This window comes from Enterobacter cloacae complex sp. IR53041 (assembly GCF_049238285.1).
Lineage (GTDB): Bacteria > Pseudomonadota > Gammaproteobacteria > Enterobacterales > Enterobacteriaceae > Enterobacter > Enterobacter roggenkampii.
This window is the reverse complement of record NZ_JBMKHB010000003.1, coordinates 169784-227454: the sequence shown is the minus strand read 5'-3', so window position 1 is coordinate 227454 and position 57671 is coordinate 169784. Positions and strand designations below refer to the sequence as shown.

Here is a 57671-nt window from a genome sequence, read left to right as displayed (position 1 = left end):
GCCAGTACCTGCCCAACCACAATGCCGGTAGCTATGACGATCCGCGTTTTAATCTGGTGATTGATGACGGGGTTAACTTTGTTAACCAGACAACCCAGACCTTTGACGTCATTATCTCCGACTGCACCGATCCTATCGGCCCTGGCGCGTCGCTGTTTACCTCCTCGTTCTACGAAGGCTGCAAGCGTTGCCTGAACCCGGGCGGGATCTTCGTCGCCCAAAACGGCGTCTGCTTCCTGCAACAGGATGAAGCGCTGGATAGCCATCGTAAGCTCAGCACCTATTTCGAGGATGTCAGCTTCTATCAGGCGGCCATTCCGACGTACTACGGTGGGATCATGACCTTTGCCTGGGCGACGGATAACGACGTATTACGTCATCTTTCCACCGAAATTATTCAGGCCCGCTTCCATCAGGCCGGTCTTCAGTGCCGATACTACAATCCGGCTATTCATACCGCAGCGTTTGCTCTGCCGCAGTACCTGCATGACGCATTATCCACTAAGGGGGTGAGCTAATTGAAAAAGCTTAAACTGCATGGCTTTAACAACCTGACCAAAAGCCTGAGTTTTTGTATTTACGATATCTGCTATGCCAAAACAGCGGAAGAACGCGATGGTTACATCGCCTATATCGACGAACTCTACAACGCCAACCGTCTGACCGAGATCCTGTCAGAAACCTGTTCCATTATCGGCGCCAACATCCTGAATATTGCCCGACAGGATTATGAACCCCAGGGCGCCAGCGTGACCATACTGGTCAGCGAAGAGCCGGTCGATCCGAAGCTTATCGACAAAACGGAACATCCGGGCCCGCTGCCGGAAGTGGTGGTTGCTCACCTGGATAAAAGCCATATCTGCGTCCATACCTACCCGGAGAGTCACCCGGAAGGCGGGCTGTGTACGTTCCGCGCCGATATTGAAGTGTCGACCTGCGGCGTGATTTCCCCGCTGAACGCACTGAACTATCTCATCCACCAGCTGGAATCGGATATCGTCACGATTGATTACCGCGTGCGCGGTTTTACCCGTGACGTCAACGGCATGAAGCACTTCATCGACCACGAGATTAACTCTATTCAGAACTTTATGTCCGAGGACATGAAGTCGCTGTACGACATGATGGACGTGAACGTGTATCAGGAAAACATCTTCCATACCAAGATGTTACTTAAGGAGTTCGACCTTAAGCACTATATGTTCCACACGAAGCCGGAAGATTTGAGCGAAGAAGAGCGTAAGGCGATTACTGACCTGCTCTGGAAAGAGATGCGCGAGATCTACTACGGCCGCAACATTCCGGCCGTGTAAGTGTTGCCCGGAGCAGGGATGCTTCGGGAAATTACCGCTGTTTCATGAACTCGCGGTAGGCATTCACCACCTGAAGGAAGTCTTCTACGCCGCACAGCGACAGGCTTTCTTCGTCATAGTAGCTCATCCCCTCTTCCATCTCGTCGCCTGAAAACTCGAGCTGGTTGGCACGCACCATGACCTCTTCACCGTCCATCCACAGCGTGTATTCGTGCCCGGCGCGTTGCCAGGAGCGCTCACTGCCTTTCACCGTCTTTGCCGCCTGTTCAACCTCATCAAGAAGGGAGAGATTTTCTTTCACCTCTTCGTTAAACCAGTGTCCAACAGCTTCGTGGCCCATCGACATACGCACTTTCACCACTCCGGTGATGTCGCGCAGAAATTCGTAATCCATAGTGTTTTCCTCTGCAAAGCCATTAAGGTAATTATCGCAGCAGCGAGGAAGAAAAAAAGCGTGGGAGGTGGGAGGAATGAAAATAAAAAGGTGAGAGCAAGACCCTGCGGCCTGATGCCCTCACCCCGTCCCTCTCCCACGGGAGAGGGTGCAAACACTAAAAACCGTCTCGTAGAGACGGTTTTGCTGTTTATACTGCCGTCTGGAAGATCACCCCGTCAGCCTTCTCGGTGTACTGAGAGAGCTGGTCGAAGTTCAGGTAGCGATAGGTATCCACCGCGGTCTTATCCACCTGCGCCACGAAGGTCTGGTACTCTTCCGGCGTTGGCAGTTTGCCAATCAGCGCCGCAACCGCCGCCAGCTCAGCAGAAGCCAGGAAGACGTTCGCACCGGTACCTAAACGGTTCGGGAAGTTACGGGTCGAAGTGGAGACCACCGTCGCGCCGTCGGCTACGCGCGCCTGGTTGCCCATACACAGGGAACAGCCAGGAATTTCGATACGCGCCCCGCTCTTACCAAACACGCTGTAGTAGCCCTCTTCGGTCAGCTGAGCCGCGTCCATACGGGTTGGCGGCGCCACCCACAGACGGGTTGGCAGCTGGCCTTTGTGGGTATCCAGCAGCTTACCGGCCGCGCGGAAGTGACCGATGTTGGTCATGCACGAACCAATGAACACTTCGTCGATCTTCTCGCCCTGAACTTCGGACAGCGGACGCGCGTCGTCCGGATCGTTCGGTGCACACAGGATTGGCTCTTTGATATCCGCCAGATCGATGTCGATCACCGCCGCGTACTCTGCGTCAGCATCGGCTTCCAGCAGCTGCGGATCGGCCAGCCATTTTTCCATGCCCTGGATACGACGCTCCAGCGTACGACGGTCGCCGTAGCCTTCTGCAATCATCCACTTCAGCAGCACGATGTTAGAGTTCAGGTACTCAATGATCGGCTCTTTGTTCAGCTTGATGGTACAGCCCGCAGCCGAACGCTCGGCGGAGGCATCGGTCAGCTCGAACGCCTGCTCAACCTTCAGGTCCGGCAGACCTTCGATTTCCAGGATACGGCCAGAGAAGATGTTTTTCTTCCCTTTCTTCTCAACGGTCAGCAGACCCTGTTTAATCGCATACAGCGGGATCGCGTGAACCAGGTCGCGCAGGGTAATACCCGGCTGCATTTTACCTTTGAAGCGAACCAGCACCGATTCCGGCATATCCAGCGGCATCACGCCGGTCGCGGCAGCAAACGCCACCAGACCGGAGCCCGCCGGGAAGGAGATACCGATTGGGAAACGGGTATGGGAGTCACCACCGGTACCCACGGTATCCGGCAGCAGCATGCGGTTCAGCCAGGAGTGGATAACGCCGTCGCCCGGACGCAGGGAGACACCGCCACGGTTCATAATGAAGTCAGGCAGCGTGTGGTGCGTGGTCACGTCAACCGGCTTCGGATAGGCCGCCGTGTGGCAGAAGGACTGCATCACCAGATCGGAAGAGAAGCCCAGGCACGCCAGGTCTTTCAGTTCGTCACGGGTCATTGGGCCAGTGGTGTCCTGAGAACCGACGGAGGTCATCTTCGGCTCGCAGTAGGCGCCAGGACGGATACCGGCGACGCCGCAGGCGCGACCCACCATTTTCTGTGCCAGCGAGAAGCCGCGGTTGCTTTCCGCTACGTCTTTCGCATGACGGAACACGTCTGAGTGCGGCAGGCCCAGCGCTTCACGCGCTTTGGTGGTCAGGCCGCGGCCGATGATCAGCGGAATACGGCCACCGGCGCGCACTTCGTCAATCAGCACGTCGGTTTTCAGCTCGAAGCTTGCCAGCAGCTCGTTGGTTTCGTGGTTACGGACTTCGCCTTTATACGGGTAGACGTCAATCACGTCGCCCATGTTCAGGTTAGAGACATCCACTTCAATTGGCAGTGCGCCCGCATCTTCCATGGTATTGAAGAAGATTGGGGCAATCTTACCGCCCAGGCACAGGCCGCCGCCGCGCTTGTTCGGCACGTGCGGAATGTCGTCACCCATAAACCAGAGGACGGAGTTGGTGGCGGACTTACGGGAAGAGCCGGTACCCACAACGTCACCCACGTAAGCCAGCGGGAAACCTTTCTTCTGCAGGGCTTCGATCTGTTTGATCGGGCCGACAACGCCCGGCTGATCCGGCTCAATGCCTTCACGGGCGTTTTTCAGCATCGCCAGGGCGTGCAGCGGGATATCCGGGCGAGACCACGCGTCCGGTGCCGGAGAGAGGTCATCGGTGTTGGTTTCACCGGTCACTTTGAAAACGGTAACGGTAATTTTTTCAGCCAGCGCTGGACGATTCAGGAACCATTCGGCATCGGCCCAGGACTGCATCACCTGCTTCGCATAGACGTTGCCTGCTTTGGCTTTTTCTTCCACATCGTAGAAGTTATCGAACATCAGCAGCGTAGACGAGAGCGCTTTAGCGGCAATCGGTGCCAGCTTGTCGTTATCCAGCGCGTCAATCAGCGGATGAATGTTGTAACCACCCTGCATGGTGCCGAGCAGTTCGATGGCTTTTTCAGGAGTAACCAGTGGGGAGGTGGCTTCGCCTTTGGCGATAGCAGCAAGGAATCCGGCTTTTACGTAGGCAGCTTCATCTACGCCAGGCGGTACGCGGTTGATCAGCAGATCTAACAGGAATTCTTCTTCGCCCTTAGGCGGGTTCTTCAGCAGCTCGACGAGCGCGGCCATTTGGGTTGCATCTAACGGTTTGGGTACAATTCCCTCGGCGGCACGTTCTGCTACGTGCTTACGGTATTCTTCTAGCACGACGGTTCTCCTCGCTCTCATTGTCATATGCGGCGGGCGTTCTCTTCACGCTCCTGTGAGACAGCAGTTTGTAGGGTAAATGCCCGATACCGCGTCGGGCAGCATAGCAGGATTTCTGCACAGTGTTAATCCGTTTACAAAAAAGCAACATTAAAAAGTTTGCTGAATCGTTAAGCATGGTGTAGCGGGGATTTAGGGCATCATTTTGCGGTTCTTCTGCACCGTGACGCTTCAGTTTTTTCTTCATCAGATATAATTGTGTAATAAATACTCACACTCTTTATCCGGACGTACCGGACGCTTCCCAATAAAAGTCAAAACAGTAAAAGACGGGTGAATAATACTCACGCCAACCGTAACGCCTCACGGCACAGCGCTGGTCTCGTTGGAGTCATTTTATGAAGTTGCCCTTTAAGCCACATCTGCTCACCCTTCTGTGCAGTGCCGGGCTGCTTGCCGCCTCAGGCGTCTTGTTTGTCAAAAGTCGTGCAACGGAACCCGTTGCGCCAGCCCCCGTCGCTCAACAACCGGCGGCACCTGCCGTAGCCCAGCCCGCCCCTGTGGTCGCGCCGACCTACACTGCCGCGCAAATCGATCAGTGGGTTGCCCCCATTGCGCTCTACCCTGACGCCCTGCTTTCACAAATTCTGATGGCCTCGACTTACCCGGCCAACGTGATTCAGGCGGCTCAGTGGTCAAAAGACAACCCTAAAATGGAAGGGGACGCCGCCATTCAGGCCGTTGCCAGCCAGCCCTGGGATCCGAGCGTAAAATCGCTGGTCGCGTTTCCTCAGCTCATGTCGCTGATGGGTGAAAACCCGCCGTGGGTACAAAATCTGGGCGATGCGTTTCTCGCGCAGCCGAAAGACGTGATGGATTCCGTTCAACGCCTGCGCGCGCTGGCACAGAAGACCGGAGCTTTACAATCTACGCCTCAGCAGACGGTCACCACCGTGACAAAGCCAGCACCAGCGAAAACCCGCGCCACCGAGGCAACGACAACAACCGCGTCTGCGCCCGCCCCAACGGTGATCAAAATTGAATCTGCCGATCCGCAGGTCGTTTATGTTCCCACCTATAACCCCAATACGGTTTACGGGACCTGGCCCAACACGGCCTATCCACCCACCTATCTCCCGCCCACGCCCGGAGAGCAGTTTGGCAACAGCTTCGTCAACGGCTTAGGCTTCAGCCTGGGCGTTGCCACAACCTATGCCATTTTCAGCAATATCGACTGGGATGACGACGATGACTGGGACCACCATCATGACGGTGACTGGGATAATCACGGCGGCTATAACCGCAACGGTGATAACAACATCAATATCAACGTTGAGAACTTCAATAAAATCAGCGGACAGCGTCTGACGGACGCCAACCGTACCTGGCAGCATAACCCGGCCTACCGGGAAGGTGTGCCCTATCCGACTAACCAGCTCAACACCCGTTTTCACTCCACCAGCACAGTCACCGGGCTAAGCTCAACGCAGCAAAAACCGGTTAACCGGGATAGCCAGCGTCAGGCGGCCCTGAGCCAGATGGAGAAATCCACCGGGAAAACCTTCCCGCAAACGGCACGTCCCGGCACGAAAGATGTGCAGCGTCAGGCCTCAAGTGAACAGCTGAAGCAAATTTCGCAGCGCAACAACTACCGTGGCTACGACACCAAACCGCAGACGGCGAAGCGGACCACCACGCAGCAGCGAGAAAATCGTCAGGCTGTAACACAGGAGAAACGCGCTTCACAGCCCGCGCAGCAACGCGCTCTGCAGCAGCGAAACGGTCAGCCCCGGGCCAATGCGCTGAGCGGCAACGACAGCCGTTCCGCGAACTGGCAGGCGCAGCAGCAGCGCGGTGCGCAAAGCAGGCAGCTTGCGGCTCGCCAGCAGCAGCCCCGTCAGGTGTCTGGTGGACGCGCTGAACGCCGTGAATTTAGACATCGCTAAGGGAACCGACATGAAAAGTAAACTACTCAGTGGAATGGTGTTGTTCATGCTTTCGGCCTCGGTGATGGCGCAGCAGTCCTTTAGCACGCCCGACCAGGCGACCGATGCGCTGGCCAGCGCCATTAGTGAGCATAATGAGCGCGCGATGAGCAATCTGCTTGGAGAGAACTGGCGCGATTTTCTCCCCCCCGAAGGCGTTGATCCGGATGCCGTCGATCGTTTCCTGCGCGACTGGAAAGTTCGTCATAACACCGTTGTCGAAGGAGATACGGCGCACCTTGTTGTTGGAGACAACGACTGGCAGCTTCCCATCCCGGTGATCAAAACCGCCGCCGGCTGGCAATTCGATATCAAAGAAGGGGCTGAAGAGATCCTGACCCGTGAAATCGGGCGTAACGAACTTGCCGCCATTGAAGCCCTGCATGCCTATGTTGATGCGCAGCAAAGCTACTTTGCGATGAACCAGAAATACGCGCAGAAGATTGTCAGCTCGGAAGGGAAGAAAGACGGTTTGTACTGGCCCGTCTCACCCGGCGAAACGCCCAGTCCGCTCGGACCGGCATTTAGCCCGAAAGAGCCGGGTACCGGCTATCACGGGTATCGCTTCCGGATCCTGCCGGATAATAACGGTTTCGCGATGGTGGCGTGGCCGGTCAGCTACGGTCAAACGGGCGTGATGAGCTTTGTGATAAATCAGGACGACAAGGTGTATCAGTCCGATCTCGGCAAGGATTCTGAGCAGAAAGCCCGGGCGTTAACCGCCTATAACCCGGATAAAACCTGGCAACCCGTGGCTCCCTGAACGCAGCGCATAAAAAAAGCGGCCTCAGGCCGCTTTTTTTCATCTGAAGAAACTTATTTCTTCTTCGCTTTCGCGTTTGGCAGGTCGGTGATGCTGCCTTCAAACACTTCTGCCGCCAGGCCCACGGACTCGTGCAGAGTTGGGTGAGCGTGGATGGTCAGCGCGATGTCTTCCGCGTCGCAGCCCATTTCGATAGCCAGACCGATTTCACCCAGCAGCTCGCCGCCGTTGGTACCGACAATCGCACCACCGATTACGCGGTGAGTCTCTTTGTCGAAGATCAGTTTGGTCATACCGTCTGCGCAGTCGGACGCGATAGCACGGCCAGAAGCCGCCCACGGGAAGGTGGCGGTTTCGTAGCTGATGCCTTTCTCTTTCGCTTCTTTCTCAGTCAGACCCACCCATGCCACTTCTGGCTCGGTGTACGCGATAGATGGGATCACTTTCGGATCGAAGTAGTGCTTCATGCCGGCGATAACTTCAGCGGCAACGTGACCTTCGTGAACACCTTTGTGCGCCAGCATTGGCTGACCGACGATATCGCCGATAGCAAAGATGTGCGGCACGTTAGTGCGCAGCTGTTTGTCAACGCGGATGAAGCCACGGTCGTCCACTTCCACGCCAGCTTTGCCCGCGTCGAGGTTCTTACCGTTCGGCACACGGCCGATTGCCACCAGCACGGCGTCGTAACGCTGTGGTTCGGATGGGGCTTTTTTGCCTTCCATGGAAACGTAAATACCGTCTTCTTTCGCTTCAACGGCAGTCACTTTGGTTTCCAGCATCAGGTTGAATTTCTTGCTGATGCGCTTGGTGAAGACTTTAACGATGTCTTTGTCGGCAGCCGGGATAACCTGGTCGAACATTTCAACCACGTCGATCTCTGAACCCAGCGCGTGGTACACGGTACCCATTTCCAGACCGATGATACCGCCGCCCATCACCAGCAGACGCTTAGGAACGGTTTTCAGCTCCAGCGCATCGGTGGAATCCCACACGCGTGGATCTTCATGTGGAATGAATGGCAGTTCGATTGGGCGAGAGCCTGCCGCGATGATCGCGTTGTCGAAGTTGATCACGGTTTTGCCGTTTTCGCCTTCTACTTCCAGGGTGTTCGCACCGGTGAATTTACCCAGACCGTTTACCACTTTCACTTTACGGCCTTTGGCCATACCCGCCAGACCGCCGGTCAGCTGAGTGATAACTTTCTCTTTCCAGGTACGAATTTTGTCGATGTCGGTTTTCGGCTCGCCGAAGACGATACCGTGTTCAGCCAGCGCTTTGGCTTCTTCGATAACTTTCGCTACGTGCAGCAGCGCTTTAGAAGGGATACAGCCGACGTTCAGACAAACACCGCCGAGGGTGCTGTAACGTTCTACGATGACGGTTTCCAGACCTAAATCCGCTGCGCGAAATGCTGCGGAGTAACCTGCCGGGCCTGCCCCAAGTACTACGACCTGAGTTTTGATTTCTGTGCTCATCATGACCTCTTAGTTTATACCCGTCGTCCACCGGGTCGTTCTATCCGCCCGCAGTTTACAAAATTGTTAACAATTTTGAAACAACAAACGGCTCACGAATTGTCGCTTTCGCCAATAACCTCACAAACGCCATGAGATTATCAGAAAAAAGCCGGCCGACTGGCCGGCTTTTCGATTACATCACCAGGCGGCGAATGTCGCTCAGCATGTTGTTGATGATGGTGATGAAACGCGCACCATCAGCACCGTCGATCACGCGGTGGTCGAAGGACAGAGAGATTGGCATCATCAGACGCGGCACGAACTCTTTGCCATTCCACACCGGCTCCATCGCGGACTTGGACACACCGAGGATAGCCACTTCCGGCGCGTTCACAATCGGCGCGAAGTGGGTGGTACCCAGGCCGCCGATGCTGGAGATAGTGAAGCAGCCGCCCTGCATTTCGCCGGCAGTCAGCTTACCATCACGCGCTTTTTTGGAGATGGTGGTCAGTTCACGGGACAGCTCAGTGATGCTCTTCTTGTTCACGTCTTTGAAGACCGGAACAACCAGACCATTTGGCGTATCAACCGCAACACCGATGTTGATGTATTTCTTCAGCGTCAGCTTCTGGCCGTCTTCAGACAGGGAGCTGTTGAAGCGTGGCATCTGTTCCAGAGCCGCAGCAACCGCCTTCATGATGAAGACCACTGGGGTGAATTTCACGTCCAGTTTACGCTTCTCAGCTTCGGCGTTCTGCTGTTTACGGAACGCTTCCAGATCGGTGATATCGGTTTTGTCGAAGTGCGTAACGTGCGGGATCATGACCCAGTTACGGCTCAGGTTAGCACCAGAGATTTTCTGGATGCGGCCCAGTTCCACTTCTTCAATTTCACCGAACTTGCTGAAGTCCACTTTCGGCCATGGCAGCATGCCCGGGATACCGCCGCCAGCGGCTGCAGCTGGTGCAGCTTCGGCGCGTTTCACCGCGTCTTTCACGTAGGTCTGAACGTCTTCGCGCAGGATACGACCTTTACGGCCAGTCCCTTTCACTTTCGCCAGGTTCACGCCGAACTCGCGCGCCAGGCGACGAATCAGCGGCGTCGCGTGGACGTAAGCGTCGTTTTCAGCGAACTCTGATTTTTCTGCTTTTGCAGCAGGGGCAGCGGCTGGTTTAGCAGCCTGAGCCGGTGCAGCAGCCGGTGCTGGAGCAGCCGCGGCAGCCGGAGCTGCGGCAGGCGCAGCGCCTTCCACTTCGAAGACCATGATCAGAGAGCCGGTAGACACTTTGTCGCCGGTGCTGATTTTGATCTCTTTAACGGTACCCGCGAACGGCGCAGGCACTTCCATGGAAGCCTTGTCGCCTTCAACGGTGATCAGTGACTGTTCCGCGGCAACTTTGTCGCCCACTTTTACCATCACTTCGGTCACTTCAACTTCGTCACCGCCGATGTCCGGTACGTTAACGTCTTTCGCGCCGCCAGCAGCAGCTGGTGCAGCGGCCTGTGCAGGCGCGGCAGCAGGTGCAGCACCTGCCACTTCGAAGATCATGATCAGAGAGCCGGTAGACACTTTGTCGCCGGTGTTGATCTTGATCTCTTTAACGGTACCTGCGAACGGCGCTGGCACTTCCATAGAGGCTTTGTCGCCTTCTACGGTGATCAGTGACTGCTCGGCCGCAACGGTATCGCCCACTTTCACCAGGATCTCAGTGACTTCAACTTCGTCACCGCCGATGTCAGGCACGTTCACTTCTTTCGCACTCGCGGCAGCGGCTGGAGCAGCGGCGGCCGGAGCGGCTTTCTTCTCTTCCTGCGCAGGTGCAGCAGCTGCTGCACCGTCGGCGGAATCGAAAATCATGATCAGTTTGCCAGTCTCGGTTTTATCGCCAACAGAGACTTTGATCTCTTTAACGATGCCAGCCTGAGGAGACGGGACTTCCATAGAGGCTTTGTCGCCTTCTACGGTGATCAGCGACTGTTCAGCTTCAACTTTGTCGCCTACTTTGACCAGGATCTCGGTGATTTCAACTTCATCAGCCCCGATGTCCGGTACATTGATTTCGATAGCCATTATTCTTTTACCTCTTACGCCAGACGCGGGTTAACTTTTTCTGCATCGATGTTGAATTTGGTAATTGCGTCTGCAACCACTTTCTTATCGATTTCGCCACGTTTAGCCAGTTCGCCCAGTGCTGCTACAACCACGTAAGAAGCATCAACTTCGAAGTGGTGACGCAGGTTTTCGCGGCTGTCAGAACGACCGAAGCCGTCAGTACCCAGAACGCGATAATCATCAGCTGGAACGTAAGTACGAACCTGCTCAGCGAACAGTTTCATATAGTCAGTAGACGCCACCGCTGGCGCGTCGTTCATCACCTGAGCGATGTACGGTACGCGTGGGGTTTCCAGTGGGTGCAGCATGTTCCAGCGCTCACAATCCTGGCCATCACGCGCCAGTTCAGTGAAGGAGGTCACAGAGTACACGTCGGAACCGACACCGTAGTCTTTCGCCAGGATCTGCGCTGCTTCACGAACGTGACGCAGGATAGAACCGGAGCCCAGCAGCTGAACTTTACCTTTGCTACCTTCGATGGTTTCGAGTTTGTAGATACCTTTACGGATACCTTCCTCGGCACCTGCTGGCATTGCCGGCATGTGGTAGTTTTCGTTCAGGGTGGTGATGTAGTAGTAAATGTTCTCCTGCGCTTCACCGTACATGCGCTGCAGACCGTCATGCATGATGACTGCCACTTCATACGCGTAAGACGGGTCGTAAGAGATACAGTTAGGGATAGTCAGAGACTGAATGTGGCTGTGACCATCTTCGTGCTGCAGACCTTCACCGTTCAGGGTCGTACGACCGGAAGTACCACCGATCAGGAAGCCGCGAGCCTGCTGGTCGCCTGCCTGCCAGCACAGGTCACCGATACGCTGGAACCCGAACATGGAGTAGTAAATGTAGAACGGGATCATCGGCAGGTTGTTGGTGCTGTAAGAGGTCGCAGCAGCCAGCCAGGATGCGCCTGCGCCCAGCTCGTTGATACCTTCCTGCAGGATCTGACCTTTCTCGTCTTCTTTGTAGTATGCAACCTGCTCACGGTCCTGCGGGGTGTACTGCTGGCCGTTCGGGCTGTAGATACCGATCTGACGGAACAGACCTTCCATACCGAAAGTACGCGCTTCGTCGGCGATGATTGGCACCAGGCGATCTTTGATCGACTTGTTTTTCAGCATCACGTTCAGGGCACGAACGAAAGCGATGGTGGTAGAGATCTCTTTGTTCTGCTCTTCCAGCAGCTGAGAGAAGTCTTCCAGCGCTGGCAGTTCCAGCTTCTCGGTGAAGTTAGGCTGACGAGCTGGCAGGTAGCCTTTCAGCGCCTGACGACGTTCGTGCAGGTACTTGTGCTCTTCGGAGCCTTCCGGGAAGGTGATGTAAGACAGGTTTTCGACCTGCTCATCGGTCACTGGAACGTTGAAACGGTCGCGGATATAGCGCACGCCGTCCATGTTCATTTTCTTAACCTGGTGAGCGATGTTTTTACCTTCTGCGGTATCACCCATGCCGTAACCTTTGATGGTGTGGGCCAGGATTACAGTCGCTTTACCTTTGGTTTCACGCGCTTTTTTCAGTGCAGCGTAGATTTTCTTCGGATCGTGACCACCGCGGTTCAGGGCCCAGATCTGCTCATCAGTCCAGTCTGCAACCAGGGCTGCGGTTTCTGGATATTTGCCGAAGAAGTGCTCACGCACGTAGGCACCGTCTTTGGATTTGAAGGTCTGGTAGTCACCGTCAACGGTTTCGTTCATCAGCTGGATCAGTTTACCGCTGGTGTCTTTACGCAGCAGTTCGTCCCAACGGGAACCCCACATGACTTTGATCACGTTCCAGCCAGCACCTGCGAAGATGCCTTCCAGTTCGTTGATGATCTTGCCGTTACCGGTTACCGGACCATCCAGACGCTGCAGGTTACAGTTGATGATGAAGCACAGGTTGTCCAGCTTCTCACGGGTCGCGATGGTGATCGCGCCTTTAGATTCTGGCTCATCCATTTCGCCGTCGCCCAGGAAGGCGTATACGGTCTGCTCAGAGGTGTCTTTCAGACCACGGTGTTCCAGATACTTCAGGAATTTCGCCTGGTAGATCGCACCGATTGGGCCCAGACCCATTGATACGGTTGGGAACTGCCAGAATTCAGGCATCAGTTTAGGGTGCGGGTAAGAAGACAGACCTTTACCGTGAACTTCCTGACGGAAGTTGTTCATCTGCTCTTCAGTCAGACGACCTTCCAGGAATGCACGTGCATAGATGCCCGGAGAGATGTGGCCCTGGAAGTACACCAGATCGCCGCCGTCTTTCTCGTTCGCTGCACGGAAGAAGTGGTTGAAGCACACTTCGTAAACGGTCGCAGAAGACTGGAAGGACGCCATGTGGCCACCCAGTTCCAGGTCTTTCTTGGATGCGCGCAGAACGGTCATGATGGCGTTCCAGCGGATTGCAGAACGGATACGACGTTCCAGATCCAGATTGCCCGGGTATTCCGGTTCGTCTTCAACGGCAATCGTGTTTACGTAGTTGCTAGCCCCTGCACCTGAAGCAACCTTCACGCCGCCTTTGCGGGCTTCAGAAAGCAGCTGATCAATCAGATACTGAGCGCGCTCAACACCTTCTTCACGGATGACCGATTCGATCGCCTGTAGCCAGTCGCGAGTTTCGATCGGATCCACGTCATTTTGGAGACGTTCTGACATGGGGGTATTCCTTATCTATCTAATACGTTGATTTGTCTGGAACCTGTCCCATTGTGCTCTTGGGCAAGAACACAATAAGACAGGTTCTGCGTTTAGTTGCCGCGCTCTAAAAGTACCTGGCGCTTAATCCTTTCGTTGCTGTATGCGGCGTAATGAACGTTCGCGACGCGATTGTTCACGGCTGCGGTCCAGCAAGATTTCCTCAATGAAAGCCAGATGGCGGTGCGACGCTTCGCGCGCCTGCTCCGGTTCCCCGGCCATTATCGCCTCGAATACTCGGGTGCGATGGTTGCTTACCAGTGGGAGCATGTCCCGACGGGCATACAACAATTCAAAATTTTGACGAACGTTCTGGGCCAGCATCGGCTCCATGCAGCGTAGCAGATGGAGGAGCACCACGTTGTGGGCCGCTTCGGTGACGGCAATTTGATACTGGACGACGGCGCTGGACTCGGCGTCTAAATCGCCGGACTGCTGTGCCCGTTCAATGGCCTGATGCAGCTCGCGGATACGCACGCGATCTTCATCAGTGCTGCGAAGGGCGGCGTAATAGGCCGCAATACCTTCCAGCGCGTGACGGGTCTCAAGCAGGTCAAACTGGGATTCTGGGTGGTCAGAGAGAAGTTCTACCAGCGGATCGCTGAAGCTCTGCCACAGGCTGTTTTGCACAAAGGTTCCGCCGCCCTGGCGACGAAGCAGCAAGCCCTTTGCTTCGAGACGTTGAATCGCCTCACGCAGAGAGGGACGTGAAACGTCGAACTGTTTTGCCAGTTCGCGTTCTGGCGGAAGTTTCTCACCCGGGCGCAGAGTCCCTTCGAGGATTAAAAACTCCAGCTGCTGCTCAATCACATCAGATAGTTTTGGTTGGCGAATTTTGCTGTAGGCCATATTCCCTGTCTTACGCCTTTTTGCCCGGAGTCAATTGGTCTTACCAATTTCTATTTCGTATCGCTAAAGTAACAAAGTATTCACCTTCTGTCCATATTGGTTTTGATTGAAATCAGTAAACCCTGCACATTTTAACAACCTTACAGAAATAACGTTTCAGAAATGTAACTTTGCAAAAATGAGTTGATTACCCCCAAAGAGGGAGTTTTAACCATAATGAAACGAGGGTTTTTGCAATCTGAAGCGATTCAACAAGGCAAATAATGAAAATTCGCCCACTTAAGGCGCATTTCTATTCTATAGGTTGGGTGAGGAACAACGAGCGGGCCGATTTACAAATGCTTTCTTTTTATTCAAGTCGTCATCACCCCTTCATAAAGCAGGTGCATTCGCAGGCACTTACCACTATTCTGGCGCTTACGGAAGTCATCTCCGCTTTTTTCGGTCTCGTTAACCGTAAAGAAATAAATACAGAATATGGATTTTCATAATTACACACGCTCAGCGTGAACATAACAACCACACACGAGGTTTCAAATGGAAGCTCAACAGCACGGCGATCAGCTAAAGCGCGGGCTTAAAAACCGCCATATTCAGCTCATCGCACTGGGCGGTGCGATTGGTACCGGCCTGTTTCTGGGCAGCGCATCCGTTATCCAGTCTGCCGGTCCGGGCATTATTTTGGGTTACGCGATTGCGGGTTTCATTGCTTTTCTGATCATGCGCCAGCTGGGCGAAATGGTCGTGGAAGAGCCGGTCGCGGGCTCCTTCAGCCACTTTGCCTATAAATACTGGGGCAGCTTTGCCGGTTTCGCCTCGGGCTGGAACTACTGGGTGCTGTACGTTCTGGTTGCCATGGCCGAACTGACCGCCGTCGGGAAATACATTCAGTTCTGGTATCCCGAAATCCCAACCTGGGCTTCTGCTGCAGCCTTCTTCGTCATTATCAACGCCATTAACCTGACCAACGTTAAAGTGTTCGGGGAGATGGAGTTCTGGTTTGCCATCATCAAGGTCATTGCCGTGGTGGCGATGATTATCTTCGGCGGCTGGCTGCTGTTCAGCGGCAACGGCGGCCCGCAGGCCACGGTGCGCAACCTCTGGGAACAGGGTGGCTTCCTGCCTCACGGCATGACCGGCCTGGTGATGATGATGGCGATCATTATGTTCTCCTTCGGCGGCCTGGAGCTGGTGGGCATCACCGCTGCTGAAGCCGACAACCCGGAGCAGAGCATCCCGAAAGCCACAAATCAGGTTATCTACCGCATCCTGATCTTCTATGTGGGCTCACTGGCGGTGCTGCTCTCGCTGCTGCCGTGGACGCGCGTGACTGCTGACACCAGCCCGTTTGTGCTGATCTTCCACGAGCTGGGCGATACCTTTGTCGCCAACGCGCTGAACATCGTGGTGCTGACCGCAGCGCTCTCCGTTTACAACAGCTGCGTATACTGCAACAGCCGCATGCTGTTCGGCCTGGCCCAGCAGGGTAACGCGCCGAAGATGCTGCTTAACGTTGATAAACGTGGCGTGCCGGTGAATACCATCATTGTTTCCGCCATCGTGACCGCCCTGTGCGTGCTCATTAACTACATGGCACCGGAATCGGCGTTTGGCCTGCTGATGGCGCTGGTGGTCTCTGCGCTGGTCATCAACTGGGCGATGATCAGCCTGGCGCACATGAAGTTCCGCCGCGCGAAGCAGCAGCAGGGCGTCACCACGCGCTTCCCTGCCCTGCTCTATCCTCTGGGTAACTGGATCTGCCTGCTGTTCATGGCGGCCGTGCTGGTGATCATGCTGATCACCCCAGGTATGGCGATTTCCGTCTACCTGATCCCGGTCTGGATTGCAGTACTCGGCGTTGGCTATCTCTTCAGTCAGAAAAGCCGTAATGCCATGAAGGCGCACTAAGCCTCCCACCGCGGTGCCTGCTTTTGCGGGTGCCGCGCGTTGTTACCTCCTTCACACTTTCACGCCCACAGCGCATTTATCCATATCACCGCCCTGATACTGCAACGCATATATCCCTTCGCCAGCGAATAATTCTCTCCATACCGTAAACCGGAGAGCTGTCGATGGATAACAACACACTGTCAGTAAAAGAAAAGATCGGCTATGGGATGGGCGACGCCGGATGCAACATTATCTTCGGCGCCATCATGCTGTTTGTTAACTATTTTTATACGGATATTTTTGGTCTGGCCCCTGCGCTGGTCGGCGTGCTGCTGCTGTCCGTCCGCGTGATTGACGCCGTAACGGACCCGATCATGGGCGCGATTGCCGACCGCACCCGCAGCAAATATGGCCGCTTTCGTCCATGGCTGCTGTGGATCGCTTTCCCGTACGCGCTGTTCAGCATCCTGATGTTCACCACGCCAGAGTGGAGCTATAACAGCAAAGTTATCTATGCCTTTGTCACCTATTTCCTGCTGTCGCTCACCTACACCGCCATCAACATCCCCTACTGCTCGCTGGGCGGAGTGATCACTAACGATCCTAAAGAGCGCGTCGCCTGCCAGTCGTATCGCTTCGTGCTGGTCGGCATCGCCACGCTGCTGCTCTCATTAACGCTGCTGCCCATGGCAGACTGGTTTGGCGGGGACAACAAAGCCAAAGGCTACCAGATGGCCATGACCGTGCTGGCGCTGATTGGCACCTGTATGTTCCTGTTCTGCTTCGCCACCGTGCGCGAGCGCGTGCGCCCGGCGGTGCAGACCAACGATGAGCTGAAAAACGATCTGAAAGACGTGTGGAAGAACGACCAGTGGGTGCGCATTCTGCTCCTGACGCTCTGCAACGTCTGCCCCGGCTTTATCCGCATGGCGGCCACCATGTATTACGTCACCTGGGTCATGGGCCAGAGCACCCACTTCGCCACGCTGTTTATCAGCCTGGGCGTTGTCGGCATGATGCTCGGCAGCGTGCTGGCAAAAGTGCTGACCGACCGCTGGTGCAAGCTGAAGGTCTTCTTCTGGACCAACATCGTGCTGGCGATTTTCTCCTGCGCCTTTTATTTCTTCGACCCGAAAGCGACCGTCACCATCGTGGTGCTCTACGTCCTGCTGAACATCCTGCACCAGATCCCGTCTCCGCTGCACTGGTCGCTGATGGCCGACGTGGACGACTACGGCGAGTGGAAAACCGGGAAGCGCATCACCGGCATCAGCTTCTCGGGCAACATCTTCTTCCTCAAGCTGGGGCTGGCGATTGCCGGGGCGATGGTCGGTTTTCTGCTCTCCTGGTACGGCTACGACGCGGGGGCGAAAGCGCAAAGCGCAGACGCCATCAACGGGATTGTGCTGCTGTTTACCGTTATCCCGGGGGTGGGTTATTTGATTACCGCGGGCGTGGTGCGCCTGCTGAAGGTGGATCGTGAAACCATGAAGCAGATCCAGCTCGATCTGGAAAAACGCCGCAACAACTACCACGAGCTGAACGATTATCAGGAACTGAAAGCCGCTGAGACTAAATAAGGAAAGCCGAATGCAAACCTGGCCAAACCCGTTTATTGAACAACGCGCCGACCCGTATATCCTGCGCCACGATGGGCAATATTACTTTATCGCCTCCGTGCCGCAGTACGACAGGCTGGCGATCCGCCGCGCGGACTCGCTGGAAGGCTTACGTCATGCCGCAGAGGTGGTGGTCTGGCGTAAACCCGACGCCGGACCAATGAGCCAGCTGATTTGGGCACCGGAACTGCACCACATTGACGGAAAGTGGTACATCTATTTTGCCGCGACGCACACCCAGGCGCTCGACGCGCTCGGGATGTTCCAGCACCGCATGTTTGCCATTGAATGTACCGACGACGATCCGCTCACCGGCAGGTGGGTAGAAAAAGGCCAGATCAAAACCCCGTTCGACACCTTCGCCCTGGACGCCACCACCTTTGTGCATCAGGGAAAACGCTGGTATCTGTGGGCGCAAAAGGCACCGGATATCACCGGGAACTCCAACCTTTATCTGTGTGAAATGGCGAACCCGTGGACGCTGAAAGGCGAGCCGGTGATGCTCAGCAAGCCGGAGTATGACTGGGAGTGTCGCGGGTTTTGGGTCAACGAAGGCCCGGCGGTGCTGTTCCATGGCAACAAACTGTTTATCAGCTATTCCGCCAGCGCCACCGACGAGAACTACTGCATGGGGCTGCTGTGGATAGACCTGAATGCCGATCCGCAAAACCCATTGAACTGGCACAAATCCCCGCGCCCCGTATTCGCCACCAGCTACGAAAATCGCCAGTACGGCCCGGGACACAACAGCTTTACGCAAACCCCGGAAGTGGAAGATGTGCTGGTGTATCACGCGCGTAATTACACCGAAATTGAGGGCGACCCGCTGTACGATCCGAACCGCCACACCCGGCTGAAGCTTGTCCGCTGGGACGAAAACGGGATGCCTTATTTCGGCATCCCGCCCGCGGATACGCTTTAGTCTTTGCGGCGCGCTGGCTTACACCAGCGTGCCGTAGATAGTCAGCAACGCCACGACCACAACCACCACGAACGACGTTTTCTTCGCCATGGAGACAGCGGCTTTCGGCGTTTCAATCTTGTCGGTATGCGGCTCGCGCGCCAGCGAGAACTGCGCCAGACGCGTTAACACCTGATACTGCGACGTATGGCGGTCGGCAAGCGAGGCGAACCACGCGGGCAGCACTTTTTCACCGTGGCCAATTAACGCGTACACCACGCCCACCAGACGCACCGGAAGCCAGTCAACCACGTGCAGGATGGCATCAATGCCGGACAGCAAACGCTCGTGCGGCGTCAGATAACGGGCAAGCCAGGTCTGCCAGGCGCGCAGGAACGCATACCCCATCAGCAAGACCGGTCCCCATGGACCGCCCACCACAAACCAGAACAGCGGCGCCAGGTAGTAACGGAAGTTAATCCACAGCAGCGCGTTCTGCAGTTCGCGCAGGAACTCGCGCTCGTCGCAGTCCGGCGGCACGCCGTGGATCATCGTCAGCTCGCTCGCCATGGCATTGCGCGCATGGGCATCGTCACGGGAGGCGGCTTTCAGGTACGCGTGATAGTGCAAACGCACCTTGCCCGCACCAATGCACAGCACGCCGAGCAGGATCCACACCACCAGCAGCGGCACGTTGAAAAAGAGTCCATACAGCGAGCGCAGCAGCAGGAACGTAATCACCATCACACCCGCCATCATCAGCAGCGTGCGCAGCATGGAAAAGTGCTTGATACGGCGGAATAACACCTCCAGCCGGTGATCCAGATGCCAGTGCTCACCGAGCTTGAACAGGCGTTCAGCGATGATAACCAGCAGCATGGTAAACAACGTCATGGTATCTCCTTATTCTGACGACGCGGTGAGCATGGTGCGGAACCGCGGCCAGTCAAATGCCGGGCCGGGATCGGTTTTTCTCGCCGGAGCGATATCGCTGTGCCCGGTAATATTGTCGGCGATGGCCGGGTAAAGTCCGATAAGCGTGCGGGTCAGAGCCGCTAGCTGTTGATACTGTGAATCGGTGTAGGGCGTGGTATCCGTGCCTTCCAGTTCGATCCCGATAGAAAAATCGTTGCACCGTTCGCGCCCGTGATACATCGACACCCCGGCATGCCAGGCGCGCTTATCAAAGGGAACATACTGAACCACTTCACCATCGCGACGAATCAGGCAATGAGCCGACACGCGTAGATGCGCAATCTCAGCAAAGAAAGGATGGGCATCGGGATCTATCGTTCCCGTGAATAACGCATCGATCCACGGGCCGCCAAATTCCCCCGGCGGGAGACTAATATTATGAACCACCAGCAGTGTGGGCTTTTCATCCTCCGGGCGGCAGTCGTGGTGCGGCGAAGGCACATGCCGCGCATCCACCAGCCATCCGTTTTCTAACAACATGCTGGAACTCCTTATGTATGGTGCTGTTACTCGGTTCAGAGTAGCATGTTTCAATATTTTGATTCGTTACCAATTTGGAGTTTTATCATGCCGCCTCGCCGCTACAACCCCGACCACCGACGTGAAGCGCTTCTGGAACGTATTAATATGGATATTCCGGCAAGCGTTGCCCATGCTTTGAAAGAAGATCTGGGCGGTGACGTCAATGCCGATAAAGATATTACCGCACAATTGTTGCCGAAAGAGACGCGCTCCCACGCGGTCATTATCACCCGCGAAGAAGGGGTTTTTTGCGGTAAGCGCTGGGTTGAAGAGGTCTTTACCCAGCTGGCGGGCGATGATGTGCAGGTAACATGGCACGTAGAGGACGGCGATAGCGTCACGCCAAATCAGCCGCTGTTCGAGCTGGACGGCCCTTCCCGCGTCTTGCTGACCGGCGAACGTACCGCGCTCAATTTTGTACAAACGCTCTCTGGCGTCGCCAGCGAAGTGCGTCGTTACGTTGACCTGCTGGCCGGCACCCGAACCCAGCTGCTGGATACCCGCAAAACGCTGCCGGGCCTGCGCACGGCGCTGAAGTACGCGGTGCTCTGCGGCGGCGGCGCAAACCATCGTCTGGGCCTGTCCGACGCTTTTCTGATTAAAGAGAACCACATTATTGCATCGGGTTCCGTACGTCAGGCGGTGGAGAAGGCCTTCTGGCTGCATCCGGATGTGCCGGTTGAAGTAGAAGTGGAAAACCTGGACGAGCTGGAGCAGGCGATTAAGGCCGGGGCCGATATCATCATGCTCGATAACTTCGAAACCGAGCAGATGCGTGAGGCGGTAAAACTGACCAATGGCCGGGCCCAACTCGAAGTCTCCGGAAACGTCACCTTCGAAACGATCCGTGAATTCGCCGAAACCGGCGTGGATTACATCTCCGTCGGCGCGCTGACCAAGCACGTTCGCGCCCTCGACCTCTCGATGCGTTTTAAATAGTGATTCCTCCCCTCTCCGCCTGGAGAGGGGAATTTCAGCCCCGCTCGCAAATCCGCTGTTCTTTCCTGCAACACCGCATTAATTCTCTGAACGCGCTTTCCCGTTCCCTTTTTTGCCCCTCGTTTCTGCCCTTTTGCGCTGACAGAGTAGCGCCACTTAACGTAAGGAGCAGATATGAACAGACAACACGGATTCACTCTTATTGAGCTGATGGTGGTCATCGGCATTATTGCGATTCTGAGCGCCATCGGCATACCTGCCTATCAGAACTACCTGCGCAAAGCGGCGCTGACCGATATGCTGCAAACCTTCGTTCCCTACCGCACCGCCATTGAACTTTGCGCGCTGGATCACGGTGGTGTGGAGAGCTGCGATGCCAACAGCAACGGCATCCCTTCCCCCACCACGACACGCTACGTTTCCGGAATGAGCGTAGCGAAAGGGATCGTGACCTTAGCAGGACAGGAAAGTCTTAACGGGCTGGAAGTGGTCATGACGCCGCAGTGGAACAACGGCAACGGGATGACGGGCTGGACGCGCGTCTGCAACATCAGTGCTGATAGCGCTCTGAAGCAGGCCTGCGAAGACGTTTTCCGCTTCAACAATAACTGAGGAGCGGAGAATGAATACCGATCAACTCGTGGCGCTTTGTCTTCGCCATCACGCACTGCTGCTATCCAGCGACAGTGAGAGGATCAACATTGCCGTCGTGGGAAAGCCCGCGCCCGAACTCATGGAGGCGCTGCGTTTCGCGACCCAGAAACGGATTGACATTGAGTGCTGGAGTGCGGAGCGCATGGAAAAACACCGGCAGCTAACGTCTCAATCGCATCTGCCCGGCGTTTCGCAAACACACTCCACGGTAGATGTCCTTAACCACACGCTGCAGCAGGCAATCAACCAGCGCGCCTCTGATATTCATATCGAACCGATGGAGCACGCGTGCCAGATTCGTTTACGTATCGACGGCGTACTTTGTCCGCAGCCTCCGCTTGCCGCTGAACTGGCTAACCTGTTAAGCGCACGTTTAAAAGTGCTGGGTAACCTGGATATTGCGGAACGCCGACTGCCTCAGGACGGCCAGTTTACGATTGAACTGGCCAATGAGCCGGTCTCGTTTCGGATCGCGACGCTTCCCTGCAGCGGCGGCGAAAAAATTGTGCTGCGCCTCCTGCATCAGGTTCCGCAGGCCCTTGAGCCGAAAGCGCTTGGCATGGATGCTGAACAGTTGGCCTGTTTTAATGCGGTTCTCCACCAGCCGCAGGGGCTGATTCTGGTCACCGGCCCTACCGGCAGCGGCAAAACCGTGACGCTGTACAGCGCTTTGCAGTCGCGTAACACCCCTGACGTCAACATCTGCAGCGTGGAAGATCCTATTGAGATCCCCCTTGCCGGATTAAACCAGACGCAGATTAATCCCCGGGCGGGTTTAACCTTCCAGAACGTGCTGCGCGCACTGCTACGTCAGGATCCCGACATCATTATGGTCGGCGAAATCCGTGACGGAGAAACGGCCGGGATTGCCATTAATGCTGCCCAGACCGGGCATCTGGTGCTGTCGACCCTGCACACCAACTCGACGACGGAAACGCTCATTCGCCTGGAGCAGATGGGCGTCGCGCGCTGGATGATTTCTTCCGCGCTGACGATGGTGATTGCCCAGCGACTGGTCCGGCGTTTGTGCCCACATTGTCGCCGGGAAACCCGCGATCAGGCTCAACTACCTCGCTCAGTATGGCCCAGGCCGCTTCCACGCTGGCAGCCCACCGGCTGCGATCGCTGTTATCACGGCTTTTATGGCCGCGTGGCCATTTTTGAAGTACTTGCCATCGACAATGCCCTCCGGCAGGCCATTGCCAGCGGGGCGGGAACTGACGTCATAGAGGCGAGCGCCCGGCAGGCGGGGATGGTTTCTCTTTTTGAACACGGCTGCAGGGCCGTCGAACAAGGGCTAACCACGATTGAAGAGTTGTTGCGCGTCCTGGGAATGCCCAATGGCGGCTAATCAGCTCTGGCGCTGGCGTGCGCTCACCAAAGATGGAGAACCCCGAAGCGGGACACTCTGGGCCACAGACCGCAATGCGGCCTTCACCCGGCTGATGCGTAACGACCTTCATCCTCTGACGCTGACCCGATGCGCCCAGCGAAACCGCTGGCGGCCACATCACTGCGACGAGATGTTTCATCAGCTCGCCACGCTTCTGCAGGCTGGGCTGACGCTGTCCCACAGCCTGCAAATGCTGGCAGAGCAACATCCGTCAAAACCGTGGCAGGCGCTGCTGCAAAGCATTGCCGATGAGCTCAGTGAAGGATGCCCGTTTTCTGAGTCGCTAAAAAAGTGGCCAGCCGTTTTTAGCCCGCTGCATGTCTCGATGGTGAAAACCGGAGAGCTGACGGGGAAGCTGGAGGTGTGCTGTCGTCAGCTCGCGCAGCAACAAAAAGCGCAGCAGCAGCTCAGTGCGAAAGTGAAAAAGGCGCTGCGCTACCCGGCGATCGTCCTGACGCTGGCTGTGCTCGTCGTGCTGGCGATGGTTACTCTGGTCCTGCCCGAGTTTGCCGCGATCTACAAAACGTTTAATACCCCGCTTCCCGTGCTGACACAGATGGTTATGGGGATGGCCGCCTTTATGCAGTCATATGCCCTTGCGTTGTTCACCCTGCTATTGGCCCCTTTAGCCGTCGCCTGGGCTCTGCGGCAGAATCCTCGCTGGCAGTGTATCCTGCTGCATACGCCCGTGATGGGCGCACTGGCAAAAGGTCAAAAGCTGGGACACGTCTTTACCGTGCTGTCACTCACGCAACAGGCGGGTATCCCCTTTTTACAGGGCCTGGAGAGTGCCGAGGAGACCGTTGAAAGTCAGTACTGGCAGGGAATACTGCGCGGCGTGCGGGAGGACATTGAAAAAGGCCTCCCCGTCTGGTCATCCTTTCAAAGAGCGGCAATCTTTACCCCGCTCTGTGTTCAGCTTTTACGAACCGGTGAAATGTCAGGTGCGCTGGATATCATGCTGGCAAACCTTGCCCGCCATCATACGGAACAGACCTTTCAACGTGCAGAGAATCTGGCGGCGCTTCTGGAGCCAGTGCTTCTGATAGTGACGGGGGTCATTATCGGTACGCTGGTGGTGGCAATGTACCTGCCGATATTCCACCTGGGAGATGCAATGAGCGCGGGATAGTACAACAGGGCTGGCGCACGGGCATGCGCCAGCGATAGCCATTACAGGCTGTTGAATACGCGGTTTTCTTGTTCCTGAACGCGAATAAACGTCGTACGCTTTGTCAGCTCTTTCAGGCGGGAGGCGCCAACGTAGGTGCAGGCAGAGCGCAGGCCGCCGAGGATATCGCGTGCGGTGTTTTCAACCGGGCCGCGCAGAGGCAGCTTGACGGTTTTACCTTCTGCCGCACGGTATTTTGCCACGCCGCCGACGTGACGGGTCATCGCAGACTCAGAGCTCATACCGTAGAACAGCATAAATTTCTCGCCGTTCTCTTCTACTACGGTACCGCCGCTCTCTTCATGGCCTGCCAGCATACCGCCGAGCATCACGAAGTCCGCGCCGCCACCGAAGGCCTTTGCGACATCACCCGGCATGGTGCAACCACCGTCGCTGATGATCTGGCCGCCCAGCCCGTGCGCCGCATCGGCACATTCAATGACGGCAGAGAGCTGCGGATAACCGACGCCGGTTTTGACGCGCGTGGTGCATACGGAGCCCGGACCGATGCCCACTTTCACGATATCGGCACCGGAGAGGATCAGCTCTTCACACATTTCACCGGTCACCACGTTGCCGGCGATGATGGTTTTCGTCGGCCAGGCCTCACGCGCCTTGCTGACGAACTGTACGAAGTGCTCGGAGTAACCGTTCGCCACATCAATACAAACGAAGTTCAGCGCCGGGTTAGCCTTCAGAATCTGTTTGGTCTTCTCGAAATCCGCATCGGAGGTACCGGTGGAGACCATCACGTGCTTCACCACATCAGCAGAGGCGGACGCCACAAACGCATCCCACTCTTCAGGGCTGTAATGTTTGTGCACGGCGGTGAGGATGTCGAACTGTGCCAGCGCGGTTGCCATCTCAAAGGTTCCCACAGTATCCATGTTGGCAGCGATGATCGGCACGCCAGACCAGGTCTGACCGGAATGCTTAAAGGTGAATTGACGTTCGAGTTCAACGTCTGAGCGACTTTTCAGTGTAGAGCGTTTAGGGCGGATAAGAACGTCTTTGAAACCTAACTTCAGATCTTCTTCGATACGCATGTGCGGATTCCTGGGGTTAGAGGCAAATATGTTAAAAGCACAACTCCAGTGACGCTATCATACGCACTAATACCTGCTCCGCAAGACTGCGAAATTCTCTTTTTTTACGCTACAATCCTATAAATTTACCTGGTAAAAAGCCGGTAAACAGGGCTAAACAGTTGCTGGCGCACCTGAGAGTTTTAATCAACTGATTTTAATAATGAATAATTCCCAGGATTTGATTTAATGGGGTATATCGTTGCATTAACCGGTGGCATCGGTAGTGGCAAAAGTACCGTTGCAGACGCGTTTTCTCGTTTGGGTATCACGATTATCGATGCCGATATTATTGCCCGCCAGGTGGTAGAGCCCAATACACCCGCGCTTAAGGCCATCGCAGAACATTTTGGCCAGGCAATCATCAATGCCGATGGCACGCTAAATCGCCGTCAGCTTCGCGAATGCATTTTTTCCGATTCAGCGGAAAAAGCCTGGCTTAATGCCCTGCTCCATCCCATTATCCACCAGGAAACACAGCGTCAGATAGCCGAAGCCCGCTCGCCCTATGTCTTGTGGGTGGTTCCGCTGCTGGTGGAAAATCAGCTGCATCAGAAAGCCGATCGGGTACTGGTGATTGATGTCGCACCCGAGACGCAAATCCAGAGAACCATGATGCGAGACCATGTCTCGCGCGAGCATGCTGAACATATTCTCGCCGCTCAGGCCAAGCGCGCTCAGCGCCTTGCCGTGGCGGATGATGTTATTGATAATAACGGCGCACCAGATGCTATTGCATCGGATGTTGCCCGTCTGCACGCGCAGTATCTGACGTTAGCCGGGCAGGCCGTTGCACAGGAAAAACCATAATGTCGACTCACATCCTTTTTGAGCATCCGCTCAACGAAAAAATGCGTACCTGGCTGCGCATCGAATTCCTCATTCAGCAGCTTTCACAACATCTGCCGGTTAACGATCACGCTACGGCGTTGCACTTCTTCCGCAATGTAGGCGATCTGCTGGATGTGATTGAACGCGGCGATGTCCGCACAGAATTGCTTAAAGAGCTGGAGCGCCAGCAGCGTAAATTGCAGGCATGGGCTGAGGTTCCGGGGGTGGATGTAAGCCGTATCGATTCCCTTCGTCAGCAGCTTAAAACCAGCAGCAGCATCCTGATGGCCGCACCGCGCGTCGGGCAGTTTTTGCGTGAGGACCGCCTGATTGGCCTGGTGCGCCAGCGCCTGAGCATCCCTGGCGGTTGCTGCAGCTTCGACCTGCCGACGCTGCATATGTGGCTCCATATGCCACAAGCGCAGCGTGACGCGCAGGTGAACAGCTGGCTGGCAAGCCTGGAGCCGATGCACCAGACGCTGTCGCTGATCCTCGATCTGATCCGTAACTCAGCGCCGTTCCGCAAGCAAACCAGCCTGAACGGTTTCTACCAGGACAACGGTGATGATGCCGATCTTCTGCGCCTGAATTTATCGCTTGGCGAACAGCTTTATCCGCAAATTTCCGGGCATAAGAGCCGCTTTGCGATTCGCTTTATGCCGCTGGACAGCGAAAATGGCACCGTGCCGGAACGCCTCGATTTTGAACTGGCCTGTTGTTAAGGAGTGCCGATGTCTGATGTCACCACCGTAAACTGCCCGACCTGTGGCAAAACCGTTGTCTGGGGCGAAGTGAGTCCATTCCGCCCATTCTGCTGCAAACGCTGCCAGCTTATTGACCTGGGCGAATGGGCGGCGGAAGAAAAACGCATTCCGAGTAAAGGCGATCTTTCGGACAGCGATGACTGGAGTGAAAGCCAGCAGTAATCTGTAAAGCCTGCTGGCGCGTCGCTTAGCAGGCCTTCGGTTGTTCGACTAACCGCAGGATCACAGGTACATTAGCTGGCGGGAATTTTTCGGCATCACTTGCCTGAAGCTCCACCCAGTTACCCGGCTGCCCCTCTTTCCCCCAGGGTTCACCTTCCCAGTTTTCCACCAGCCAGAACCACAGCGTGATGTGTCTGTCCGGAAACTGGTATTCAAGCTTATCAAACAGCGTTGCGCCAAGAGGGGTGATCCCCACCTCCTCCTGAAGCTCGCGAACCAGCGCCTCTTCCGGCGTTTCACCTGACTCGATTTTACCGCCTGGAAACTCCCACTTGTTCGCCATATGGGCGTCGGCAGCGCGCTGGGTGATGAAGATTTGATTTTGCGGGTTGCGAATAATCCCGACGGCAATTTGCAGTATTTTCATATTGTCACTTCCATAAAAAAGGCGCAGAAATCTGCGCCTTTTTGTTTTTTTATGAACTTAGCTCAGACGGCCGTGGCACGCCTTGTACTTTTTACCAGAACCGCACGGGCATGGATCGTTACGACCCACTTTACGATCGCCGGTTTGCGCGGCGATCGCCGCTGCGGCTTCGCTGTCGTCGGTCTGATGGCTCAGCTGTTGCATTTGTGCCAGACGCTCGGCTTCTTCACGACGCTGCTGCTCCATCGCTTCCACTTCTTCCGGCATGCGCACCTGAACCTTGCTCAGGGTGCTGATGACTTCATACTTCAGCGACTCAAGCATAGAGGCAAACATGGAGAAGGACTCACGCTTGTATTCCTGCTTCGGATCTTTCTGCGCATAGCCACGCAGGTGGATACCCTGACGCAGGTAGTCCATCGCCGCCAGGTGCTCTTTCCACAGGGAATCCAGCGTCTGCAGCATCACGCCTTTTTCGAAGTGACGCATCATTTCAGCGCCAACCACTTCTTCCTTGCGCTTGTAGACGTCCAGCGCGGTTTCGTAGATACGCTCGCGCAGGGTCTCTTCGTGCAGCTCAGGCTCTTTATCCAGCCACTCTTTGATAGGCAGATCGAGGTCAAAGTCGTTTTTCAGACGTTCCTGCAGGCCTTCGATGTCCCACATCTCTTCCAGAGACTGCGGCGGAATGTGCGCATCAATCGTGGCTTTAAACACATCTTCGCGGATGCTGTTGATGGTTTCGCTCACGTCGGACACGTCCAGCAGTTCGTTACGCTGGGTGTAGATCGCACGACGCTGATCGTTAGCCACGTCATCGTATTCCAGCAGCTGCTTACGAATATCGAAGTTGCGGCTTTCCACTTTACGCTGTGCGTTCGCGATCGCTTTGGTGACCCACGGGTGCTCAATGGCTTCGCCCGGCTTCATGCCCAGCTTACGCATCATGCCGGACACGCGGTCGGAGGCGAAAATACGCATCAGCGCATCTTCCATCGACAGGTAGAAGCGGGAAGAACCGGCATCACCCTGACGGCCCGCACGGCCACGCAGCTGGTTATCGATACGACGCGATTCGTGACGCTCGGTACCAATGATATGCAGACCGCCGGATGCCAGCACCGCGTCGTGACGCACCTGCCAGTCGGCCTTAATCTGAGCAATCTGTTCAGGCGTTGGGTTTTCCAGCTCAGCCACCTCGGCCTGCCAGCTTCCGCCCAGCATAATATCGGTACCACGACCCGCCATGTTGGTGGCGATGGTTACCGCTGCCGGATAACCTGCCTGCGCAACAATATCCGCTTCTTTGGCGTGGAATTTGGCGTTCAGTACGTTGTGCTTGATGCCCGCTTTCGTCAGCTCGTGAGAAACCACTTCGGATTTTTCAATGGAGATGGTCCCCACCAGAACCGGCTGGCCTTTAGCAGTACGCTCGCGAATGTCTTCGATGATCGCCTGAATTTTTTCCGCTTCGGTCATGTACACCAGGTCTGGCATATCCTTACGGATCATCGGACGGTTGGTTGGAACGACCACGGTATCCAGCTTGTAGATAGAGCTGAATTCAAACGCTTCGGTATCGGCTGTACCGGTCATGCCCGCCAGCTTCTCGTACAGACGGAAGTAGTTCTGGAAGGTGATAGACGCCAGCGTCTGGTTTTCGTTTTGAATATCCACGCCTTCTTTGGCTTCTACAGCCTGGTGCAGACCGTCAGACCAGCGACGTCCCTGCATGGTACGACCGGTGTGCTCATCGACAATGATCACTTCGCCGTCTTTTACGATGTAGTCGACGTCGCGGGTGAACAGCGCGTGGGCACGCAGCGCGGCGGTCACATGGTGCATCAGCATGATGTTGCTCGGAGAGTACAGAGACTCGCCCTCTTCCATAATGCCTTCAGCCACCAGCAGCTCTTCGATTTTCACCAGACCACGCTCGGTCAGGTTCACCTGGCGCGCTTTTTCATCCACGGAGAAGTGACCTTCACCCTGGAAGGTATCCGAGTCTTCTTTCTCCTGGCGCAGCAGGTGTGGAATGATTTTGTCGACCTTACGGTACATCTCGGAGCTGTCTTCAGCCGGGCCGGAGATGATAAGCGGAGTACGCGCTTCATCGATCAGGATGGAGTCCACCTCATCCACCAGCGCGTAGTGCAGCTTACGCTGGACGCGCTCTTCAGGGCTGAACGCCATGTTGTCACGCAGGTAGTCGAAGCCGTATTCGTTGTTGGTACCGTAGGTAATGTCCGCGTTATACGCTTCACGCTTGGCTGGTGCAGGCAGGCCAGACATGTTGATGCCGACGGTCATGCCGAGGAATTCGAACAGTGGACGGTTGTTTTCGGCGTCACGCTGCGCCAGATAGTCGTTGACGGTAACGACGTGAACGCCTTTACCGGTCAACGCATTCAGGTAAGCCGGCAGCGTTGCGGTCAGGGTTTTACCTTCACCGGTACGCATTTCCGCGATGCAGCGTTCGTTAAGCACCATCCCACCCAGCAGCTGAACGTCGAAGTGACGCATGCCGAACACGCGCTTACTTGCTTCACGCACGACCGCAAATGCTTCCGGGATCAGGCTTTCTAAGGTTTCACCTTTTTCCAGACGCGCACGGAATTCCGCCGTTTTCGCTTTCAGCTCATCATCAGAGAGCTTCTCCATCGCCGGTTCCATACCGTTGATGATGGCAACAGCTTTGCGAATACGGCGCAGGGTACGATCGTTACGACTACCAAAAACTTTAGTTAATAATTTGATTAGCATAATAAATTCTCAAACGCCCCATCATGGGCAGATAAATTAAGGTATTGAAAAAGTTAATTTAGCTGAGGCGTTGAGGCCCGGCGCGAATGCCGTGAACCTGGCTAATCCAGGTTGAAACAGAGAATGAAACAGGAGGAACGAGCGCGCGTTGCGCCGTCTGGCGAACCATGACCGGCGGCTGGCTGTCCTGCGTGAGCAGCGCGTTGAGCGTGTCCAGCAGGGCAAGATGCTGCGCCTGCACCGGCAGCGCCTCTTCCGCAACAGGCATTGCCTGCGGCGCCATCGCGAAGGAGAGATGGCGGATAACCGTGCGGATAGCGTGCTGGTGCCAGTAATCAACGGAGAAATTCGGGCGGCGACTGGCTTCAAGCCAGGCGAGATTTGTAAAGTTAACCCGCGTATTGAGATCGTGTTTGCTGGTAGAGGTCTTCGTCGGCGTCGCCGCTTCGGCACCGTTGCTGAGCGCAGGCAAGCCGAAACTCGCCGCGACCATCCCTAATAAGAGATGCGGCCAGAAGTAACGTCTGCCAAATTGTCGCCAGCGCGTCAGTATTCCGCTCACTTGCTCCACCACATAAGCCAGCCTGTTACAGGCTATCTTCAGTTATTTTTTTAAGCGCCCAGATATTACCACTAAAGCCAATACACATCAGCAGGAATGAGGCGCCGCCGCGGGGAAAAACGGTCAAGAATGCAGCTAACGCACACACTTTCTGCGCAAGACAGACTAGAAATAACGCAGGGGCAAACAAAGAAGGGTAAAAACAAAAACGACTGGTCTTCCTGGCCGGAGAGAGTACCAGGTTAACCAGTCGATTTTTTACGAAACGGCGTGAACCGTTACGCCAGAACCATGCTTGGCGCTTTGAAAGCCAACGGCAGTTCTGCTTCGTCTTCGAAGGTCACATATTCCCAGGCTTCCTGTTTTGCCAGGACGGCCTGCAACAATTTGTTGTTCAGCGCATGACCGGATTTGAACGCGGTAAATGCACCAATGATGTTGTGTCCACACATGAACAGGTCGCCGATAGCGTCCAGCATTTTGTGACGAACGAATTCATCTTCGAAACGCAGGCCGTCTTCGTTCAGTACGCGATAATCGTCAACAACGATGGCACAATCGAAGCTGCCGCCCAGGCACAGGCCGCGGGACTGCAGATATTCGATATCACGCATGAAGCCAAACGTACGGGCTCGGCTGATCTGGCGCATAAACGCATCAGCAGAGAAGTTCATCGCATAGCGCTGGGTGCTGGAATCAATCGCCGGATGGTTAAAGTCGATGGTAAAGTCCAACGAGAAACCATTGTACGGTTTGAATTCAGCCCACTTGTCGCCATCTTCGACGCGAACGGTCTCTTTGATGCGAACAAATTTCTTCGCGCAGTTCAGTTCTTCGATGCCGGCATCCAGCAACAGATAGACGAACGGTGCAGCACTGCCATCCATAATCGGAATTTCTGGCGCGTCGACTTCAACAATAATGTTGTCGATACCCAGACCCGCCAGGGCGGCGTTCAGGTGCTCTACGGTAGAAATCCGCACGTCATGCTCGTTCACCAGACAAGTACAGAGCATAGTATCACGCACAGATTTGGCATCGGCCGGAAAATCTACCGGTGGATTCAAGTCGGTGCGACGATAGATGACCCCGGTATTGGCCGGCGCAGGGCGTAACGTCAGCGTGACTTTCTTGCCGGTATGTAAACCGACACCCGTCGCCTGAACGATACGTTTAAGTGTCCTTTGTTTGATCATCGTATAATCTCGCCAAATTAACTATCCAACCTAGAGTGTATATCACTAACGGTGGGCCAGTTTAGCACAAAGAGCGCAAATCCCCTAATTCCAGCCAATTCTTAATCAGCTTGCTTACGCAGGAACGCCGGGATATCCAGATAATCGGGCTCTTTCGCCGTTTGCGGCGTTGGGTCGTTCACCACTTTCGCGGCCGGTTTCTGCTCCTGAGTCAGCGGAGACATACCGTGCTGCTGGTAACGATCCATTACCGGTTGCTGAGTCTGCTTGTTGGTCACTAAGGTGATCTCAGGACGCTTGTCCATACCGATACCGGTTGCCACAACGGTAACACGCAGCTCGTCGTTCATTTCAGGGTCAAGTGAAGTACCGATTACCACGGTAGCGTTGTCAGAGGCGAACGCACGGATGGTGTTACCCACGGTTTCGAACTCATCCAGACGCAGGTCAAAGCCAGCGGTAATGTTGACCAGCACGCCGCGCGCACCAGACAGGTCGATATCTTCCAGCAGTGGAGAAGAGATAGCCATTTCAGCCGCTTCTTCTGCACGGTCTTCGCCGCTCGCCACGCCAGAGCCCATCATCGCGTAGCCCATTTCAGACATCACGGTGCGAACGTCTGCAAAGTCAACGTTCATCAGGCCAGGACGGGTAATCAGTTCAGCGATACCCTGAACCGCGCCTTTCAGCACGTCGTTTGCTGCGCCGAAGGCGTCAAGCAGGGAGATACCACGACCCAGAACCTTCAACAGTTTGTCGTTCGGGATGGTGATCAGCGAGTCCACATGCTTGGACAGCTCGGTGATACCCTGCTCCGCGAAGGCCATACGCTTCTTGCCTTCAAAATTGAAAGGCTTGGTCACGACAGCAACGGTCAGAATACCTAAATCTTTAGCAACTTCAGCCACAACAGGTGCTGCGCCGGTACCGGTACCGCCACCCATACCTGCTGCGATGAAGACCATGTCCGCACCTTCCAGTGCAGCGCGCAGGGCTTCACGATCTTCTTCAGCCGCATTGCGACCCACTTCCGGGTTAGCCCCAGCTCCCAGCCCTTTGGTGATACCACCGCCGATCTGGATAGTCTGGCCTACCGCCGTCTTACGCAGTGCCTGCGCATCGGTGTTAACCGCGAAGAATTCAACACCTTCAATGCGTTCACGCACCATATGCTCTACGGCGTTACCGCCGCCGCCACCGACGCCGATGACTTTAATCACCGCGTCGTTGGTCAGTTCCATAGGTTCAAACATAATTTCTCTCTCCGTTGTGCCTGTCGCCCGAGACCGCTAATTCTCTCCGGTCTCTTAAAAAAATTAAAACTCTTTTCGCAACCAGTTGTTCAGTCGTTTGACCCACGACCCCACTGAGACGCGTTTTTCCACTTCCGCTTCACCACTGAGATGAGATTCCTTCCCGTAGTGGAGCAGGCCCACAGCCGTTGAATAATACGGCTCCTGAGCATAATCCGTTAAACCGGTAATATTCAGCGGCGCCCCAATACGTACCTGCGTATGGAAGACGCGCTGCGCACAGGCCGCAAGACCTTCAATTTGCGCTGCACCGCCGGTTAATACAATCCCCGCCGCAAGATGATGTTTAACACCCTGCTGACGAAGCTGTTCCTGTAACTGTAAAATTTCTTCGTTGACCAGGTTGAGCAGCTCGGTATAGCGCGGCTCGATCACCTCAGCCAACGTCTGGCGCTGCAGGCTGCGCGGTGGACGACCACCGACGCTTGGCACTTCAACGCTCTCATCTTTGCCAACGATAGAACCCAGCGCACAGCCGTGGCGCACTTTAATCGCTTCTGCATCGCTCGGTGGCGTACCAAAAGCGTAAGCAATATCGCTGGTCACGACGTTCCCTGCGTACGGGATCACTTTGGTGTGGCGCAGCGCACCGCCGGTATACACGGCCATGTCCATTGTACCACCACCAATATCGACCACACAGACACCCAGTTCACGTTCATCTTCGGTCAGTACGGAATAACTTGCCGCCAGACCGGCGAAAATAAGTTGGTCAACTTTCAGGCCACAACGTTCAACGGCTTTTACAATGTTCTTCGCCATATCGTTGTGACATGTGATCAGGTGCACTTTTGCCTGCATACGAACGCCTGACAGACCAACCGGGTTTTTGATCCCTTCCTGGTAGTCAATCGCATATTCCTGCGGGATCACGTGCAATACGCGATGCTCATCGCGAACACGCACGGACTTCGCCGTATGCACAACGTTTTCAACGTCTTCCTGCGTCACTTCCTCTTCGGAAATCGGCACCATACCGATTTCGTTCTGGCAGCTAATGTGCTTACCAGAAAGGGCAAGATAGACAGAAGAAATCTGGCAATCTGCCATCAATTCAGCCTGATCGATGGCGCGCTGGACGCATTTCACCACCGATTCAAGATCGTTTACCCCACCTTTATCCATACCACGTGACGGGCAACTGCCCACGCCAATGATATTGACCATACCGTCGGGCAGAACTTCCCCTACTAAAGCGGCAACCTTCGCGGTGCCAATCTCCAGTCCAACTACCAGTTTTCTGTCCGTCGCCTTGATCATTGTTGTTCTGCCTGTACCTGTGCCTGATTCTGTTGCTGATTAGGTTCCTCGACCGGAGCCGGTACCCAACCGACTGCTGCGCCTGAGTCATAGCGCAAATCAACGTAGCTTATCCGTTTGCCGTCAGTCTGTGCCTGCTGCTGTAAAACCGGGTAAAGTTCGACAAAACGCGCCAGACGCTTCATGGTGTCCCCGCGTCCCAGGTTGAGCTTAATGCCGTTCGTTAACGTAAGCTGCCAGGAGCGGCGCGCCGTCATTGCAGCATCTTTTAACGTAAACCTGTCCTTCGCCAGCACCTGGCCCATTTCACGAAAACCCTGTAACACCTCGTTTTCGCTGCCTTCAGGGCCATACAACATCGGTAAATTCTGCTTGTTGACACGATCGGTCGGGACGCTGAAGGAATTTCCGTCGACGTCAACCATGTGCTGATCATTCCAACGCGCAATGGGCACATATTCAACCAGATGAATCTTCAATTCATCAGGCCATTGCTTTCGTACGCTCGCCTGTTTTATCCATGGCAGACGTTCAATCTGGCTTTGGATAATATTGACGTCCTGCGTCATAAAGGTGCCAGGCGAGCCCAGCGCCAGTATTGACTGGCGAATATCGTCGTTACGCGTGTAGTGACGCTCACCGGTGACCACCAGCTTAGAAAGCGGCAACCGCTGCGCATCTTCCATCCAGCCCAGGACCATCCAGCCGCTGATAAACACGGTGCACAGCACCCCGAGCAGGAAAATGATGCCTGCAAGACGCGTTCCATTACTGCGGCGTGAAGAGGTGTATTCTTCCTCGTCATCGCGGTTGCGCGTGTTCAATGCAGCCTGAGACATATCAGCCCGCCTGGTCCAGAATGCGTACGACTAACTGCGAGAAGCTCATCCCCGCCTGACGCGCAGCCATCGGCACAAGGCTGTGGCTCGTCATACCCGGAGAGGTGTTGGCTTCCAGCAGATAAAATTGTCCATCCCGGTCCTGCATCACGTCGATGCGTCCCCAGCCCTGGCAACCCAGAACATGCCAGGCTTTAAGCACCAGGGACTGTAAATCGTCTTCACGCTCAGCTTCAAGACCACTTGGGCAGAAATATTGCGTCTCATCAGAGAGATACTTCGCCTCATAATCATAGAAGACTCCGGCGGGTTGGATACGGATTGACGGTAAAATTTCTTCGCCAAGCATCGCGACGGTAAATTCCGGCCCGCTAAGCCATTTTTCTATCAGAACTTCATCATCATGTTGAAATGCCAGCGCTAAAGCGGACGCTAAATCGTCAGCTTTGTCGACTTTGGACATGCCCACGCTGGAGCCTTCCCGGCTGGGCTTTACAATAACCGGTAAGCCCAGCTCAGCAATGCGTGCATTAACGCTATCCGGCAGGCCCAATTCAAATTCGCGACGCGTCAGTGCCACCCATGGCGCAACAGGTAAACCTGCGCCCTGCCACAGCAGCTTGCTGCGCAGTTTATCCATAGAGATAGCAGACGCCATCACGCCGCTGCCGGTGTATGGCAGACCGATCAGATCCAGAAGCCCCTGCAGGGTGCCGTCTTCGCCGCCACGACCGTGTAAAGCGATAAAGACTTTATCGAAGCCCATGGCTTTTAACTGCGTCACGTCGACCTCTTTTGGATCGACCAGGTGCGCATTGACGCCACCTTCACGCAGGCCCGCCAGTACAGCGGCGCCTGAATTCAGGGAAACCTCGCGCTCGGCGGAGGTGCCGCCAGACAGGACAGCAATCTTATCAGCCATGATGCTCATCCTCCTGGTTTTGCGGCTTCAGTTTGATTTCAGCTAAGGTACGGGCGATTTTGCCGATATTTCCCGCGCCCTGAATCAGAATCAGATCGTTACCTGTCAGGACCGGTGCCAGAATTTCCGCCACCTGCGCAGGGTCAGAAACCAGAATAGGGTCAACTTTACCGCGTCCACGAATGGTGCGACACAGAGAACGACTGTCTGCACCAGGAATCGGCGTCTCGCCTGCGGCGTACACATCCAGCATTAACAGGGTGTCTACCTGTGACAGGACGCTGGCGAAATCGTCATACAGATCGCGCGTACGCGTGAAGCGGTGCGGCTGGAACACCATCACCAGATTTTTGTCTGGCCAGCCTGCACGAGCGGCTTTAATGGTGGCGTCCACTTCGGTCGGATGGTGGCCATAGTCGTCCACCAGCATCGCCGTACCGGCTTTACCGTTCACGGCATCCAGCGGGAATTCACCGAGGAAATCGAAACGACGCCCGGTGCCCTGGAAGCTTTCCAGTGCGCGCAGAATCGCATCGTCATCAATGCCTTCTTCCGTCGCGACGGCCACTGCCGCTGCGGCATTGAGCGCGTTATGGCGCCCTGGCGCATTCAGCGTCACGTGCAGCAGCTCTTTGTCCTGACGCGCCAGCGTGAAGTGTCCCTGCGCGCCAATCTGTTTGTACTCTTCCACGCGGACGTCAGCGTCTTCGCTGAAGCCGTAGGTGGTGATTTGACGACCCACGCGCGGCAGCAACTCGCGGATCACCGGATCGTCCACGCACATCACCGCGCGCCCGTAGAACGGCAGGTTGTGCAGGAAGTTGATAAAGGTCTGCTTTAAGTTCTCGAAGTCACCCTGGTAGGTATCCATATGGTCAGCTTCGATGTTGGTGACAATCGCCACCATCGGCTGCAGGTGCAGGAACGACGCGTCGCTCTCGTCCGCTTCAGCAATCAGATAACGACTGTGGCCCAGACGCGCATGTACGCCCGCGGCTTTGACCAGGCCGCCGTTGACGAACGTCGGGTCGAGACCCGCTTCCGCATAAATACTGGAAACCATCGCCGTGGTCGTGGTTTTACCGTGGGTCCCGGCAATCGCGATGCCATGGCGGAAACGCATCAGTTCCGCCAGCATTTCGGCACGGCGGATCACCGGAATGCGCGCGTCATGCGCGGCAACGATTTCCGGGTTGTCAGAGGAGATGGCGCTTGAGACCACCACCACGCTCGCATCGCGCACGTTTTCCGGGCGATGGTTGAAATAGATAGTCGCCCCAAGCGACGCCAGCTGCTGCGTTACAGGGTTTGGCGCCAGGTCAGACCCGCTGATCTGATAGCCTTCGTTAGCTAACACTTCGGCAATACCGCCCATGCCGGCACCACCGATGCCAACAAAGTGAATGTGCCGGACGCGACGCATCTCGGGCACGATTGAACGCAGTTTTGCCAGTTGTTGTGTATTCATTCTCTAAACGCCATCGACTACTTAAAATTCGTGCCGCGCTTCACGCGCTGCGAGGGTTAAGCCTGGGCTGCCAGGCTCACTTCTTTTGCCACCCGTTCCGTCGCATCAGGGATAGCCGCCGCGCGCGCGCGTTCAGCCATCTCAAGCAATACGTCTCTGTTCCAGCCCGCCAGGGTGGTGGCGACCGCGTCGGCGGTAAATTGTGGCTGCTCAAAAATTTTCGCCGCACCGGCTTTCTCAAGCGGCAGGGCATTCCAGTACTGCTGTCTGTCTTTGTGCTGGAAAGGCACAAACAGGGCTGGCAGACCTGCAGCAGCGATTTCGCTTACCGTTAAGGCGCCAGAACGACAGACCACGACATCGGCCCAGGCATACGCTGCCGCCATGTCGTCGATAAATTCCGTCACGTTATGCTGCGGCTGCCCCGCCTCGGCGTAAGCCTGCTCAACGGTCTGCTGAGCGCCTTTTCCGCTCTGGTGCCAGATGGTGACGGCATCCCCCAGCTTTGCAGCAACCTGCGGCATCGTCTGGTTTAAAATGCGTGCCCCCTGAGAGCCACCGACGACCAGCACACGAACCGGCCCTTCACGGCCCGCCAGGCGAGCGTCCGGCAACGGCAGCGCCAGTACGTCCACACGGACCGGGTTACCTACCACGTCCGCTTTCGGGAACGCGCCGGGAAACGCCTGCATGACTTTGGTGGCGATTTTCGCCAGCCATTTGTTTGTCAGACCCGCAATACCGTTCTGCTCATGCAGGACGACGGGAATACCTAACGACCACGCTGCCAGCCCGCCCGGCCCCGAGACATAGCCGCCCATGCCCAGCACCACATCGGGCTTAAAGCGCTTCATAATGGTGCGCGCCTGACGCCAGGCGTTAAAAATGCGCACCGGAGCCAGCAGCATTGCCTTGAGGCCTTTGCCGCGCAGGCCGGAAATACGAATAAAGTCGATCTCAATACCGTGTTTCGGTACCAGGTCGGCCTCCATGCGGTCTGCGGTTCCCAGCCAGCGTACCTGCCAGCCCTGATCCATTAAATGGTGCGCAACCGCCAGTCCCGGGAACACGTGTCCGCCGGTACCGCCTGCCATCACCATTAACCGCTTCGGTTGATTCATCGTGAACCTCGTGTAAACGCCTGGGCTTTTTCCAGACGCGTTTCATAATCTATGCGCAACAACAGCATGATGGCCGTCGACATAATCAACAGACTGGAACCACCATAACTGATCAACGGCAACGTCAGACCTTTGGTCGGCAGCATACCCGCTGCGGCCCCGACGTTAACCAATGCCTGGAAACTAAACCAGATACCAATTGAGCAGGCCAGGAAGCCTGAGAAACGGTGATCGATCTCCAGCGCTTTCCGGCCGATGGACATGGCGCGGAAAGCGACGAAGAATACCATTAATAGCGCTAATACCACACCGATATAACCCAGTTCTTCCGCAATAATGGAGAAGATGAAGTCAGTATGCGCTTCCGGTAAATACTCCAGTTTCTGTACCGAGTTACCCAGCCCCTGCCCCCAGAGCTCACCACGACCAAAGGCCATGAGTGACTGCGTCAGCTGATAACCGCTGCCGAACGGGTCTTCCCACGGGTTCCAGAAAGAGGTCACGCGGCGAATACGGTAAGGCTCGGCGAGGATCAGCAGCACAACCGCTGAAATCCCCATCCCAATGATGGCGATGAACTGCCACAGCTTCGCGCCCGCCAGGAACAGCATGGCCAGCGTGGTCACAAACAGTACCACCACCGTACCGAGGTCAGGCTGCGCCAGCAGTAAGACCGCCAGCACCAGAATCACGCCCATCGGTTTTAAGAAGCCGCGCAGGTTGTTACGCACTTCATCTACTTTACGCACCAGGTAGTTCGCCAGGTAGCAGAACAGGGAGAGCTTGGTAAACTCCGCAGGCTGAATACGCAGCGGGCCAAAGGCGATCCAGCGTGATGCCCCGTTTACGGAGCTCCCCACCACCAGAACGATCAGCAGCATAATGATCGAGGCGATCAGCATCGCCGTACTGTGCCGCTGCCAGAACTCCATCGGTAGACGCAAGGTCACCAGCGCCAGGCAGAATGCCAGGATGATGTACAGACCATCACGTTTGGCAAACAGGAAAGGATCGTTCGCCAGACGCTGCCCGACGGGCATTGACGCTGACGTCACCATTATAAAGCCGACCGCCGCGAGCCCCATTGTGAGCCAGAACAGCGTGCGGTCGTACATGATCAGGCTGTCGTTATCTTTTTGACGAGAGCCCATCACCCAGCCTTTAAGCGCCGCAAACAACCACACCAGGATCCCAAATCCTGGCAGGCGCGGCATTTTCAGGCGAGGGAGAGATAAACGCATCAGCCTAACTCCTTCGCCAGGCGGGTAAAGACATCACCACGCTGTTCGAAATTCTTAAATTGATCGAGACTGGCACAGGCCGGAGAGAGCAGCACCATATCACCCGGCTTCACGCGAGGGGCAATCAGCCGCATCGCCTGTTCCATGGTTTCGGTTTGCTCGGCGATCTCAGGGCGCAGTTCAGCCAGCTCGCTGCCGTCACGGCCGAAGCAGTAGAGACGGATGTTATCGCCGGAGAGATACGGCTTCAGGGACGAGAAATCAGCTGACTTACCGTCGCCACCCAGCAGCAGATGCAGGGTACCGTCAACGTGCAGCCCGTTCAGCGCGGCCTCCGTGCTGCCCACGTTGGTGGCTTTGGAGTCGTTGATCCAGCGCACGCCGTTGTGCTCCAGCGCCAGCTGGAAACGGTGCGCCAGGCCTGAAAACGTGGTTAACGCTTTCAGGCTCGAGGAGCGCGGCAGCCCGACAGCATCCGCCAGCGCCAGCGCCGCCAGCGCATTGGTATAGTTGTGCTGACCAGAGAGCTTCATCTCTTTCACGTTCAGCACTTTCTCACCTTTCACGCGCAGCCAGGTTTCACCCAGCTGGCGGTTCAGATGGTAATCACCCATGGTGATGCCAAAACTGATGCAGCGCTCGTCTGCGCCACGCACCGGCATGGTCAGCGCGTCATCGGCGTTCACCACGCAGACTTTGGCATTCTCATAAACGCGCAGCTTGGCGGCACGGTACTGCTGCAGACCAAAGGGATATCTGTCCATATGATCTTCAGTAACGTTGAGGATCGTCGCAGCGGCAGCATGCAGGCTGGAGGTCGTTTCCAGCTGGAAGCTGGAAAGCTCGAGAACATACAGTTCACAGCCTTTATCCAGCAGCATCAGAGCAGGCAAACCAATGTTACCGCCAACGCCGACGTTCATGCCCGCCGCTTTCGCCATTTCCCCCACCAGGGTGGTGACGGTGCTTTTACCGTTAGAACCGGTAATCGCGATAACGGGAGCCTGCGCTTCGCGGCAGAACAGCTCGATATCGCCGACAATCTCAACGCCCGCATCTGCGGCAGCGCTCAGTGAAGGATGCGCCAGCGCCATACCCGGGCTGGCGACAATCAGATCGGCTGCCAGCAGCCAGCCATCATTCAGACCACCAAGGTGGCGTTCAACCTGTTCCGGCAGCTTGTCCAGACCCGGCGGAGAGACACGCGTATCCATCACGTGCGGCGTCACGCCACGCGCGAGGAAAAAGTCCACGCAGGAGAGCCCCGTGAGGCCCAACCCGATGATAACGACTTTTTTGCCCTGGTAATCTGCCATGATTAACGTACCTTCAGCGTTGCCAGGCCAATCAGCACCAGCATCAGCGAAATAATCCAGAAGCGCACAATGACGCGCGGCTCCGGCCAGCCTTTCAGTTCATAGTGGTGGTGAATCGGCGCCATACGGAAGATGCGCTGACCGCGCAGCTTGAAGGAGCCGACCTGCAAAATCACCGACAGCGTCTCAACCACAAACACGCCGCCCATGATCACCAGCAGGAACTCCTGGCGCAGCAGCACGGCAATAATGCCCAGCGCGCCGCCCAAAGCCAGTGAACCGACGTCACCCATAAAGACCTGAGCCGGATAGGTGTTGAACCACAGGAAGCCAAGACCCGCGCCGACAATCGCCGTACAGACGATCACCAGTTCACCCGCATGACGCAGATAAGGGATGTGCAGGTAGTTCGCAAAGTTCATGTTACCGGTCGCCCACGCCACCAGCGCAAAACCGGCCGCCACAAAGACGGTAGGCATGATTGCCAGGCCATCCAGACCGTCGGTCAGGTTAACGGCGTTACCGGTGCCGACAATCACAAAGTACGCCAGCAGAATGTAGAACAGACCCAGCTGCGGCATCACGTCTTTAAAGAACGGCACGACCAGCTCGGTCGCTGGCGTGTCTTTCCCGGCCAGATACAGCGCGAAGGCCACGCCCAGCGCGATCACCGACATCCAGAAATACTTCCAGCGGGCAATCAGGCCTTTGGTATCTTTGCGGACGACTTTGCGGTAATCATCGACGAAACCGATGATCCCGTAACCCACCAGTACCGTCAGCACACACCAGACGTACGGGTTGGACGGGTACGCCCACAACAGCACGGAAACGACGATGGCAGTCAGGATCATGATCCCGCCCATGGTCGGCGTACCGCGCTTGCTGAAGTGCGATTCCGGGCCGTCGTTACGCACAACCTGGCCGAAAGAGAGCTTTTGCAGACGGGCAATCATGCGCGGGCCCATCCACAACGAGATGAACAGAGCAGTCAGCAGGCTGACGATGGCGCGAAACGTCAGATATGAAAAGACGTTAAAGCCTGAGTAATATTTGACCAAATGTTCGGCCAGCCAAACTAACATGTCCCGTTCTCCTGTAATGCGTGCACAACCTCTTCCATGGCGGCACTACGTGAACCTTTCACTAACACTGTCACAATTTGTTTTTCTGTCATTAATGCCTTAAGGCGCTCAATCAAGGCGGCTTTATCGGCAAAATGCTCGCCAACGCCGCTGGCCTGGCTAATCGCCTGGCTCAATTTTCCTGTGCTCAGTACACAGTCCAGCCCCGCCGCTTTCGCCGCTTCACCGACCTGGGTATGACAGGCTTCGCTTTCGTCGCCCAGTTCTGCCATGTCGCCAACCACCATGATGCGGTAGCCCGGCATTTCAGATAACACCTGCACCGCCGCCGTCATCGAGCCAACATTCGCGTTATAGGAGTCATCCAGCAGTAGCTTGTTTTCCGAAAGCTGAATCGGGAACAGGCGTCCCGGCACGGCTTTCAGGTTCGCCAGCCCGGCTTTGATTGCCGCATGTGAAGCGCCCACCGCCGTTGCCAGCGCCGCCGCCGCAAGGGCATTGGCGATGTTATGGCGACCCGGCAGCGGCAGCAGCACCTCCACGCCACCCGTTGGGGTAGTGAGGGTGAACTCGGTGCCGTGCGACGTCACATGGATATTGGTCGCCGTAAAATCACTGTTGGCCGCATTTGGTGAGAAGCGCCAGGTTTTACGCGCACCAATGATGCTCTGCCAGTTAAGCCAGTCGTTGTTATCGGCGTTCAGAATGGCAATACCGTTATCCGGCAGGCCGGTGTAAATTTCACCTTTCGCTTTCGCCACGCCTTCCAGCGAGCCAAAGCCTTCCAGGTGCGCAGCCGCGAGGTTATTCACCAGCGCCGCTTCCGGGCGAGTCAGGCTCACGGTCCAGGCGATTTCACCCTGGTGGTTTGCGCCTAACTCGATCACCGCATAGTCATGCTCTTTGTTCAGGCGAAGCAATGTCATCGGCACGCCGATGTCATTATTGAGGTTACCCGCGGTAAAAAGCGTATTGCCGCACTGGCTGAGGATCGCCGCCGTCATCTCTTTCACTGACGTTTTGCCTGATGACCCTGTCAGCGCGACGACGCGAGCCGGCACCTGCTGACGAACCCAGGCAGCCAGCTCACCGAACGCGAGACGCGTATCTTTCACCACAACCTGCGGCAGATCGATATCAAGCTTGCGGCTGACCAGCAGCGCACCGGCGCCGTTCTCTTTGGCCTGCTCGGCAAAATCATGCGCGTCAAAACGCTCGCCTTTCAGCGCCACAAAGAGACAGCCTGCGGTGACTTTACGGGTGTCCGTCGTCACGGCATCGATGGTCAGGTCTTGCCCGTGCAGGTCGCCGTGCAGTACTTCTGCGGCCTGGCTTAAGGAGAGGCTAATCATGCGACAACTCCCAGCAGGCGAGCTGCCGTTACGCGATCCGAGTAGTCCAAACGGCGATTGCCAACGATCTGATAATCTTCATGGCCTTTGCCCGCCAGCAGAACAACATCATTCTCCTGTGCCTGCATGATGGCGTTTGTCACGGCTTCAGCACGGCCTTCCACGACGCGCGCGCGGCCTGCGTCCAGCATACCCGCCAGAATGTCATTAATGATGGCGCGCGGCTCTTCCGTACGCGGGTTGTCATCGGTGACAACCGGAATATCCGCGAACTGTTCCGCAATCGCCCCCATCAGCGGGCGTTTGCCTTTGTCGCGATCGCCGCCGCAGCCAAACACGCACCAGAGCTTACCGGTACAGTGCAGGCGCGCCGCTTCCAGCGCTTTTTCCAGCGCATCCGGCGTGTGGGCATAATCAACCACAACGGTCGGCTTACCCGGCGCGCTAAATACTTCCATACGGCCACAAACCGGCTGCAGTCGCGCGGCGGTTTTCAGCAGTTCAGCCATCGGGTAACCCAGCGCCAGCAGCGTTGCCAGGGCCAGCAGTAGGTTGCTGACGTTAAACGCCCCCATCAGGCGGCTTTCAATTTCGCCTTCCCCCCAGGAAGAGGCAAAGCGGATGGTCGCCCCGCTGTCGTGATAATTCACCTCAACCGCCTTCAGCCAGCGGCCGTGGCAGTTCGGATTGATATGGTCTTCCATCGAGACGGCAACCGCATCTGGCAGCTTCGCCAGCCAGCGGCGGCCCACTTCGTCGTCGGCGTTGATGATGGCCTGACCGTAATGGTGAGTAGAGAACAGCAGCCATTTCGCGGCTTCGTAGTGCTCCATATCGCCATGATAATCAAGATGGTCGCGGCTCAGGTTGGTAAACACGGATGCAGCAAATTTCAGCGCCGCGACGCGGTGCTGTACCAAACCGTGCGAAGAGACCTCCATCGCGGCGAAGGTTGCGCCCTGCCCTGCCAGACCGGCAAGCACGTGCTGTACGTCAACCGCCGAGCCGGTGGTGTTTTCCGTCGGGCTCACTTTGCCCAGCAGACCGTTACCCACGGTTCCCATCACCGCACCGGTTTCACCCAGTAGCTGTGCCCACTGCGCCATCAGCTGCGTGGTGGTGGTTTTACCGTTCGTACCCGTTACGCCAACCAGACGCAGCTGGTCGGAAGGTTCGTGATAAAAACGTCCCGCCAGTGCGGAAAGACGTTCGTTTAACTGGCTGAGATAGATGACCGGCACGCCGTGCATTTCACGGATCTCACCGTCGGTTGCCTCATCTTTAGCCTCAGCAATAATGGCAGCCACACCTTGCGCAATCGCCTGCGGGATATAACGACGCCCGTCCGCCTGATGACCGACCACCGCCACAAAAAGATCGCCAGAAGCCGCTACGCGGCTGTCCAGTACCATCTCTCGCAGTGCTCGCTCCGGTGCATTTGGCACCCACGGAGCGAGAAGGTCGCGCAAATTACGATCTGCCACCTGTACCCTCGCCTTGATTAATTACAAATTCACTTTTTTCGCCCGTCGCCAGCGCATCCGGTTCAATGTTCATGGTGCGTAACACGCCGCCCATGATGGCCCCGAACACAGGCGCGGAGACGGCGCCGCCGTAGTATTTACCCGCCTGTGGATCGTTTATCACGACCACCAGCGCAAAACGCGGATTGCTTGCAGGCGCAACGCCTGCGGTATAGGCAATGTATTTGTTGATGTAGCGGCCGTCTGGCCCCACTTTTTTCGCTGTACCGGTTTTAATGGCGATACGATAGCCTTTAATCGCCGCCTTCACGCCGCCGCCGCCCGGTAGCGCCACGCTTTCCATCATGTGCACCACGGTACGAACGATGGATTCCGGGAAGATACGCTCGCCCGGGACCGGTGGATCAACTTTGGTAATCGACAGCGGGCGATAGACGCCATAGCTGCCAATCGTTGCGTAGACTCGCGCTAACTGTAACGGGGTTACCATTAGCCCGTAGCCGAAAGAGAAGGTGGCCCTCTCTATGTCAGACCACCGTTGTTTTTGAGGATATAAGCCACTGCGTTCTCCGACCAACCCCAAATTGGTCGCCTTTCCCAGTCCAAAACGTGAGTAAGTTTCTACTAACGCTGAGGACGGCATCGCTAACGCCAGCTTTGAAACACCGACGTTACTCGACTTCTGTAACACCCCGGTCAGGGTCAATTCGCTGTAGCGCGCCACGTCTTTTATCTCGTGGCCGTTAATACGGTATGGGACAGTGTTCAGTACCGTGTTTTCATTGACAATACCGCGCTGGAGCGCGGTCATCACCACCATCGGCTTCACCGTGGAGCCGGGTTCGAACACGTCGGTAATTGCCCGGTTACGCATGGCATCTTTTGCGGTGCCGGTAAAGTTGTTCGGGTTGTAGGACGGGCTGTTGGCCATCGCCAGCACTTCACCGGTGCTGACATCCACCAGCACGGCGCTGCCTGACTCCGCCTTGTTGAACGCCACCGCGTTGTTCAGCTCGCGGTAGACAAGCGCCTGCAGGCGCTCGTCGATACTCAGGGCCAGGTTGTGCGCTGCCTGACTGTCCGTGGAAGAGATATCTTCGATGACGCGCCCGTAGCGGTCCTTACGCACGATTCGCTCGCCCGGCTGGCCGGTGAGCCACTTATCGAAGCTTTTCTCAACGCCCTCAATCCCCTGGCTGTCGACGTTGGTAAAACCAATGAGGTGAGCGGTTACTTCGCCGGATGGGTAGTAACGGCGGGATTCTTCACGCAGATGAATACCCGGCAGCTTCAGTTTGCGAATGTAGTCCGCCATGTCAGGGTTAACCTGACGCGCCAGATAGATAAAACGTCCTTTCGGGTTCGCGTTAACGCGGGAAGCCAGCTGATCCAGCGGCATTTTCAGCGCATCAGACAGGGCTTTCCAGCGGTTATCAAGGGTAATGCCACCGGCGTCGTGCAGCTCTTTCGGATCGGCCCAGATCGCTTTCACCGGCACGCTCACCGCCAGCGGACGACCGGAGCGGTCGGTGATCATCCCGCGGGACGTGGAAACCTCCTGAACGCGCAGAGAGCGCATATCGCCCTGGCGTACCAGCATGTCAGGGGCGACGATTTGCAGCCAGGCCACGCGGCCCAGCAGAAAACCCAGCGCCAGTAAAATGCAGCCGCAAAGCAACGCAAAACGCCAACTGATAAAGTTGGCCTGTTCTTCCTGACGTTTTGGTTTTAGCGTTTTTGCCGCTGCTTTCATGCGTCGCGTTTTCCCTTATTTTTGTACTACGATATTTTCCTGTGAAGGATCAACATGCTGCAGCTGCAGCTTTTCCGTTGCGATCCGTTCAACTCGGCTGTGATCGCCGAGCGCGTTTTCTTCAAGGATCAGATTTCGCCATTCAATATCCAGCGCATCGCGTTCCAGTACCATCTGCTCGCGTTGCGCAGTCAATAAACGTGTGTGGTGGGCGGTGGTGACCACCGTCACAGCCGTGACAATGATGCAAATGAACAGACAGAGTGGCAGTTTCCCAAACCGCAAAAGATCGTCGCCGATCACGCCAGGCAAGGCATGGCGCTCGTTGCTTCCTAACGAATCCTTAACTTTGCTTAGGGTCTCTGTCACTCTGCCGATCATGCGTTCGTCCTCTCTGCAACACGCAGCACTGAACTACGGGCGCGTGGATTCTCTGCCACCTCTTCTTCGCCCGGCATCAACTTGCCTAATGCTCGCAACTGACGGCCACCCAGCTTCCTGAGTTGTTCTTCCGTCATCGGCAGCCCCGCGGGTACCTGTGGACCGCGGCTTTGTTCACGCATAAAGCGTTTCACAATACGGTCTTCCAGCGAATGGAAGCTGATGATGGATAACCGCCCACCCGGGGCCAGCACGTCGAGCGAGCTTTTTAGCGCCAGCTCTATTTCCTCCAGTTCACTGTTTACCCAGATGCGAACCGCCTGGAAGGTACGGGTCGCGGGATGTTTGTGCTTATCCTTCACCGGCGTTGCCGCCGCGATCACCTCGGCCAACTCTTTGGTGCGGGTCATCGGCTCAATGCGATTGCGCTCAACAATGGCGCGCGCAATACGTTTGCCAAAGCGCTCTTCGCCGAAGGTTTTGATGACCCATGCAATATCCGCTTCGTCAGCGGTCTGTAACCACTCGGCGGCAGACTGGCCGCGAGTCGGGTCCATACGCATGTCCAGCGGACCGTCACGCATAAAGGAGAAACCGCGTTCAGCATCATCAAGTTGGGGTGAAGAGACGCCAAGATCGAGAAGAATCCCGTCGATCTTGCCCGTCAGGCCGCGCTCAGCCACATAGTCCGCGAGCGCAGAAAAAGGTCCATGCACGATGGAAAAGCGTGGGTCATTGATAGTCTGTGCAACGGCAATTGCCTGCGGATCGCGATCGATTGCCAGCAGACGCCCCTCCTCACCCAGTTGGGAGAGGATCAAACGCGAGTGACCACCGCGACCAAAAGTGCCATCAATGTAGATGCCATCCGGACGAATATTCAGGCCGTTAACGGCCTCGTCCAGTAACACCGTTTTATGTTTATAATTTTCCATCATATTTATAGAGACAAGTCCTGCAGCCGTTCCGATAATGTCGCGGAATCAGACTGCTCAGCGTCGATATCTTCCTTGACCTGTTGATACCAGGTCGTTTCATCCCACAGTTCAAATTTGTTGAACTGCCCGACCAGCATCACTTCTTTGGTCAGACCGGCATGTTGCCGTAACACAGGCGCGATCAGTAATCGCCCTGCGTTATCCATCTGACATTCACTGGCATGTCCCAATAACAACCGCTGCACGCGGCGTTCCTGCGGGTTCATGCTCGACAGTCGCGACAGCTTTTGCTCAATAATTTCCCATTCAGGCAGGGGGTAAAGCAGCAGGCAGGGGGAGTTAATGTCAATGGTGCAAACCATTTGACCCGCAGCGTTCTCAATCAGCTGGTCGCGGTATCGGGTTGGTACCGATAAACGCCCTTTACTGTCGAGATTGACTAACGTTGCTCCACGGAACATGCCAGTCTCACCCCTCCTCACCACTTTAACCCACAAATTCCCACCTAAAGGAGTTTACGGAGCGAGGGAAAAGCTTGTCAAGCCAGGACTCTCCGTATAAGGACTCGAAAGCCCTCTATTTACAGAGTTAAACAGTCCTGGTTAATAACTGCACAACTGGCGAGGCAAAATTAACGTTATGAATATTTGTAAGAAAAAAACCGAATATGCACACTAGCGTTAAGGCTCACTCAATATCATCGCAGATAAATATAAAGTGTCAGTTTGCGACGCGGGCAGCATTTTATGACAGATTCTCAGGGGATGACAGCGCCAGATTCACCCAGGCACACGGTAAGCGCAGTGGTTAGCACGTAAGCTGGCAAAGGAAGAGGAAAAAACGTCTGAATATTCATCGACCGAAGAGGGTTTGTAACAAAATAATACAAAGTATACCGTTTAAAATCGCTGAGATGTTCTTTAAAGAACAATTTAAAAGCCAAAATGAATTAAGAAAAATAGGCGATTATGATCTCACAAGAATTATCCTAATTTCTCTCCGGGAATTATCCGCACGAATTATTGCAGCAAAATGGGGCAGATTTCGCCGCCCCAGTCATTTCATTTTTGGCGGCTTAAAATTCCGCGATGGTAGAGATTACGTTTGATACGCGTCAGGCCCGGCTTTGGTTTGCGGGGTTCATCCAGACTCGCCAGCACAATCTCCAGCACGCGTTCAGCCACATCGCGGTGACGCTGTGCAACCGCCAGCACCGGGCACTGAAGGAAGTCGAGCAGCTCGTTATCCCCGAACGTGGCAATCGCCAGGTCGGAGGGGAGTTTACCTTCACGGCGTAAGGTGACATCCATGACGCCCTGCAAGAGCGCAAACGAGGTCGTGAACAGCGCCTGAGGTATCGGATGGGTTTCCAGCCATTTTTCGAACAGCTGCGCGGCGGCTTCACGTTCGTAGCTGTTGGCATAGAGGTAGTGAACCTCGCGCGGATCGTCTTTCCAGGCCGTTCTGAATCCCTGCTCGCGCAGGAAGCTCACGGAAAGTTCAGGCAGCGCGCCCAAATACAGTACCGTTTCCGCCGGGAACGTCCGCAGCTCTGCGGCCAGCATTTCGGCATCGTCCTGATCGGCACCCACCACGCTGGTGAAATGCTCGCGATCGAGGGCACGGTCAAGCGCAACGATCGGGAACGGATCATTCGCCCAGCGCTGGTAGAAAGGATGCTCCGGCGGTAAGGAGGTCGAAACAATAATGGCATCCACCTGGCGCTGAAGCAGATGTTCAATGCAGCGCATCTCGTTATCAGGCTGATCTTCCGAGCAGGCAATCAGCAGTTGATAGCCGCGCTGACGCGCCTGACGTTCAAGATAGTTGGCGATACGGGTATAGCTGGTGTTTTCCAGGTCCGGGATTACCAGACCAATAGAGCGGGTGCGCCCGGCGCGCAGACCGGCTGCGACAGCATTCGGATGGTAGTTATGTTCACGAACCACCGCCATAACTTTTTCAACGGTCTTGTCGCTGACACGGTACTGCTTTGCTTTACCGTTAATCACATAGCTGGCCGTTGTTCGTGACACGCCGGCTAGCCGGGCGATTTCATCCAGTTTCACAATTGCCCCTTAAAAAAAGAAAAGAGTCCATGGCCCTGTCAAGGTTATGGTTAAATCTTTTAACATCTAAACGCAGAAAAGCCTTCGCGGCAACCGCTTTTATCTGCGTTGTCGGCTGATTACGCAAAAAAAAGCCCGGCTTTGGTGACCGGGCAGAAAGAGGCGAACCTTTTTGACAACTAACGCATGATTTTCTCGCCGCGTGACAGACCCACAACCCCCGATCTCGCCACCTCGACAATTTTTGCGACATCCCGTACGGACGCCAGGAACGCATCCAGCTTGTCGCTCGTCCCGACCAGCTGAACGGTATAAAGAGAAGGCGTGACGTCGATAATCTGTCCGCGGAAAATATCCGCATTGCGTTTGACTTCTTCACGCCCGTAGCCGCTGGCCTGAATTTTCACCAGCATGACCTCACGTTCAACGTAGGCCCCTTGCCCCAGCTCGCTCACGCGCAGCACGTCGACCAGCTTATGCAGCTGTTTCTCAATCTGTTCAAGCACCTTAGCGTCGCCGACGGTTTGGATCGTCATGCGCGACAGCGTTGGGTCTTCCGTCGGGGCGACGGTCAGGCTTTCAATGTTATAGCCGCGCTGCGCAAAAAGGCCAATGACGCGCGACAGTGCGCCAGACTCGTTTTCCAGTAAAACTGATAATATCCGGCGCATATCAGGTTCTCTCCGTTTTGCTTAACCACATTTCATCCATACCACCACCCCGAATATGCATCGGATAGACGTGCTCGGTTCCATCAACAATCACATCCATAAAGACGAGGCGGTTGTTTTTAACGTGCTCAAGCGCTTGTGCGAGCTTCGTTTCCAGCTCGGCCGGATCGGTTACCCGCATGCCAACATGGCCGTAAGCTTCAGCAAGACGAACAAAATCCGGCAGCGATTTCATGTATGACTGTGAGTGACGGCCAGAATAAATCATATCCTGCCACTGCTTCACCATGCCGAGGTAGCCGTTATTCAGGTTCAGCACGAGAACCGGCAGCTCATACTGCAGCGCGGTAGACAGCTCCTGAATGTTCATCTGGATACTTCCGTCTCCGGTCACGCAGACGACGGTTTCATCCGGCAGCGCCAGCTTCACGCCCAGCGCGGCAGGCAGACCAAAGCCCATGGTGCCTAAGCCACCCGAGTTGATCCAGTGTCGCGGTTTATCAAACGGATAATACAGGGCAGCAAACATCTGGTGCTGGCCCACGTCTGAGGTCACATACGCTTCACCTTTCGTCAGTCGCCACACCGCTTCGATGACCGCCTGCGGCTTAATGTTTTCGCTCTGCGTGTCATATTTCAGGCACTGACGCGCGCGCCACTGTTCAATCTGCTGCCACCAGTCGCGGATCTCATCCAGCGGCTGGGTCGCTTTCTCCTGGGCCAGCAGCTCCAGCATCTGTTCCAGAACCTGACGGGCATCACCGACGATCGGCACATCAGCCGACACCGTTTTAGATATTGACGTCGGATCGATATCAATATGCAGCACGGTGGCATTCGGGCAATATTTCGCCAGGTTGTTGGTGGTACGATCGTCAAAACGCACACCGACGGCAAAGATCACATCGGAGTGATGCATCGTCATGTTGGCTTCATAGGTACCGTGCATACCCAGCATACCCAGCGCCTGGCGGTGGGTGGCGGGAAACGCCCCCAGCCCCATCAGCGACGACGCAACAGGAAGGTTGAGTTTTTCAATCAGTTCACGAAGCTGGGCTTCACAGGCTGCGTTGATCGCTCCGCCCCCGACATAGACGACCGGTTTTTTGGCTGCCAGAAGCGTTTGCAACGCCCGCTTGATCTGACCTTTATGCCCCTGCGTTGTCGGGTTGTAAGAACGCATGCTCACCGATTCCGGCCAGACGTAAGGCAGCTTGTTTGCCGGGTTCAGAATGTCTTTAGGCAGATCGACCACCACCGGTCCCGGGCGTCCGCTTGCCGCCAGCCAGAAGGCTTTTTTCAGTACGCCGGGAATATCTTCGGTTTGCTTAACCAGGAAGCTGTGCTTCACCACGGGACGCGAAATCCCGACCATGTCGCACTCCTGAAAAGCATCGTAGCCAATCAGCGAGGTGGCTACCTGCCCGGAGAGGATCACCAGCGGGATAGAGTCCATATACGCCGTCGCAATGCCGGTAATGGCGTTTGTCGCGCCGGGGCCGGACGTGACCAGTACCACGCCCACTTCACCCGTCGCACGCGCCAGGCCGTCGGCCATATGTACGGCCGCCTGCTCGTGACGTACCAGAACATGGTCAATGCCCCCTACCGTATGGAGGGCATCATAAATATCGAGGACCGCGCCGCCAGGGTAGCCGAACACTTGCTTTACGCCCTGATCGATCAGCGACCGCACGACCATTTCCGCGCCAGACAACATCTCCATGCTTTGCCTCCAGGCATTTTGTTATAGACGGACTGCCGAATTCATTTCCGCACCGTCTTACGATTGGGATGAACCAATCTTATATTTTGCAGAGTGTTCTTTACCTTAACCGCTCGTTATGAGGCAGGCAATTAGCAAACCCGGGGAGATAAACGGTGCGTAAAGCAGAAAACGCAGCCGTTAACAGAAGATATGGTTAATTCCTCTGAGAATAGAGGACGGTCTGATAAATCATCGCTGAAAAGCAGGACAATGCAGGAAATCATCTATTTTTGCGTGCCGAAGAGCCGCCCGAAAAAAAGACTCACAGAACAAAATAGCAACTATCCAAAAAAACTCAGGATAAATCACATGATCCGATGCGATTTATCCCGATGCGTTTACCGGCGACAGATACCAACCAGCAACTCTTCCATCCACTGGTGTCCTTTATCCCGTCCGGCCGCTTCATGCCAGGAGAGATAACAGGTTCGGCTATTTAACTTGAGCGGCAGTGGCAAAATTTGCAGATTTAATGGGTCAGAAAACTCTTCTGCCAGCCAGCGCGGTGCAATCGCCACCAGCTGTGTCTGGGAGACCACGTTTAATACGCTGACCATGGCCATGCCCTGATAAGCAACGCAAGCCTGTTTATCCGCAGTGTCATACCACGGCAGGCTAAAGGAAGCATATCTGTCGAGAGCAACAACGGCGTGCTGTTCGTTATAAACATCGTGTTCTCGCAGCGGAGAATTCAGACGTGGGTGTTTTTTACTGGCGACGAGAACCATTTCATCTTTAAAGAGCGGCACGCAGGAAAATTCCGGACGGCGGAACTCTTCATACCCCAGAACGAATTCGATCTCCTGATAGCGTAACTGATGTTCCGTGTTTTGATTCAGGGATGATTTAAAAACCAGATTGATATTTGGTGCGATTTCTTCAACTTTATTATAAATAATCGACGTTAAATAATTATCTAATGGACTGCAGACACAAAGATGGAATACGCGCTCGCTGCTCAAGGGTTCAAAGCCCGATCCCGGCAGCTCATTTTGCACCAACTGCAACGCCTGGCGGATGGAACCGAACAGCTGGAATGCGCGTGCCGTAGGCTGGATCCCCCTCCCGTAACGAACGAATAATTCGTCGTTAAACATGAGCTTGAGTCTGGCAACGGCATTACTCACAGCAGGTTGCGACATCCCCAACGCCTGGGCGGCGCGGGTGATATTCTGTTCCTGCATGACCGCATCAAACACCGTCAGAAGATTAAGATCCACCGTGCGTAACTGCGGTTTAATCCCATCAGTAGCTTGAGGTTGTTTAATATTATTTTCTGGCACTTCTGACTCCACTGTCACGCTAAACTCCCTTTGCCAACGTACGCTAATCATCTCGAAAAATATGATTTATCATGCAAATACGATCAGCGAAAGAGAATTATTTAAAATTCAGAATATATAAAGACGCTATATAAACGAAAAGAAAATAGCGCAAATGATATGTTTGACTTTAGGATTGAAATGAAACCATAAACCAAACAAATACACAATGACCGCCAGGTTAATGATGACTTAAGTATTATTAAACTGTTATCGCCACCGCTCTTCAGTTAGTTAATAACATGTTATCTCTTTTCGTTTTTCAGCGAAGCGCAATAGATTCACCATAATTATAACTTAATGATATTAAAACCCTTTACGTACAGAGCATTCTCAGTAACGCGCGTCACTCATTTGAAACAATTATATTTATTTGTTTCTGCAACTGTTTTCTTCAGTCCAAAATTAGACAATTAGTCGGGTCGTAAAAGCCAAAACCAGCACAATTAGCTAAAGTAATTATCCTGCTGATTACGCCCGTCGGGCCCGTTTTTATCATCAGGGGTTGACATCAACTGGCGTATCCAGTACCACTAAAAGCATATTGAATTTAACGGAGCACGATTCATGATTCGCACCATTCGTTTCACCGGTCTACTACTACTAAACGCATCCACTGTGCGCGGTAGACTGGCGGGCGAAATTCAGCGTTGAATCGTCACCAGTAAGACTAAAAACCCGCGCCACTGCGCGGGTTTTTTTATGCTCGTAGCAAGGCGCCCTAAGACTGACAAGGACCTAACCCATGAGCCAGCAAGTCATTATTTTCGATACTACTTTACGTGACGGTGAACAGGCATTACAGGCAAGCCTGAGTGTAAAAGAGAAACTGCAGATCGCGCTGGCTCTCGAACGTATGGGTGTCGACGTGATGGAGGTGGGTTTCCCGGTCTCGTCTCCGGGTGATTTCGAATCCGTCCAGACTATCGCCCGCACCATTAAAAACAGCCGCGTGTGCGGTCTGGCACGCTGTGTTGAAAAAGATATCGACGTCGCGGCTGAGTCGCTGAAAGTGGCCGAAGCGTTCCGTATCCACACCTTTATTGCCACCTCACCTATGCACATCGCCACCAAGCTGCGCAGTACGCTGGATGAGGTGATTGAGCGCGCGGTATATATGGTGAAACGCGCACGCAACTACACCGATGACGTTGAATTCTCCTGTGAAGATGCGGGCCGCACGCCGATTGAAGATCTGGCCCGTGTGGTGGAAGCCGCCATCAATGCCGGCGCCAAAACCATCAACATCCCTGATACCGTCGGCTACACCATGCCGTTTGAGTTCGCCAATATCATCACCGGCCTGTATGACCGCGTACCGAACATTGATAAAGCGATTATCTCCGTCCACACCCACGATGATTTGGGTCTGGCCGTGGGCAATGCCATCGCAGCCGTCCACGCCGGCGCGCGTCAGGTAGAAGGCGCGATGAACGGTATCGGTGAACGCGCGGGCAACTGCTCGCTGGAAGAAGTGATCATGGGGATTAAAGTGCGCAAAGATATTATGGACGTGCACACCCGCATCCATCACAACGAGATCTGGCGCACCAGCCAGACCGTCAGCCAGATTTGCAACATGCCGATTCCGGCCAACAAAGCGATCGTCGGCACGGGTGCCTTCGCGCACTCCTCCGGTATTCACCAGGATGGCGTGCTGAAGAACCGTGAAAACTACGAAATTATGACCCCGGAATCCATTGGCCTGAATCAGGTCCAGTTGAACCTGACCTCGCGTTCCGGCCGTGCGGCGGTGAAGCACCGCATGGAAGAGATGGGTTATAAGGACAGCGATTACAACATGGATCAGCTGTACGACGCTTTCCTGAAGCTGGCCGATAAAAAAGGTCAGGTGTTCGACTACGACCTGGAAGCGCTGGCCTTTATTAACAAGCAGCAGGAAGAGCCAGAGCACTTCCGTCTGGATTACTTCAACGTGCAGTCCGGCTCCAGCGACATCGCCACTGCCTCTGTCAAGCTGGCCTGCGGTGATGAAATTAAGGCCGAAGCGGCGAACGGAAACGGCCCTGTGGATGCCATTTATCAGGCGATCAACCGCGTCACCGAGTACGACGTTGAGCTGGTGAAATATGACCTGACGGCCAAAGGCCACGGCAAAGATGCGCTGGGCCAGGTCGACATTGTTGTGACCCACAATGGCCGCCGTTTCCATGGCGTGGGCCTGGCGACCGATATCGTTGAATCCTCCGCGAAAGCGATGGTGCATGTGCTGAACAACATCTGGCGCGCCGCCGAAGTCGAAAAAGAGTTGCAACGCAAAGCTCAGAATAAAGAGAACAACAAGGAAACCGTGTAATGTCGAAGAATTACCATATTGCTGTGTTACCGGGCGACGGTATTGGCCCGGAAGTGATGGCACAGGCGCTGAAAGTACTGGAAGCCGTTCGCGCGCGTTTTGCGATGAAAATCACCACCAGCCACTACGATGTGGGCGGTATTGCGATTGATAACCACGGTACGCCACTGCCGAAAGCGACCGTGGAAGGCTGTGAAAATGCCGATGCCGTGCTGTTTGGTTCCGTCGGTGGCCCGAAGTGGGAACACCTGCCGCCTGCAGAGCAGCCAGAGCGCGGCGCGCTGCTGCCGCTGCGTAAACATTTCAAGCTGTTCAGCAACCTGCGTCCGGCGAAGCTGTATCAGGGCCTGGAAGAGTTCTGCCCGCTGCGCGCTGATATCGCCGCCAACGGCTTCGACATTCTGTGCGTGCGTGAACTGACCGGCGGGATCTATTTCGGTCAGCCAAAAGGGCGCGAAGGCAGCGGCCAGCATGAGAAGGCGTTCGACACTGAGGTCTATCACCGCTTCGAAATTGAACGTATCGCCCATATCGCCTTTGAGTCAGCGCGCAAGCGCCGCCATAAAGTGACCTCCATTGATAAAGCGAACGTGCTGCAGTCTTCCATCTTGTGGCGCGAGATCGTCAGCGAAGTCGCGAAGCAGTACCCGGACGTTGAGCTGTCGCACATGTACATCGACAACGCGACGATGCAGCTGATCAAGGATCCGTCTCAGTTTGACGTCCTGCTGTGCTCCAACCTGTTCGGCGACATTTTGTCAGACGAGTGCGCGATGATCACCGGCTCTATGGGCATGCTGCCATCCGCCAGCCTGAATGAAGAAGGTTTTGGCCTGTACGAGCCGGCAGGCGGTTCC

Annotated in this window: 50 protein-coding genes (2 of these 50 running past the window's edge); 18 read left to right on the top strand and 32 right to left on the bottom strand. The window is 55.5% G+C overall.

Annotated elements, in window-relative coordinates:
* Together speE and speD are read left to right on the top strand one after the other, a co-directional pair.
* Positions 1-518 carry the 3' portion of a polyamine aminopropyltransferase gene (gene speE / locus ACOTXF_RS03865; protein WP_047745503.1) on the top strand. It extends 352 nt beyond the left edge of the window, so 518 of the gene's 870 nt are visible here — the last part of the coding sequence; its start codon lies off the left edge, out of view; it ends in the stop codon at positions 516-518.
* Entirely contained in the window at positions 519-1313 is a 795-nt protein-coding gene (gene speD, locus ACOTXF_RS03860) for an adenosylmethionine decarboxylase (RefSeq protein WP_008501953.1), read from the top strand.
* 31 nt (positions 1314-1344) lie between these two features.
* Here the strand turns inward: speD and yacL are convergent, their stop codons facing one another.
* Both yacL and acnB read right to left on the bottom strand, forming a co-directional pair.
* On the bottom strand, positions 1345-1707 hold the full coding sequence (gene yacL, locus ACOTXF_RS03855) for a protein YacL (RefSeq protein ID WP_008501954.1): 363 nt from the start codon (positions 1705-1707) through the stop codon (positions 1345-1347).
* 190 nt (positions 1708-1897) lie between these two features.
* Positions 1898-4495 (bottom strand): bifunctional aconitate hydratase 2/2-methylisocitrate dehydratase, encoded by a 2598-nt coding sequence (gene acnB / locus ACOTXF_RS03850; protein WP_032667326.1) that lies wholly within the window; start codon positions 4493-4495, stop codon positions 1898-1900.
* Positions 4496-4893: 398 nt separating this feature from the next.
* On the opposite strand from acnB, the gene ACOTXF_RS03845 reads away from it, so the two are divergent.
* Together ACOTXF_RS03845 and ACOTXF_RS03840 are read left to right on the top strand one after the other, a co-directional pair.
* Positions 4894-6441 (top strand): DUF3300 domain-containing protein, encoded by a 1548-nt coding sequence (locus tag ACOTXF_RS03845; protein WP_048961816.1) that lies wholly within the window; start codon positions 4894-4896, stop codon positions 6439-6441.
* A gap of 10 nt (positions 6442-6451) precedes the next feature.
* Positions 6452-7243 carry a DUF2950 domain-containing protein gene (locus tag ACOTXF_RS03840; protein ID WP_047745499.1) on the top strand — a complete coding sequence of 264 codons (792 nt, stop codon included), beginning with the start codon at positions 6452-6454 and terminating at the stop codon, positions 7241-7243.
* A 53-nt stretch (positions 7244-7296) separates the two neighbouring features.
* Here the strand turns inward: ACOTXF_RS03840 and lpdA are convergent, their stop codons facing one another.
* The 4 genes from lpdA to pdhR form a co-directional block, all read right to left on the bottom strand.
* Positions 7297-8721 carry a dihydrolipoyl dehydrogenase gene (lpdA, locus tag ACOTXF_RS03835; protein ID WP_003856313.1) on the bottom strand — a complete coding sequence of 475 codons (1425 nt, stop codon included), beginning with the start codon at positions 8719-8721 and terminating at the stop codon, positions 7297-7299.
* A gap of 175 nt (positions 8722-8896) precedes the next feature.
* A complete protein-coding gene (aceF, locus tag ACOTXF_RS03830; protein WP_047745497.1) occupies positions 8897-10774 on the bottom strand; it encodes a pyruvate dehydrogenase complex dihydrolipoyllysine-residue acetyltransferase in 1878 nt (625 codons plus the stop codon).
* 14 nt (positions 10775-10788) lie between these two features.
* Positions 10789-13452, bottom strand: coding sequence for a pyruvate dehydrogenase (acetyl-transferring), homodimeric type (aceE, locus tag ACOTXF_RS03825; RefSeq protein ID WP_008501959.1), 2664 nt, complete (start codon positions 13450-13452; stop codon positions 10789-10791).
* 123 nt (positions 13453-13575) lie between these two features.
* On the bottom strand, positions 13576-14340 hold the full coding sequence (gene pdhR / locus ACOTXF_RS03820) for a pyruvate dehydrogenase complex transcriptional repressor PdhR (protein WP_008501960.1): 765 nt from the start codon (positions 14338-14340) through the stop codon (positions 13576-13578).
* 263 nt (positions 14341-14603) lie between these two features.
* Here pdhR and ACOTXF_RS03815 point away from each other — a divergent pair, with 263 nt between their 5' ends.
* The 4 genes from ACOTXF_RS03815 to ACOTXF_RS03800 all read left to right on the top strand — a co-directional run bounded on the left by ACOTXF_RS03815 (position 14604) and on the right by ACOTXF_RS03800 (position 18771).
* Complete coding sequence (locus ACOTXF_RS03815) at positions 14604-14831, top strand: hypothetical protein (protein WP_021240510.1); 228 nt, start codon at positions 14604-14606, stop codon at positions 14829-14831.
* 46 nt (positions 14832-14877) lie between these two features.
* Positions 14878-16248, top strand: a complete 1371-nt coding sequence (aroP, locus tag ACOTXF_RS03810) for an aromatic amino acid transporter AroP (RefSeq protein ID WP_008501961.1) — start codon at positions 14878-14880, stop codon at positions 16246-16248.
* Positions 16249-16412: 164 nt separating this feature from the next.
* Positions 16413-17810 carry a glycoside-pentoside-hexuronide (GPH):cation symporter gene (locus ACOTXF_RS03805; RefSeq protein ID WP_045353232.1) on the top strand — a complete coding sequence of 466 codons (1398 nt, stop codon included), beginning with the start codon at positions 16413-16415 and terminating at the stop codon, positions 17808-17810.
* A gap of 10 nt (positions 17811-17820) precedes the next feature.
* The gene (locus ACOTXF_RS03800) at positions 17821-18771 is read left to right on the top strand and encodes a family 43 glycosylhydrolase (protein ID WP_047745492.1); all 951 of its coding nucleotides are present in this window, start codon (positions 17821-17823) and stop codon (positions 18769-18771) included.
* 18 nt (positions 18772-18789) lie between these two features.
* Here ACOTXF_RS03800 and ampE read toward each other — a convergent pair whose 3' ends face one another.
* Both ampE and ampD read right to left on the bottom strand, forming a co-directional pair.
* The gene (ampE, locus tag ACOTXF_RS03795) at positions 18790-19644 is read right to left on the bottom strand and encodes a beta-lactamase regulator AmpE (protein ID WP_234115345.1); all 855 of its coding nucleotides are present in this window, start codon (positions 19642-19644) and stop codon (positions 18790-18792) included.
* Between the two features lie 9 nt (positions 19645-19653).
* On the bottom strand, positions 19654-20205 hold the full coding sequence (gene ampD / locus ACOTXF_RS03790; protein WP_048961812.1) for a 1,6-anhydro-N-acetylmuramyl-L-alanine amidase AmpD: 552 nt from the start codon (positions 20203-20205) through the stop codon (positions 19654-19656).
* A gap of 87 nt (positions 20206-20292) precedes the next feature.
* Here ampD and nadC point away from each other — a divergent pair, with 87 nt between their 5' ends.
* From nadC to hofC, 4 genes are all read left to right on the top strand, one after another.
* Positions 20293-21186, top strand: coding sequence for a carboxylating nicotinate-nucleotide diphosphorylase (nadC, locus tag ACOTXF_RS03785; protein ID WP_021240514.1), 894 nt, complete (start codon positions 20293-20295; stop codon positions 21184-21186).
* A gap of 174 nt (positions 21187-21360) precedes the next feature.
* The gene (ppdD, locus tag ACOTXF_RS03780) at positions 21361-21798 is read left to right on the top strand and encodes a prepilin peptidase-dependent pilin (RefSeq protein ID WP_047745486.1); all 438 of its coding nucleotides are present in this window, start codon (positions 21361-21363) and stop codon (positions 21796-21798) included.
* A gap of 10 nt (positions 21799-21808) precedes the next feature.
* On the top strand, positions 21809-23191 hold the full coding sequence (gene gspE, locus ACOTXF_RS03775) for a type II secretion system protein GspE (RefSeq protein ID WP_048961809.1): 1383 nt from the start codon (positions 21809-21811) through the stop codon (positions 23189-23191).
* Positions 23181-24365, top strand: a complete 1185-nt coding sequence (gene hofC / locus ACOTXF_RS03770) for a protein transport protein HofC (protein ID WP_047745482.1) — start codon at positions 23181-23183, stop codon at positions 24363-24365. The genes gspE and hofC overlap by 11 nt, the downstream gene beginning before the upstream one ends.
* A gap of 41 nt (positions 24366-24406) precedes the next feature.
* Here the strand turns inward: hofC and ACOTXF_RS03765 are convergent, their stop codons facing one another.
* On the bottom strand, positions 24407-25450 hold the full coding sequence (locus tag ACOTXF_RS03765; protein ID WP_023293282.1) for a GMP reductase: 1044 nt from the start codon (positions 25448-25450) through the stop codon (positions 24407-24409).
* Between the two features lie 228 nt (positions 25451-25678).
* On the opposite strand from ACOTXF_RS03765, the gene coaE reads away from it, so the two are divergent.
* Genes coaE through yacG form a run of 3 tightly spaced genes read left to right on the top strand, consistent with a single transcriptional unit; the run spans position 25679 to position 27246 of the window.
* Positions 25679-26299: a dephospho-CoA kinase gene (coaE, locus tag ACOTXF_RS03760; RefSeq protein ID WP_232926634.1), complete on the top strand. Its 621-nt coding sequence runs from the start codon at positions 25679-25681 to the stop codon at positions 26297-26299.
* A complete protein-coding gene (gene zapD, locus ACOTXF_RS03755) occupies positions 26299-27042 on the top strand; it encodes a cell division protein ZapD (protein WP_008501972.1) in 744 nt (247 codons plus the stop codon). The genes coaE and zapD overlap by 1 nt, the downstream gene beginning before the upstream one ends.
* Positions 27043-27051: 9 nt before the next feature.
* Positions 27052-27246: a DNA gyrase inhibitor YacG gene (yacG, locus tag ACOTXF_RS03750; protein ID WP_021240519.1), complete on the top strand. Its 195-nt coding sequence runs from the start codon at positions 27052-27054 to the stop codon at positions 27244-27246.
* A gap of 25 nt (positions 27247-27271) precedes the next feature.
* On the opposite strand, the gene mutT is transcribed toward yacG, so the two are convergent.
* From mutT to leuO, 23 genes are all read right to left on the bottom strand, one after another.
* Positions 27272-27673, bottom strand: a complete 402-nt coding sequence (gene mutT / locus ACOTXF_RS03745) for an 8-oxo-dGTP diphosphatase MutT (RefSeq protein ID WP_023326698.1) — start codon at positions 27671-27673, stop codon at positions 27272-27274.
* 57 nt (positions 27674-27730) lie between these two features.
* Complete coding sequence (gene secA, locus ACOTXF_RS03740) at positions 27731-30436, bottom strand: preprotein translocase subunit SecA (RefSeq protein ID WP_234115166.1); 2706 nt, start codon at positions 30434-30436, stop codon at positions 27731-27733.
* 58 nt (positions 30437-30494) lie between these two features.
* Positions 30495-30998 (bottom strand): secA translation cis-regulator SecM, encoded by a 504-nt coding sequence (secM, locus tag ACOTXF_RS03735; RefSeq protein ID WP_072207144.1) that lies wholly within the window; start codon positions 30996-30998, stop codon positions 30495-30497.
* Between the two features lie 278 nt (positions 30999-31276).
* Positions 31277-32194, bottom strand: a complete 918-nt coding sequence (gene lpxC / locus ACOTXF_RS03730; RefSeq protein WP_008501977.1) for a UDP-3-O-acyl-N-acetylglucosamine deacetylase — start codon at positions 32192-32194, stop codon at positions 31277-31279.
* Between the two features lie 101 nt (positions 32195-32295).
* A complete protein-coding gene (ftsZ, locus tag ACOTXF_RS03725; protein WP_008501978.1) occupies positions 32296-33447 on the bottom strand; it encodes a cell division protein FtsZ in 1152 nt (383 codons plus the stop codon).
* Positions 33448-33510: 63 nt separating this feature from the next.
* On the bottom strand, positions 33511-34767 hold the full coding sequence (gene ftsA, locus ACOTXF_RS03720; protein WP_006173845.1) for a cell division protein FtsA: 1257 nt from the start codon (positions 34765-34767) through the stop codon (positions 33511-33513).
* Entirely contained in the window at positions 34764-35606 is an 843-nt protein-coding gene (ftsQ, locus tag ACOTXF_RS03715) for a cell division protein FtsQ (protein WP_008501979.1), read from the bottom strand. Before ftsQ ends, ftsA begins: the two co-directional genes overlap by 4 nt.
* A gap of 1 nt (position 35607) precedes the next feature.
* Positions 35608-36528 (bottom strand): D-alanine--D-alanine ligase, encoded by a 921-nt coding sequence (locus ACOTXF_RS03710; protein ID WP_008501980.1) that lies wholly within the window; start codon positions 36526-36528, stop codon positions 35608-35610.
* Positions 36521-37996, bottom strand: coding sequence for a UDP-N-acetylmuramate--L-alanine ligase (gene murC, locus ACOTXF_RS03705; protein WP_023326695.1), 1476 nt, complete (start codon positions 37994-37996; stop codon positions 36521-36523). Before murC ends, ACOTXF_RS03710 begins: the two co-directional genes overlap by 8 nt.
* A 56-nt stretch (positions 37997-38052) precedes the next feature.
* On the bottom strand, positions 38053-39117 hold the full coding sequence (murG, locus tag ACOTXF_RS03700; protein ID WP_021240525.1) for an undecaprenyldiphospho-muramoylpentapeptide beta-N-acetylglucosaminyltransferase: 1065 nt from the start codon (positions 39115-39117) through the stop codon (positions 38053-38055).
* Complete coding sequence (ftsW, locus tag ACOTXF_RS03695) at positions 39114-40358, bottom strand: cell division protein FtsW (protein WP_008501983.1); 1245 nt, start codon at positions 40356-40358, stop codon at positions 39114-39116. The genes murG and ftsW overlap by 4 nt, the downstream gene beginning before the upstream one ends.
* Positions 40358-41674, bottom strand: coding sequence for a UDP-N-acetylmuramoyl-L-alanine--D-glutamate ligase (gene murD, locus ACOTXF_RS03690; protein ID WP_047745480.1), 1317 nt, complete (start codon positions 41672-41674; stop codon positions 40358-40360). The genes ftsW and murD overlap by 1 nt, the downstream gene beginning before the upstream one ends.
* Before the next feature lie 2 nt (positions 41675-41676).
* Entirely contained in the window at positions 41677-42759 is a 1083-nt protein-coding gene (gene mraY / locus ACOTXF_RS03685) for a phospho-N-acetylmuramoyl-pentapeptide-transferase (RefSeq protein ID WP_008501985.1), read from the bottom strand.
* Positions 42753-44111, bottom strand: a complete 1359-nt coding sequence (gene murF / locus ACOTXF_RS03680; RefSeq protein WP_047745478.1) for a UDP-N-acetylmuramoyl-tripeptide--D-alanyl-D-alanine ligase — start codon at positions 44109-44111, stop codon at positions 42753-42755. Before murF ends, mraY begins: the two co-directional genes overlap by 7 nt.
* On the bottom strand, positions 44108-45595 hold the full coding sequence (murE, locus tag ACOTXF_RS03675; protein WP_023326692.1) for a UDP-N-acetylmuramoyl-L-alanyl-D-glutamate--2,6-diaminopimelate ligase: 1488 nt from the start codon (positions 45593-45595) through the stop codon (positions 44108-44110). Before murE ends, murF begins: the two co-directional genes overlap by 4 nt.
* Positions 45582-47348: a peptidoglycan glycosyltransferase FtsI gene (locus ACOTXF_RS03670; RefSeq protein ID WP_008501988.1), complete on the bottom strand. Its 1767-nt coding sequence runs from the start codon at positions 47346-47348 to the stop codon at positions 45582-45584. Before ACOTXF_RS03670 ends, murE begins: the two co-directional genes overlap by 14 nt.
* Before the next feature lie 15 nt (positions 47349-47363).
* Positions 47364-47729: a cell division protein FtsL gene (ftsL, locus tag ACOTXF_RS03665; RefSeq protein ID WP_008501989.1), complete on the bottom strand. Its 366-nt coding sequence runs from the start codon at positions 47727-47729 to the stop codon at positions 47364-47366.
* Positions 47726-48667, bottom strand: a complete 942-nt coding sequence (gene rsmH / locus ACOTXF_RS03660) for a 16S rRNA (cytosine(1402)-N(4))-methyltransferase RsmH (protein WP_021240527.1) — start codon at positions 48665-48667, stop codon at positions 47726-47728. The genes ftsL and rsmH overlap by 4 nt, the downstream gene beginning before the upstream one ends.
* A 2-nt stretch (positions 48668-48669) precedes the next feature.
* Entirely contained in the window at positions 48670-49128 is a 459-nt protein-coding gene (gene mraZ, locus ACOTXF_RS03655; protein WP_021240528.1) for a division/cell wall cluster transcriptional repressor MraZ, read from the bottom strand.
* 600 nt (positions 49129-49728) lie between these two features.
* The gene (gene cra, locus ACOTXF_RS03650; RefSeq protein ID WP_232926638.1) at positions 49729-50736 is read right to left on the bottom strand and encodes a catabolite repressor/activator; all 1008 of its coding nucleotides are present in this window, start codon (positions 50734-50736) and stop codon (positions 49729-49731) included.
* Positions 50737-50915: 179 nt separating this feature from the next.
* Positions 50916-51407, bottom strand: a complete 492-nt coding sequence (gene ilvN, locus ACOTXF_RS03645; RefSeq protein WP_008501994.1) for an acetolactate synthase small subunit — start codon at positions 51405-51407, stop codon at positions 50916-50918.
* Position 51408: 1 nt separating this feature from the next.
* Complete coding sequence (gene ilvI, locus ACOTXF_RS03640) at positions 51409-53133, bottom strand: acetolactate synthase 3 large subunit (protein WP_008501995.1); 1725 nt, start codon at positions 53131-53133, stop codon at positions 51409-51411.
* A gap of 380 nt (positions 53134-53513) precedes the next feature.
* Positions 53514-54458 carry a transcriptional regulator LeuO gene (gene leuO, locus ACOTXF_RS03635; RefSeq protein ID WP_025912169.1) on the bottom strand — a complete coding sequence of 315 codons (945 nt, stop codon included), beginning with the start codon at positions 54456-54458 and terminating at the stop codon, positions 53514-53516.
* A gap of 606 nt (positions 54459-55064) precedes the next feature.
* Here leuO and leuL point away from each other — a divergent pair.
* From leuL to leuB, 3 genes are all read left to right on the top strand, one after another.
* The gene (gene leuL, locus ACOTXF_RS03630) at positions 55065-55151 is read left to right on the top strand and encodes a leu operon leader peptide (RefSeq protein WP_071530973.1); all 87 of its coding nucleotides are present in this window, start codon (positions 55065-55067) and stop codon (positions 55149-55151) included.
* Positions 55152-55242: 91 nt separating this feature from the next.
* Positions 55243-56814: a 2-isopropylmalate synthase gene (gene leuA / locus ACOTXF_RS03625; RefSeq protein WP_047747453.1), complete on the top strand. Its 1572-nt coding sequence runs from the start codon at positions 55243-55245 to the stop codon at positions 56812-56814.
* Positions 56814-57671: the 5' portion of a 3-isopropylmalate dehydrogenase gene (gene leuB / locus ACOTXF_RS03620; RefSeq protein WP_021240531.1), read on the top strand. It continues 234 nt past the right edge of the window; only the first 858 of its 1092 coding nucleotides appear in the window; the start codon lies at positions 56814-56816; its stop codon lies beyond the right edge, outside the window. The genes leuA and leuB overlap by 1 nt, the downstream gene beginning before the upstream one ends.

Bases quoted from the DNA above. Each gene is read 5' to 3' on its own strand.
- yacL (WP_008501954.1), bottom strand. From the start codon at position 1,707: ATGGATTACGAATTTCTGCGCGACATCACCGGAGTGGTGAAAGTGCGT.
- ACOTXF_RS03845 (WP_048961816.1), top strand. From the start codon at position 4,894: ATGAAGTTGCCCTTTAAGCCACATCTGCTCACCCTTCTGTGCAGTGCC.
- ACOTXF_RS03840 (WP_047745499.1), top strand. From the start codon at position 6,452: ATGAAAAGTAAACTACTCAGTGGAATGGTGTTGTTCATGCTTTCGGCC.
- lpdA (WP_003856313.1), bottom strand. From the start codon at position 8,721: ATGAGCACAGAAATCAAAACTCAGGTCGTAGTACTTGGGGCAGGCCCG.
- aceF (WP_047745497.1), bottom strand. From the start codon at position 10,774: ATGGCTATCGAAATCAATGTACCGGACATCGGGGCTGATGAAGTTGAA.
- aceE (WP_008501959.1), bottom strand. From the start codon at position 13,452: ATGTCAGAACGTCTCCAAAATGACGTGGATCCGATCGAAACTCGCGAC.
- pdhR (WP_008501960.1), bottom strand. From the start codon at position 14,340: ATGGCCTACAGCAAAATTCGCCAACCAAAACTATCTGATGTGATTGAG.
- ACOTXF_RS03815 (WP_021240510.1), top strand. From the start codon at position 14,604: ATGAAAATTCGCCCACTTAAGGCGCATTTCTATTCTATAGGTTGGGTG.
- aroP (WP_008501961.1), top strand. From the start codon at position 14,878: ATGGAAGCTCAACAGCACGGCGATCAGCTAAAGCGCGGGCTTAAAAAC.
- ACOTXF_RS03805 (WP_045353232.1), top strand. From the start codon at position 16,413: ATGGATAACAACACACTGTCAGTAAAAGAAAAGATCGGCTATGGGATG.
- ACOTXF_RS03800 (WP_047745492.1), top strand. From the start codon at position 17,821: ATGCAAACCTGGCCAAACCCGTTTATTGAACAACGCGCCGACCCGTAT.
- ampE (WP_234115345.1), bottom strand. From the start codon at position 19,644: ATGACGTTGTTTACCATGCTGCTGGTTATCATCGCTGAACGCCTGTTC.
- ampD (WP_048961812.1), bottom strand. From the start codon at position 20,205: ATGTTGTTAGAAAACGGATGGCTGGTGGATGCGCGGCATGTGCCTTCG.
- nadC (WP_021240514.1), top strand. From the start codon at position 20,293: ATGCCGCCTCGCCGCTACAACCCCGACCACCGACGTGAAGCGCTTCTG.
- ppdD (WP_047745486.1), top strand. From the start codon at position 21,361: ATGAACAGACAACACGGATTCACTCTTATTGAGCTGATGGTGGTCATC.
- gspE (WP_048961809.1), top strand. From the start codon at position 21,809: ATGAATACCGATCAACTCGTGGCGCTTTGTCTTCGCCATCACGCACTG.
- hofC (WP_047745482.1), top strand. From the start codon at position 23,181: ATGGCGGCTAATCAGCTCTGGCGCTGGCGTGCGCTCACCAAAGATGGA.
- ACOTXF_RS03765 (WP_023293282.1), bottom strand. From the start codon at position 25,450: ATGCGTATCGAAGAAGATCTGAAGTTAGGTTTCAAAGACGTTCTTATC.
- coaE (WP_232926634.1), top strand. From the start codon at position 25,679: ATGGGGTATATCGTTGCATTAACCGGTGGCATCGGTAGTGGCAAAAGT.
- zapD (WP_008501972.1), top strand. From the start codon at position 26,299: ATGTCGACTCACATCCTTTTTGAGCATCCGCTCAACGAAAAAATGCGT.
- yacG (WP_021240519.1), top strand. From the start codon at position 27,052: ATGTCTGATGTCACCACCGTAAACTGCCCGACCTGTGGCAAAACCGTT.
- mutT (WP_023326698.1), bottom strand. From the start codon at position 27,673: ATGAAAATACTGCAAATTGCCGTCGGGATTATTCGCAACCCGCAAAAT.
- secA (WP_234115166.1), bottom strand. From the start codon at position 30,436: ATGCTAATCAAATTATTAACTAAAGTTTTTGGTAGTCGTAACGATCGT.
- lpxC (WP_008501977.1), bottom strand. From the start codon at position 32,194: ATGATCAAACAAAGGACACTTAAACGTATCGTTCAGGCGACGGGTGTC.
- ftsZ (WP_008501978.1), bottom strand. From the start codon at position 33,447: ATGTTTGAACCTATGGAACTGACCAACGACGCGGTGATTAAAGTCATC.
- ftsA (WP_006173845.1), bottom strand. From the start codon at position 34,767: ATGATCAAGGCGACGGACAGAAAACTGGTAGTTGGACTGGAGATTGGC.
- ftsQ (WP_008501979.1), bottom strand. From the start codon at position 35,606: ATGTCTCAGGCTGCATTGAACACGCGCAACCGCGATGACGAGGAAGAA.
- ACOTXF_RS03710 (WP_008501980.1), bottom strand. From the start codon at position 36,528: ATGGCTGATAAGATTGCTGTCCTGTCTGGCGGCACCTCCGCCGAGCGC.
- murC (WP_023326695.1), bottom strand. From the start codon at position 37,996: ATGAATACACAACAACTGGCAAAACTGCGTTCAATCGTGCCCGAGATG.
- murG (WP_021240525.1), bottom strand. From the start codon at position 39,117: ATGAATCAACCGAAGCGGTTAATGGTGATGGCAGGCGGTACCGGCGGA.
- ftsW (WP_008501983.1), bottom strand. From the start codon at position 40,358: ATGCGTTTATCTCTCCCTCGCCTGAAAATGCCGCGCCTGCCAGGATTT.
- murD (WP_047745480.1), bottom strand. From the start codon at position 41,674: ATGGCAGATTACCAGGGCAAAAAAGTCGTTATCATCGGGTTGGGCCTC.
- mraY (WP_008501985.1), bottom strand. From the start codon at position 42,759: ATGTTAGTTTGGCTGGCCGAACATTTGGTCAAATATTACTCAGGCTTT.
- murF (WP_047745478.1), bottom strand. From the start codon at position 44,111: ATGATTAGCCTCTCCTTAAGCCAGGCCGCAGAAGTACTGCACGGCGAC.
- ACOTXF_RS03670 (WP_008501988.1), bottom strand. From the start codon at position 47,348: ATGAAAGCAGCGGCAAAAACGCTAAAACCAAAACGTCAGGAAGAACAG.
- ftsL (WP_008501989.1), bottom strand. From the start codon at position 47,729: ATGATCGGCAGAGTGACAGAGACCCTAAGCAAAGTTAAGGATTCGTTA.
- rsmH (WP_021240527.1), bottom strand. From the start codon at position 48,667: ATGATGGAAAATTATAAACATAAAACGGTGTTACTGGACGAGGCCGTT.
- mraZ (WP_021240528.1), bottom strand. From the start codon at position 49,128: ATGTTCCGTGGAGCAACGTTAGTCAATCTCGACAGTAAAGGGCGTTTA.
- ilvN (WP_008501994.1), bottom strand. From the start codon at position 51,407: ATGCGCCGGATATTATCAGTTTTACTGGAAAACGAGTCTGGCGCACTG.
- ilvI (WP_008501995.1), bottom strand. From the start codon at position 53,133: ATGGAGATGTTGTCTGGCGCGGAAATGGTCGTGCGGTCGCTGATCGAT.
- leuL (WP_071530973.1), top strand. From the start codon at position 55,065: ATGATTCGCACCATTCGTTTCACCGGTCTACTACTACTAAACGCATCC.
- leuA (WP_047747453.1), top strand. From the start codon at position 55,243: ATGAGCCAGCAAGTCATTATTTTCGATACTACTTTACGTGACGGTGAA.